The organism is Lysobacter tyrosinilyticus (assembly GCF_054779815.1).
Window position 1 is genome coordinate 113,412 of sequence record NZ_BAAGXN010000001.1, and the last position, 57,671, is coordinate 171,082.

A 57,671-nucleotide genomic window follows, 5' to 3' on the forward strand; every position below is an offset into this window, starting at 1 on the left:
AGGCATGACGCCGTGCGAGGAGACCATCACCGGCAACAACAGACACCATGCCCACACCGCGAAGCCGCTGACGATGCCGGCGATCGCCGCGCGCGGTGGCGTATGCGGGCGCCACACGGCGAAGGCGAGTGCGGGGGCGAGTGTGGCGAGTGCAGAGAAGCTCACCGCGCCGACATCGGCGAGCGCCGCGCTGCCGGCGACGGCGCGACCGTACATCCATGCCAGCAGCATGATCGCGACGATGCCGACGCGGCGCAGCAGGCGCACGGCGCCGCGCAGGTCGCCGCTGTCGTCGCGCACCCACGCGCGGCGCAGCAGTCCGGGCGCGAGCCAGTGGTTGCCGATCATCAGGCTCAGCGTGAGCGTGCTGACCACGACCATGCCGGTGGCCGCGCTCATGCCGCCAAGGAAGGCGAACAGGCCGAGGCCGGCGTGACCCTGCGAGAGCGGCAGGGCGAGCACGTACATGTCGGAGGAGACGTTCGTATTGCCGAGCAGGGCCTGGCCCGCGCGCGCGAGCGGCAGCACTGGCAGCGCGATCAGCACGAGGTAGAGCGGGAACAACCAGCGCGCGGTGCGCACGTCGTATTCGTCGCGGCATTCGACCACGGCGATATGGAACTGGTGCGGCAGGATGAACATCGCGAAGGCGCCGAGCAGCACCAGCGGAATGAAGCCGCCGTCGTTGGTGGTTTGCGGTGGTATCGCGGTTGTCGTTGCGGGTACATCGCCCAGTCCCCACCAGACGAAGGCGCCGAGGGCGAGCATGGCGCCCAGCTTCAGCAGTGATTCGAAGGCCATCGCGAGCACGAGGCCGCGGTTGTGTTCGGCGGCGCTGACGCGGCGGGTACCGAACAGCATCGCGAACAGCGCCATCGCGAGGGCGACGTAGAGGGCGATGTCCTGCCAGGGCGGAACTTCGGCGTTGCCGTGGGTGTTGCCGGTCAGCACCGCGAAACTCATCGCCATCGCCTTCAATTGCAGCGCGATGTACGGCACCAGGCCGAGCACGGCCACTGCGGTCACAGTCGCGGCGAGCCAGGTGTCCTTGCCCAGGCGTGTGGCGATCAGGTCGGCGATGGAGGTGGCGTTGGTTTCGCGCGCGAGCTTGACCAGTCGCACCATCAGCGCGGCGACGAGGGCGTAGAGCAGGATGGCGCCAAGGAAAGTCGGCGGCAGCGGCCAGCCATAGCGCGCGGCCTGGGTCACCGTACCGTAGAAGGTCCACGAGGTGCAGTGGACGGCGAGCGAGAGTGCATAGACGTGTTTCCAGCGCGCGGCGAAGGCCTGCGGGTGGCGTTCGCCGTAGAGGCCGGCCGCGAACAGCAGGCCCAGCCATAGCAGCGCGGCGAAGACGATCAGGCCGGGGTGGAGCATCGCGTGCGTGCGCTCATGGAAGGAGGGGCTGCAGTCACGGGGCGAGGATAGCGTGGACCCTTGGGGTCGGTTTCGCGGCTTGTGCGCCGCCGGTCCTTCGACTTCGGCGCTGCGCGCCTACGCTCAGGATGACCGGTTTCGGTAGTTCACCCCATGGACCACCCCAAACCCCAAACCCCAAAACCCCGTTCGCCCTGAGCGTAGCGCAGCGAAGTCGAAGGGTGCCCGGATACTTTCTCGGACCGCTGTCGGAAAAGATGCGGAACGCGCGCGTGCGCAAGGTAGGAAGAAAAAGAAAAGCGCGGCGTGGATTCGCATCCAGCGCCGCGCAGGCCCACCGCGGAGAGAGCAATCGTCAGAAATCGAACCGCGCCGTCAGCGAATACTGACGCGGCGGCCCATAGAACCCGGTGTACACACCCAACGCCTGATTCAGGTTGTAGCCCGTCGTGCGGTACTCCTCATCGGCGAGGTTGCTGCCGTTGAGTGCGAACGACCAATGGTCGTTCAACCGCCATGTCACGCCCGCGTTGATCAATCCGTAACCATCCTGCGTGATCGGCGGCTTGCCGAACGGCGCGATCGGCGGCGTGACGGTGCGGATGATCTCGGTGGTCGCCGTCACTTCGCTCTGGTAGCTGTAGCCGATGCGCGCAGACAGATCACCGCCGTTGGCCAGGCCGGTGCGCCATTCCAGGTTCAGCGCGCCGGAGAACTCGGGCGCATTGGTGAATTCCTGCTCGTCGGCGATGTCGATCGTGGTCGCGGTCAGCGGATTGAAGAACTTGAACTCGTCGTACTTCGCATCGAGCCAGGCCAGGTTGCCGCTGACGCGCCAGTGTTCGCTGGGCAACCACTGGTATTCGACTTCGACACCGTTGACCGTTCCCTGGCCGGCATTGGTGAAGTCGCCGAAGAACCCGCCGGTCGGCAGCGCGGTGAACACCGACAGCTGGATGTCCTTGTACTTGTTGTGGAACGCGGCGAGGTTGAGGAACAGGGTCGAGTCAAGGAAAGCCATCTTGCTGCCGACTTCGAAGCTGTCGACCCGCTCGTCATCGAACGGCTCGGCCGAACGCGGCACTGTCGTCGCCTGTGCACGGATGTTGTAGCCACCGGACTTGAAGCCACGCGAGGCCAGTCCGTACACCATGATGTCCGGGGTGAGCTGGTAGTCGAGCGAGAGTTTCGGCGACACGTTCTTGAAGTTGATCGACTTATCGAAGTGCGCCGCGGCTGGATCGTCGTTCGGGTTGAGCGGCGTGCAGTCGCGTTGCACGGTGAAGGTCGCATTCGTGTAGCAGCGGTTGAGCACCTGCGCGCGCTTGTCCTCGTCGGTGTAGCGCGTGCCGACGTCGAGCTTGAGCTTCTCGGTCAGGTCGATCGTCCAATCGGCGTAGAAGGCGATGCTTTCGGTGCGAACTATGCCCTGGGTATCGCCGAAGGACAGGTTGAAGAAGTTGTTGAACACCTGGCCACCGGCATCGCCGTTGAACGCATACACGCCCATCACACCGCGCACCCGGCCGCCGGCGTCGAAGTTGGCCTGCAACTCCTGGCTGACCTGCTGGTCGCTGTAGAACGCCTGGACGTCGGCGATCTTGGCCTGGGTGGTGTCGAAATCGATGTTGGTCTCGGTGTCGGACTCGCGCTTGGCCAGCACGTACTTGAACGACCAGTCGTCGCTGGCGCGCCAGTTCGCCGTCATCGAGGCACCCTTCATCGTGGTGTCGTTGACGTTCGGCATGCCGTTGCGCACGTCGTAGCGCGAATCCATCGGCAGCACGCCCGGCACGAAGCGGTTGGGCGCCAGCATCTGCGCGCCGCGCACGCCGGACTGGTCGTCCATCCAGTCGAACGCGAACTGCACGTCGAAGTTGTCGCCGGCATACGCGCCGAGCTGGCCGCGCAGCGCGAGGATTTCCTTGTCGCTGACGTCCTGGTGGGTGACGGTGTTCTCGCCGAAGCCGTCGCGGTTGAGACTGGCCACGGCGAGGCGCCCGCGCAGGCCGCTGTCGGCGCCACCGATCGGGCCGCCCACGGCCGCCTTCACGTCGAGCTGGTTGTAGTCGCCCACAGTGATCGACGCGTTGCCGTCGAACTGCTTGGGCAGGCCGCGCGAGATGTACTTGATCGCGCCGCCGATGGTGTTCTTGCCGTATAGCGTGCCCTGGGGGCCGCGCAGCACTTCGACGCGTTCGACGTCGAACACGTCGAGCAGCGCGCCCTGCGGACGCGCGATGTACACGTCGTCCATGTAGATGCCCACACCCGGATCCACACCCCACAGCGGATCGGACTGGCCGACGCCGCGGATGTACGCGGTCACCGTGCTGCTGGAACCGCGCGCGGCATAGATGGTCAGGTTGGGCACCTGCGCGTCGAGGTCGGAAAGATCCTCGACATTGAGCTTGTCGAGCGCGTCGGCGGTGAAGGCGGTGACCGCGACCGGCACTTCCTGCAGTGTCTCTTCACGCTTGCGTGCGGTGACGGTGACGGCGCCGAGATTGGTCGCCCTGGTTTCCTGCGGTGGTGCCGACGGAGCCGCGTCCTGCGCCCATGCCACCGGCGCGGCCAATGCCGATACCAGCACCGAACCGATCGCCAGACTCAGAACCTTGCGCTTCATCGCGTCCCCTCCTGCGGGTACTGCGTAAGTGATTGCGGTGGGCCCCTTCCCACCGTTTCGGCAAGGCTAGGCCGGAGCAACGGGGCGGCGACATCGTACGTTCGGACAATGGGCCGACGTCGGGCGGGTCGTAAGACTCGCTGCATCGACGCCTGCCATCGAACGCGCGTGGCGGGTGGTAGCGGCGAACGCGGTACCGAACAGTCGTCACCCCGGCGGACGCCGGGGTCCAGCTCTCGTCCGGCAGGCGGGCAAGGCTGGATCCCGGCATTCGCCGGGATGACGAGGAAAGGGAAGCCTTGCCGCTTCCAGAATCGCGCCGGTATCGGCGCCATTGGAGCAATCGATGTCTTTCCTGATCGTCCTGGCCGCACTGTGCTTCCTGATGTTCGTCGCCTACCGCGGCCACAGCGTGATCCTGTTCGCGCCGGTCGCCGCACTGGGCGCGGTGCTGCTGACTGATCCGGCGTTGGTTGCGCCGATGTTCACCGGCCTGTTCATGGAAAAGATGGTCGGCTTCCTCAAGCTGTACTTCCCGGTGTTCGTGCTCGGGGCGTTGTTCGGCAAGCTGATCGAGCTGTCCGGGTTCTCGCGTTCGATCGTCGCCGCGACCATCCGCGTATTCGGCGCCGGTCGCGCGATGCTGTCGATCGTCGCGGTGTGCGCGCTGCTGACCTACGGCGGAGTGTCGCTGTTCGTGGTGGTGTTCGCGGTGTATCCGTTCGCAGCGGAACTGTTCCGCCAGGGCAACATCCCCAAGCGCCTGATCCCCGGCACGATCGCGCTGGGTGCGTTCACCTTCACCATGGATGCGCTACCGGGCACGCCGCAGATTCAGAACATCATTCCGACTTCGTTCTTCGGCACCGATTCGTGGGCGGCGCCGCTGCTGGGCGTCACCGGCTCGGTGTTCATCCTGATCGCCGGCCTCAGCTATCTCGAATGGCGCCGTCGTGTGGCGTTGCAGCGCGGCGAAGGCTACGGCGATGCCGCGACGCTGGTGAACGAACCGGTGGCGTTTACCGGCGCCGCACTCGCGCATCCAGTGGTCGCCATCCTGCCGTTGGTGCTGGTCGGCGTGAGCAACAAGCTGTTCACCGTGCTGATTCCGCGCTTCTACGGCAGCAGCCACGAATTCTTGCCGGCGGCAATCGGCAAAGCCACGCCGGTCGTGCAGGAAGTGTCGAAAGTCGCGGCGGTTTGGGCGGTGGAAGGCGCGTTGCTGGTCGGCATCGCCACGGTGCTCGCGTTCGCGTGGAAGCCGGTGCGCGCGAGCTTCGCCGAGGGCAGCAAGAGCGCGATCGGCGGCGCGTTGCTCGCGTCGATGAATACCGCATCCGAATACGGCTTCGGCGCGGTGATCGCGGCCCTGCCCGGCTTCCTCGTGGTCGCCCACGCCTTGGAGGCGATCCCCAATCCATTGGTGAACGAAGCGGTGACCGTGACCGCGATGGCGGGCATCACCGGCTCGGCGTCCGGCGGCATGAGCATCGCGCTGGCAGCGATGGCCGAAACCTTCATCGCCCATGCGCAGGCGGCCGGCATCCCGATGGAGGTGCTGCACCGCGTGGCCGCGATGGCATCCGGCGGCATGGACACGCTGCCGCACAACGGCGCGGTGATCACCCTGCTGGCCGTGACCGGCCTGAGTCATCGCCAGTCCTACAAGGACATCTTTGCGATCACGATGATCAAGACGCTGGCGGTGTTCGTGGCGATCGCGACGTACTACCTGGTGGCGTAAGCGTTTACTGCCCGTCCCACAGGTCCGGCAACTCGCTGGTGATCCACCAGGTCTTGGCTTCGGCGTCCCAGCGCCAGATTTCGCGATAACGCACGGTGCGCTCCGCCATCGTGTGGCGGTTGATCACGCCGATCTCGATGTCGCGCACCGACTTGCCGGCCTTGATGTCGGTGCTGGTGCCGATGTCGCGATAGAACGAGATCTGCACCTGCTTGTAGCGCTCCAGCTGCAGCGAGGTCATGTCCAGCTTCTCGCGCACCTTGGGGTCGATCAGGTTCATCGCTCCTTCGAAGTCACCCCAGCGGATCGCCCCCGACCACGCGTACTGGGCCTGATCGAGCTTGTTGGACTTGCCGGCGGCGGAAGCGCACGACGTCAGGGCCAGCAGGCACAACAGTGCGATGAACTTGAACAGGCGCATGGGATTCCCCCGGGGCGGTTGCGCGCATCCTAGCCGAAGGTTCGCAGGCGACGACAGCGGCTGCCGTCACGGCGCCGGCTTTCAGTCAGGTTGCTTCAGAATGGCGACATAGCGCGCGGTGAATTCGGTCGCGACCCCGCCTTCGGGCGTGCAGGTGCGCGCGATCAGGCCCATGCGTGCGCGGCCACGCGTGCGCAGGGTGGCGATGAATTCATCGGGATCGGCATCGGGCGCGGGTTCGGCGCTGACGTCGAGATCGGCGAACAACGGCGCGAGGTAACGGATCTGGCTGTCGGCGACGAAGATGTCGGCGCGCAGGCCGGCGCGCTCGACCAGCAGGTTGACCACGCCCCAGGACGCCAGCGTCATCATCGAGGCGAGGCTGCCGCCGAAGGCGCAGCCCTTGTCGTTCACGTGCACCGACAACGGCGCGTGCAGTTTCAGGGTGCGGCCGTCGTAGCCGGCGATGCTCAGTTGCATCAGCGCAACCGGTGGCATGGACTGGTAGTGGACGTTGAGCTGTTCGAGTTCAGCGGTATGGGGCATTGCAGGAACGCTTGAATGGTGCGGATGGCGCCCGTGGGCGAAGCGCGACGACGGGCTTGTGCGAAGCTGTACGCATGTCCCGGCGTCGTGCCCCTTCATGGTATGTGATCTCGCTGCGTCCCCGCGGCGAGCACGACGCCTTGCGCCGCGCCGCGGCGCGATACGGGGCCGGATTGATCGCACTGTCGCCGTGGCGATTGCAGTTGCGCGACGACTCGCGCAGTCGCGCGGATCTGCGCACGGCGCTGGCGGCGCCGCGCGTCGTCTTCACCAGTCCCGCTGCGGTGCGTGCTGCGAGCGCCCTACAGCCGCTCGCGGCAATGCGCGCGCAGCAGTGGTGTGCGGTCGGCGCGGGCACGGCCGCTGCATTGCGCCGAGCGGGCGTCGCCGAGGTCGCCGCACCTGCGCGCATGGACAGCGAGGGCCTGCTCGCACTGCCCGCGTTGCAACAGGTGACCGGCCTCGACATCGGTCTGGTCACCGCGCCCGGTGGCCGCGGCGAAATCACACCGGTACTGCAGGCACGCGGTGCGCGCGTGCTGCGGGCGGATGTGTATGCGCGCGAAGCCGTCGCGCTGACGCCGCGCGCACTGCGGCACCTGGCGGACGTCGATGCGCCGCTCGCGCTCGCCCTGAGCAGCGGCGAAGCCTTGCAGCACGTGCTTGAGGCGCTGCCGGCCGAGCTCGCGGCGAAGCTGCGCCACGCACATGTGGCCGCCGCCAGCGAGCGCCTGCGTTCGCTGGCGCGGGAACACGGCTTCACCGACGTCGACCTCGCCGCCGGCCCGCGACCGGCGCAGCTGCTGGCAGCGCTGGGCCAGCGCCATGCCGTAGCATGAGACCCTGATCACACAACGAGCCGCGCCGTGTCCACTCCCCCCGACGACACTCCCGCTCCGCGCCGCCGCAATGCCGCCCTTTGGCTGGTGCCGCTGCTGCTGGTGATCACCGCCGGCGTGATCGGCGTGCGGCAATGGCGCGCACACGAGCAGGCCGATGCGGACCAGCTCAACCAGCAGGTCGATGCGTTGTCCGAGCGCCTGAATTCGATGCGGACCGAGCAGCGCTCGCACGCCCGTCGTCTGCAGCAGGCCGATTCGCTCAACCGCGTGCTGCGCGATGAACTCGACGGCATCACCCAGCGCGCGGCCCTGCTCGAAAACAGCGTGGAGAAGCTCGCCGATCCCGATCGCCACGGCGCACAGGCGCTGCGTCTGGACGAGACCGAACTACTGCTCACCCTGGGTGGCCAGCGTCTGCAGATCGCCGGCGATCTCGACGGGGCGCGGCGCGCGTATGCGCTGGCCGCCGGCGTGCTCAACGGCATCGACGACCCGGCCTACCTGAGCCTGCGTCAGACCCTGCTGCAGGAACGCACCGCGCTCGAGGCGCGCGGCGCCGATCCGCGGGTCAAGGCGATATCCCAACTCGACGCCTTCGCTCAGACCGTCACTGCACCGGCGACACGCGACGCGATGACCCGCGATCTGCGTGCACCGTGGTGGAAGCGCGCCTTCGGCAACCTGATCCAGGTGCACCCCACCGATCGCGCCGTCGCGGTGCAGGCCGCCGATCGCGCCGCGGCCCTGGCCGGACTGCAACTGGAAATCTCGCTGGCGCGCGCCGCCGCCGAGCGCCGCGACGGCGATGGTTATCGTGAGGCTCTGCGCCGGGCGGATAGCTGGCTGCAACGGCTGGCGCCGGATCCGTCCGCACTCAGCCAGCAGCGCGCGAAATTGCAGGCGCTCGCCGCGTTGCCGCTTTCACTGTCCGTGCCCACCCTCGGCAGCACACTGCAGCAGTTGCGACAGCTGCGCGGGCGTGGCTAATACCTGACGTCCGCTGGACGCATGACTCCGACCAGGAGGTCCACATGAACCTGTTCCGCAATCTGCTGTTCTGGATCGCCCTCGCCCTGCTCGGAGCCCTGGTGGCGCAGGTACTGGTGCAGGATCCGGGCTATGTGCTGGTGCGCTACGGCGGCAATGACTACAGCGCCACGCTGGTCGGTGCCGCGATCGTCGTGTTGCTCGGGCTGTTCGGTCTGTGGTTGGCGTGGAAGGTGTTGAGCCTGCCGTTCGTGGCCTTTCGCCGGCATCGCAAGAAACAGGCGCGGGCCCGCCTCACCGACGGCCTGCTCGCTGCGGAACAAGGCCAGTGGCTGCGTGCGGAGAAGTCGTTGACCCAGGCCGCGCAGCGCGAGGACGTCGCCACTATCGCGCGACTCGCTGCCGCACGCGCCGCGCGCGAACGCGGCGACTTCGTTCTGGCGCGTCAACACGCCGATGCGATCGCGACCACGCAGCCTGCAACGCATGCGATCGCGCTCGCCGAACTCGCTCTGGCGCAAAACCGGCCCGCGGAAGCACTCGTCGCGCTCGATGCCCCGGCCGCGCAACCGCTGCCACCACGCGGCGTACTACAGCGCGCGCAGGCCCTGGCCGCACTCGGGCGCGCCGGAGAGGCCTACGGACTGCTCGGCGCGCTACGCCAACAACAGGCGCTCGGCAGCGAACGCCTGAGCGAACTGGAAGCGCAATGGGCCGAAGCCGGATTGCGCGAAGCCGCCGACGCCAACGTGCTGGCCGATCGTTGGGAAACGCTGCCCAAGCCGCTGAAGAGCGATGCGCGCACCGTCGCCGCCTATGCCGAACGTGCCGCCGGGTTGCGTTGGGACGACGCCGCGGCATCGAGCATCGAATCGGCCCTCGACGCGAAGTGGGACGAGTCGCTCGTCGCGCTGTACGGCCGTCTGCCGGTGCCGCAGGATCGCGCCCGTCTCGACGTCCGTCGCGCGCAAGCCGAACGCTGGCTGCAGGCGCGTCCGATGAGCCCGGCGTTGCTCGTCACACTTGCGCGCATCGCGCTGACGCAGGGCCAGTGGCCGCAAGCGGAAGGCTACCTGCATCGCGCCGTGGCGCAGGGCGCGGGTTCGGAGGCATGGGAAGAGCTCGGCCATGGCTTCGCCGCGATCGGCGATGAAGCCCGTGCGCGCCAGAGCTACGTCAATGCGCTACGCGCCACCCGCGGCGAAACCGTGAGCGAGTTGCCTGGGCGCGACATGCGCCAGAAGATCTTCGACCAGGCCGCAGTCGAGGAACGCGACGAACACGGCGTGCCACGACTGCGGGGGTGAGCAGGCGCGCTAAGACGATGCCCTATCGGCATCGTCTGCGACTGCAAACGCCCGGCCATGGATGGCCGGGCCGGACTATCCGTAGCCCATTAGGTCACGCCAGGGATGGCTGCGACGTACTGCTTTCGGTTGGTTGAATTTACCGCCGCCGCCAGCGCCGCACCGCGATCACCACGACGGTCAGCACCAGCCACAGCGCCCACAATTGCGTAAGCGCGATCGCGGCATCCAGCAACCCGTACCAACCCGTGCTGATCGCATGTCCTAGTCGCGCGAAGAAGCCCGGGCCCTCGCGACGCACGATCTCCTCGACATCCGGTCGTTCGGTGCGGCGCACCTGCGGCGACTGATGCAGCGAGAGGTCGATGGTCGCGAAGGCGACGCGATCCTCGAAGGTCTTCTGGGCAATCAGGGCTTCGTCGCGCTCGCTCTGCGAATCCGTGCGTGCCTGGATGGCGTCGGCCTTGTCGCCGAGCTTGCCGCGCTCCTGCGCGACCTGCCCCAACGCCTGCTGCGCATCCTGGTGACGTGCGTAGGCCAGCTGCTGGCGCAGCAGTTCGAACTGCGCATCGACCGCCGAGAAGTCGCGACTGTTCAGGAATTCGGCCTGGCTGGCCAGCGCGCGCAGGAAGGCTTGCGTGCGGGCGCTCGGCACGCGCACCTGCAGATCGCCATGCATGGTGTACGTGGTCAGTTCGATGAGGTTGCCGGCGCCGCTCGATCGGGTTTCGACATCGTCGATCTCGGTGCGGATGTTATTGCGGACCACGAAGCCGCCATGCTGCGCGGCAAGGTCTTCGATCGCGAGCGCGGCGCGATAGACCCCGCGCACCTGGAAGTCCACGGTGGCCGTGCGGATGAACTTGCGTTCGCCATCGTCCTGCGTGGTCGCGGCCGATTGCAGCTGCGTGGCGACGTCGGGTTCGGCCTTCGCACCGCCCGTGGCGGCGCGACTTCTAAGGGCCTCCGGCGCCGCTGGAGCTGCGGCCGGTGCTGCATCCGCCGCGGTCTGTTCCGACATCGCTTCGACCGGCTCGTTAGAGCGCTTGCTGCAAGCGCCCAACGCCAACACACCGCCACACACCAACAGCCCTGCTGCCAGCCAGGTACGCATTGCCATCCCCTGAGGAAAGTAGGCGGATCGAAGCCGCAACCGCGGCGTCCGCCATCACCGCAAGTCGCGCGACTCTATACGAACGATGATCCGTTTCGGGGTTGGCGTTTGCGTGGAGTGATCAGCGTTCGAGGATCGCCACCACGCCCATGCCGCCGGCGGTGCAGATCGAAATCAGCGCGCGGCCACCGCCGCGTTCCTTCAGCTGTTTGGCGGCGGTGGCGACGATGCGCGCACCGGTGGCCGCGAACGGGTGACCGGCCGCGAGCGAGGAGCCGACCGGATTGATCTTCGCCGGATCGATGCGGCCCAGCGGCGCGTCCAGGCCGAGGCGGTTGCGGCAGTAGTCCTCGCTCTCCCACGCACGCAGCGTGCACAGCACCTGCGCGGCGAAGGCCTCGTGGATTTCGTAGATGTCGAAGTCCTGCAGGGTCAGGCCGTTGCGCTTGAGCATTTCCGGCACCGCGACGGTCGGCGCCATCAGCAGGCCTTCGCCATGCACGAAGTCGACCGCGGCGACGTGCGCATCGCGCAGGTAGCACAGCACTTCATGGTTGTGCTTCGCCGCCCACTCTTCCGAAGCGAGCAGACACGCGGCAGCACCGTCGGTGAGCGGGGTCGAATTGGCGGCGGTAAGCGTGCCGCGGCCAGAGGTCCTGTCGAAGGCCGGCTTCAGCGAAGCCAGCTTTTCCAGCGTCGAATCCGCGCGCAGGATGTTGTCGCGCGAGACGCCGCGGAAGCTCACGACCAGATCGTCGAAGAAGCCGCGCTCGTATGCGGCAGCGAGCTTCTTGTGCGAGGACAACGCCCACTCGTCCTGCGAGTCGCGCGCGATGTTCCATTCCTTGGCCATGTCCTCGCAGTGCTCGCCCATCGACTTGCCGGTGCGCGGCTCGGCGACGCCGGGGAAGTCCGGCTTGAGTTCGCGGAAGGAAAAGCCCTTGAACGCGCGCAGCTTGTCGCCGTTAGTCTTGCCCATCGCGGCGTTGAGCAGGCGGCGGCGGAGCTGCTTGCCGTACACGATCGGCACGTCGGAGGTGGTGTCCGAACCACCGCCGACGCCGACATCGATCTGGCCGGCGGCGATCTTGTTGGCGACGGCCACGATCGTGTCGAGCGAGGTGCCGCAGGCGCGCTGCATGGTGATGCCGGGCGTGAGCGGCGACAGGCCGGAGGACAGCGCGGCTTCGCGGCCGAGGTTCCAGTCGCTGGAGTGCTTGATCACCGCGCCCATCGCCACTTCGCCGAGCTGCTGGCCATGCAGGCCGAACTTCTCGACCAGTGCGCCCAGGGTGCGCACCGACATGCCGAGATTGCCGACGTCCGCGTACGCGGTGTTCTGGCGGCAAAACGGAATACGGACGCCGCCGAGCACGGCGACGGGACGGATGGCTTGCATCGGGACACCTGCGATGTGGGGGACGAGGCCCGGCTTGAATCCGGCCTCGTCGTGAGCGTCGCCGCCCGCCATACTCTTGCGGACGGTGATAATGGTCGCGAGTGTAGCGCCGCCTTCGGGCGCGACCAACTGTACGGACCACGAGACTGCCTCCCCCATGACTGCCGACGCCGCCCACCCCGACGCCCCGCCGCTGCTGCATGTGCTGGGCATGCTGGCGCTGGAACTGCGTGGCGATGCCGCGGTAGCGCGCGCGCAGCTGACCCAGGCCGAGGCGGGTGAACTCGCCGCGCTGATCGCGCACGATCTGGCCGGCTTCGCGCCCGAGGCCGCGCAGTTGCAGCTGGTGACGGTCGGCGCGCATTACGACCCGGTCGAACTGCTGCGCCCGGGCTGGGCCCTGCACCGCGAACTCGACCAGCTCGCCGCCCGCGCGCCGGGCGACGCCAGCGGCCGGGTGCTCGCCTTCGGCGCACACGCGGATCAGCTGCCGGGCGCGCTGGCGCCGTCAGCGGACTACTTCGGCGGACCGCTGCGGCTGGTGCCCTTCGTGCTCGGCGGCGATGCCGCCGTCGTGACCGGCGTGGGCGACCGCTTCGAACGCGAATTGATTGAACGCGGCATGGCCGGTGCAGGCACAGCACTCGCCGCGCAGGAGTCGTTCGGCCTCGAGATCGAACACGCGCGCTACCTCACCGCGCACGATCTGGCCGCGATGACCGCGCTGCAGTACGAACACGCGGGTCTCGCGCCGCTGTGGCCGGTGCTGGAAACCGCATTGCTCGAACCCGACGGCGAAGCCTGGCTCGATGCACCGCCGGAACCGCTGGTGCATTACGCCGATGGCGAAGCGCGCATCGCATTATTCGAACCGCGTGCGTGGAAACAGCGTTATGCGCCCGACGCGGACTGCAGCGATCCCCAGGTACGCGAACGCCTGAGCTTCCTGCACGGCCAATTCGAAGCTCGCCAGCGCCAGATCGCCGCGGTGCTGGGCGCGCATGGGGTGGCGGTGAATTTCGTGCACTGCGCCGAGGGCGACACGCAGCTGTAAGGCGGGTCTTGACCCGCCGCTCTCAGACTTTTCGCGCGCCGACGGCGGGTCAAGACCCGCCCTGCCGAGCTACGTCGTCAAAGACCTCGAAGCATCACGGCGTCAGCTGGATCACCCCACACGCCACGCGCGCACCCGCATTGCCTGCGGGCTGGCTGGTGTAATCGTCCGGCATCGCGTGCACGACGATCGCACGCCCGCCGATATTGGTCGCGCCGCCACCCAGGGTCACGCCGAACGCCTGCACGTCCACGTGCGCCACGCCATTGGCGTCGGCGACGAAGTTATCCATGTCGCCGCCATGGTGCGGGCCGCTGCCGGCGCGGCCGTGCGGCTGCTGCGCGGGATTGAAGTGGCCACCGGCGCTGGTCGCATCGGCCGCGCTGCAGTCGCCCTTCTCGTGGATATGGATCGCGTGCGTGCTGCCACGCGCGAGGCCGCCGATCTCACCCGTGATGCGCACGCCGCCGGCAATCGGCAGCGCGCTGAGCTTGCCGCTGACCAGGCTGCCCGAGGCCGGCGCCAGCGTGATGCTCGCGCCGCGCGCCAGCGGCACCGTGCGGACAGGGGTGGCGGCGCGGGATGGCGTCGCTGCCGACATCGACGAGGTCGCGGGCGCGGTGGTGGTGCACGCCGCCAGCACGAGCGCGATGGCAGGGATGGCGAGGACGAAGGGCGCGATACGCATGCAGGTTCTCCATGAGTGCACGAGGGCCCGAATCTAGCGCAAAGGCGCTTTGCCCCGTGTGTCGATCAATCAACTGCGCTTTCGCCCGGCTCCCAGCTTGCGCGTGAGCGTGTTGCGACCCAGCCCGAGCCGGGCGGCAGCTTCGCTGCGGCGCCCGCCGGTGTGCTCGAGTGCGGCTTCCAGGAGAATCCGGTCGAAGCGTTCGCGTGCCCGGGTGTGGATGTCTTCATGGCCGGCTTCGAGTTGCGCATGCACCCAGTGCGCCAGTGCGACGTCCCAGTCCGCACCCGTGGCAGCGACAGCGGTGCCTGCAGCGCGAGACGGCAATGCCGCTTCGACATCGGCGACGCCGACCAGCTCTCCAGGCGCGAGCGCAGCCAGGCGCCAGCACAGGTTTTCCAGTTCGCGCACGTTGCCGGGCCAGTCGTGCGCGAGCAGGCGTTCCATTGCCGGCTTGCCCAAGCGCTTGGCCGGCATGTCGAAACGGCGCGCGGCCGCGGCAAGGAAGCGCGTGGCCAGTAGCGGTATATCCTCGCGCCGCTCGCGCAGCGGCGGCAGGCGCAGCCGCACCACGTCGAGACGGTGCAGCAGGTCGGCGCGGAAGCGATGCTCGGCGACCAGGCCTTCCAGATCCTGATGCGTGGCCGCGATCACACGCACATCGACGCGAATCAGCTCGCGTCCGCCGACGCGGAAGAATTCGCCTTCGGCCAGCACGCGCAGCAGCCGCGTTTGCAGCGGCAGTGGCATGTCGCCGATCTCGTCGAGGAACAGCGTGCCGCCATTGGCCTGCTCGAACCGGCCGAGATGACGACGCGTGGCGCCGGTAAAGGCGCCGGCTTCATGGCCGAACAGCTCGCTCTCCAGCAATTCCGACGGAATCGCCGCGGTATTGAGCGCAACGAATGGCGCGGAGGCGCGCGGCGATTCGCGATGCAGGGCGCGAGCGACGAGTTCCTTGCCGGTGCCGGTTTCGCCGGTGATCAACACCGATAGCGGCGCCTGGGCGAGACGCCCGATAGCGCGGAACAGCGCGCGCATTGCCGGTGCCATGCCTACTAGGTGCGGGCCGACCAGTTCCGTGTCGGCCTCGGGAGCGGCTTCGACCAGTGCGGGCTCCGATCCCATACCCGCACTTCCGTGTGCAGGCAAAACATCTATACGCGAAGGCAGCGTGCGACCGGCCAACGCGACCGCATCATCGAGATCGAACGGCTTGGACAGGAACTCGTGCGCACCGCCACGGAACGCGCCCGCCGTGCTGGCGACGTCGGTATACGCGCTCATCACGATCACCGGCAGGTCCGGATGCGCGGCCTTGAGTTTCTCCAGCAGCACCAGGCCGTCGTCGCCGGGCATGCGCACGTCGGTGAACAACAGATCCGGCGCCCGGCGCGTGCGCAACGCGGCCAGCGCATCGGCGGCGTTCTCGAAGCCGTCGACTTCGTAGCCCTCGTCGCGCAGTGCGGTGGCAAGTACGAAGCGGACGCTGCGGTCGTCGTCGACGATCCAGATGCGGGCGGAATGGTGATTGGTCGAAGTCATGGCGCTGACGGGAGATTGAAATTACTCGCAGGACGCGAAGCTTTGGCCTTGTAGAGCGGAGCTTGCTCCGCTGCTCTTCGCGATCGCAAAAGCGCGAAGCAGCGGAGCAAGCTCCGCTCTACAAAGCAAGCGCGCTCAAGGCGCATTTGCTTCGTCTCCGATCGGCATCGGCAGCAGCACGGTGAACACGGTGTGGCCCGGGCGCGAGCGATACACCAGCGAACCACGGTGTTCGCGCGCGACCTGTTGCGCGAGCGCGAGACCGAGGCCGGTACCTTCGGCGCGCCCCGAGACCAGTGGCAGGAACAGGCGTTCGGCGAGATCTTCCGGCACGCCGCGGCCGTCGTCGCTGATCTCCAGGCGCAGCGCCAGCGAATGCGGCTCGTCACCGATGCGCGCGCCGTGTTCGGCGCGGGTGCGCAGGGTCACGTTGGCGGCGCCGGCTTCGATCGCGTTGCGCACCAGGTTCCACACCGCCTGAGTGAGCCGGTCGGCATCGCCGGTGAGTTCGGGGAGGCTCGGGTCGTAGTCGCGAACGAGCTTGACCGCCCAACCAGCATCGGCTTCGGCGAGGCGCAGCACGCGTTCGAGCACGGCATGGATGTTGAGCGACTCATGCGGTCGCGCGGGCGTCGGCGACAACAGCCGGTCGAGCAACGAAGCCAGGCGCGCGACTTCGGCCTCGATCAGTGCAACCAGTTCGCGCGAATCGCGATCGTCCTCGCTACTGGTGGCGATGCGGCGCGCCAGCAGCTGCGCGGCGCCCTTCAATCCGGCCAGTGGATTGCGCAGTTCATGCGCCAGGCCCTTGAGCGCGGCGGACAGGGCCGATGGCAACGCCACCGCCGGATCCTCGCCGGGAAATTCCTCGACCGGATGCGCCTCGAACAGCCAACCGGTCTCGGTCCGCGCCAAGGTGACGTCGGCGAAGCGGGGCGTGTCGTGCCCGGGAAACGCCAGCGCCAGCCGGCGCAATCGGGCGAAGTCGCGCGGTGCGTTCGGATCGGCCGAGGCTTCGGACAGCGCCCGGGCCAGGACGTCGCCGTCCACTTCCAGCGCGGCCAATGGCAGACCGGGGAGGCGCCGGCTGCTCACTTCCAGCCAGCGGGCGAGTGCCGGGTTGCCGCCGACCAGTGTGCCCGCGGCGTCGGTCCAGCCGATCGGCGTGGCCAGGCTGGTGCAATCCGGAGGCAGGGTGGGGGCCGTCATTGCACCATCTTAGTGCAGACGTCACGGCGGCACGCCTATTGCGCGGTCGCGGCGGCGGCCACTCGTCGGAACACCCGCCACCAATTAACTCACAGGGTGAAGAAGAACTCCGCCCCCCTGCCGACTTCGGCCTGCACCGACAAACGGCCGCCATGCCGGTGCACGATCCGCTGGACGGTCGCCAGGCCTATGCCGGTTCCGGGAAATTCTTCTTCCGTATGCAGGCGCCGGAACGGGCAGCCGACGGCTACAAGCTGGGTTCGCGCAATCCGGACGACAACGCCATCTGGGGCTCGAATCGCGTCGAAGTGCCGTCCGTCGTGAGCCCGGGCCAGAGCATTACCTTCAAGTTCAAGGTCCGTGCTCCGACCAAGAGTGGTTCCTACAACTTCCAGTGGCGCGTGGTGCAGGAACACATGGCGTGGTTCGGCGCCACCACGGATAACAAGAGCGTGGCCGTGAAGTAGGGTCGCGCCCTCGAGTCATGGAGCGCGCCGGTTGACTACGGCGCGCCCTGCCCCGCGATCGCCAGCAGTTCGACGTCGAACACCAGCGTCGCATTCGGACCGATCGCGCCGGGCACACCGCGTTCGCCATAGGCGAGCGCGGCCGGGATCCAGAGCCGGTACTTGCTGCCCACCGGCATCAGGGTCAGGCCTTCGCGCCAACCCGGCATGAGCTGGGTGAGCGGGAATTCGGCCGCGTGATCGATCGCGTAGGTGTTCTCGAACTCGCGCCCGTCGAGCAATTTGCCGATGTAATTGACGCGTACGGTCGCGTCCGCGGCCGGCTTCGCGCCACTGCCCGTCGTGAGCACCTGGTACTGCAGGCCGCTGGCGGTGGTGTGGATGTCGGGCTGCTTCGCATTGCGCGCGAGGAAGGCCTGGCCTTCGCTCAGGTTCTTCGCCGCCAGAGCCTTTTGCTGGGCTTCGCGCTTCTCGCGCAGGTGGGTGGTGAAGGTCTCGCGCGTGGCCTCGAGCGCGGCCTTGTCGAGCAGCGGCGGCTGACCCGCGAGCGTGTCGCGGATCGCCTGGTCGACGATGGCCAGGTCGATCTCGTCCTTGATCGGTTCGAGATTGCGCGCGACGTCGGTGCCGACCATGTAGCTGATGCGTTGCTGCTCGGTCTCCAGCGCGGTCACGTGCTTCGGTTCGGAAGACTGCGGGGACTGGCAGGCGGCAAGCGCGAGTGACAAGGCGAGGACGAGCGGAACGCGGGACATGGCAACTCCGTTGGCAGATGGCGAAAGGGGCACGTCAGTCCTCGACGGCGAAGGCGACCATCATCCCCATGTCCTCGTGTTCGAGGTTGTGGCAATGGATCATGTAGTGCTGCGTGCCAGTACAGGATTGGCTGAAGTCGAACGCGAGCCGCACGATCTCACCGGGCCACACCACCACGGTGTCGTTGTAGCCCAGATCCTGCGGACCCAGGCCGCCCGGCGCGACCTGGCGGCCACGCACATCGGCCGGACTGATGCTGCGCGAGACCACGCGAAACGGAAAGCCGTGCACGTGCAGCGGGTGCGGCATGCTGGTCATGTTGTTGCGCACTTCCCAGACTTCGCGCGTGCCGCGCTTCACCGCGAAGATCGGCGCATGGCCGTCGCGGTGGAAGTTGTGGTCGTTGATGAACCACATCCCGTCCGCATCCATGCTCAGGCGCAGTGCACGCACCGGCCAGTCCTGGGTGTCGGGCGGTGGCGGCAATGTCGAGAGCGTGTCGGGAATCGCCGCCGGCGTGCGTGGCGCAGGAGTCGATGCGGTTTGTCCGGCACACCCGGCGACGCAGAACTGCATCACCTCCAGCGGCGCGCCCATCGGTGCGGCGCCGGGATGGTCGCCCATCGGGTCGGGCACGAACGCACCGGATTCGTCTTCGTTTTCCATCGCGACGTAGTCGAGGCTGCGCAGGGTGACGCGTTCGCCTGCGGGCAGCTGGCTGAAGTCGACCAGCACGTCGATGCGCTGCGCCGGTGCCAGGAATACGTCTTCGATCGGCCAGGCGCGTGCGAGCAGACCACCGTCGGTACCGATCAGCTGCATCGGCAGGATCTGGTCGTCGTGCATGCAGGCCAGGCGCAGCATGCGCGCGTTGCAGGCATTGGCGATGCGGAAGCGATATAGCGCCGGCGCGACTTCGAGGAAGGGCTCCGGCGTCCAGTTCACCAGCATGCGGTTGCCGATCCAGTCGTCGGCGCCGAGCTTGTAGCCGATGCTGTTGTCGGCGGCGACCTGCTTGTCGGCGAGCAGCAGCGGGAGGTCGCGTTCGCCCCACTTCAATTGCAGGTGTTCGCGTAGGGCGCGCTCCTCGTCGTCTTCCACCAGCAGCAATCCGGCCAGGCCATGCTGCAGTTGCAGGCCGGTGCGGCCGTGCGGATGTGCGTGGTACCAGTACAAACCGGCGCGGTTATCGATGCGGAAGTGGTAGTCACGCCGCGCCCCCGCCGCGACCGGATGCAGGCCGCTGCCATCGTTGGCCTCGTCGACCTGGAGGCCGTGCCAGTGGATGGTGGTGTCTTCGGCAAGTGCGTTGACGAGGGTGACTTCGAGGACGTCGCCGCGCACCGCATGCAGCAGCGGATTGGCCGCACGTTGATTGGCGTGCTCGCCCGCGTAATGCCATACCGGCGTGGTGGGGCCGACGAAAACCGGGAAGTTCGCCACCTGGGCGCGCAGCGTCAACGGTTGCGACGCCGACATTTCAGCAAGCAATCCTTCGGTGCCAGGAATGCGCAACGGTTGCTGGAACGGTGCGGCGGCGTTGGCTGTTGGCGCGGCGACCGTACTTGTCGCGACCTCGCCGTGCACGTGCGACGCATGTCCGCGCCAGCGACGCCACAGCCACGGCGTCGCCACGGCTACGGCCGTCGCGGACAGACCCAGCAGCAGGCGGCGGCGGTTGCGGTCGGTCATCGCGCGGAAGTTGGCGAAGGGAGCGGTAATGTGCGGTGGTGGCGGCGCGCATGCAACGGCCTTGCCACTGCATGCCGAATCGGCGCGTCGGGTTATACCGATCGCGTGTGACGCTTTGTAGAGCGGAGCTTGCTCCGCTGCCCTGTCGCTCTGCTGCTCGGTGCAGGGGCCGCCTGCGAAGAGCAGCGGAGCAAGCTCCGCTCTACAAACGGTGCTGCAAAGCACCAACCGCGGTTCCGGTCACGTTCCTGTAACGGCCCGCTTTGCACCATCCGTGCCCTGCCCCCGGGCCGGGGCAGGTGCGGTTGGTACTTCCTCCCATCTCGAACCCGGGGATTTCCGATGGACATGATGTTCAAGCGTTGGTGCCGTTACGGCACGGCGTTGTTCGCGCTCACGCTGGCAGCTGCACCGACGGTGCAGGCCAAGCAGCGCATCCTGCAGTTGACCGAAGACAGCGCACAGACGCGCACGCTTTCGACGCAAGGTTTGCTTGCCGCCGCCGCCGCGCCCACGCGCGTGTGCGAGCCGAACGCGAAGTGGATCCGCCTCAACTTCGCCGATCTGCAACTGCACAGCTACGACTCGCTGGTGCTGCGCAGCTCCGGCGGTGATAGCTATGTGTTCTCCGGCGAGAAGTGGAACGATCGCCGCTTCTCCGCACGCGCCCTGCGCGGCTCCTGCGTCGACATCCAGCCGTACTTCGGCAGCGCCGACAGCAGCTACAAGGTCGACAGCTACAGCTTCGGCACCCAGGCACTGGCACTGACCTCGGTCGTGGTCGCCGGCGCCGGCGACATCTGCGACAGCAGTGGGACCAAATGCCAGGGAACGTCGGACAAGATCGTCGCGATCAACCCAACGGCGGTGTTCACCGCCGGCGACAATGCCTATGAAAGCGGCACCCTGACCGAATACAACAACAACTACAACCCGACGTGGGGCCGCTTCAAGACGCTGACCAGCCCGGCGCCGGGTAACCACGACTACAACACCACGAATGCCAGTGGTTACTTCGACTACTTCAACGGCGTGGGCAACCAGACCGGCCCGGCCGGCGATCGCAGCAAGGGCTACTACAGCTACGACGTGGGCGACTGGCACCTGATCGCGCTCAACACCATGTCCGGCGGCACCGTCGCCACCACCCAGATCGACTGGCTCAAGGCGGATCTCGCCGCGACCGCCAAGCCGTGCGTGGCCGCGTACTTCCACCATCCGCTGATCAGCGTGGGCAACTACACCGGCTACAGCCAGGTGAAGCCGTTGTACGACGCGCTGTATGCGGCGCATGCCGATCTGGTCCTGGTCGGTCACGACCACAACTACCAACGCTACGCCAAGATGGACGGCAGCAAGGTGGCCAAGAGCGACGGCCTGCGCCAGATCCTGGTCGGCACCGGCGGCCGCGCGTTCTACGGCATCACCGGCAGCAGCGGCCTGCTCGAAGCCAGCAACGCCAACACCCACGGTGTGCTGAAGCTGACCCTGACCGCGACCGGCTACACCGGCGACTTCGTGCCGTCGGACAACAGCTACACCGACACCTTCACCGGCACTTGCAACGCCAAGGGCACGCCGACGAATGTGCCGCCGGTGGCGAACTTCAGCTTCATCACCAGCGGCCTGACCGCGACGTTCACCGACAGCTCGACCGACAGCGACGGCACGATCGCCTCGCGCAGCTGGAACTTCGGTGATGGCGTGACCTCGCCCAGCACCAATCCGTCGCATACGTATGCGGCGGCGGGGACTTACACCGTCACGCTGACCGTCACCGACAACGCCGGCGCGACCAGCACGGTGACCAAGACGGTAAGCGTGAGCGGCACCGGCAATGCGCCGCCGACTGCGAACTTCACGGTGGCCACCAACAAGCTGGTCGCGACCTTCACCGATGCTTCCAGCGACAGCGACGGCACGATCGCTTCGCGCAACTGGAATTTCGGCGACGGCACTTCGTCGGCCGCGGTCAATCCGGTGCATACCTACGCGCGCGCAGCCACTTACACGGTGACATTGACCGTGACCGACAACGGCGGCGCCACGGCAAACACGAGCAAGTCGGTGCAAGTCCGGCGCAAGTAACGCGTCCCCTCGCTGCAATACGAAAAGCCCCGGCGATCGGCCGGGGCTTTTTTATGTTGGCCAATGAGCCTGGATGTCTTGTAGAGCGGCGCTTGCTCCGCTGCTTTGACGGGCTCGTTTGAAGAGCAAGAGCAGCGGAGCAAGCTCCGCTCTACAACGGTCCGTGGGTTTAGTAATACCCCGCCAGGTTGAGGAACCAACCGTGGTGGTCGTAGTCCAGATCGGTGAGGTCGTCGCTGAAGTCGGTGAAGTTGTAGCCGACGCCGACGCGGAAGTTCTCGCCGAGCTGACGATCCAGTCCGATCAATCCGCCCTGGCGCGTGCCGCCGTCGCGCACCTTCAGCCAACGGTACTCAGCCAGGCCTTCCCACTGCGCGATCAGGTGATAGCGCGCCTGCAGCGCGGCGAAGTCGGCGCGGCTGTCCAGCCACTGCCCCGCGCCGCGACCGGTGCGGTAGTCGCCCCAGCGACTCGCGGCCTTGCCGGCGAGTTCCCAGCGCTCGTCGAGCTGGACGATGCCTTCGAACGACAGCACCTGCGAACGCTGGTCGTACGTGTTGCCGCCTTCCTGGCCGAGCGAGGCCACGTCGTACAGGTAGGTGTAGCGACCGAACGCGGCCCAGCGCGTGCTGTCATGCGGACGCCAGGCGAAACCGAAATTGCCTTCAGCCAGCTTCGCGCTCGCCGCCGGATTCAGATCGTCGTCGGTATCGGCGTAGTTGAGCCGCGCGGCCAGACGCCAGTCGTCGTTGACGCGGAAGAACAGGCGATTGGTGGTGACCCATTGCGTGCGCTGTTCGGCGCCGCGATCGCGCCGGTACTCGAGCTTGCTCGCCCATTGCGTGCGCGGATCGGTGCGGCCACCGCTCACGCTGTAGGCGCGTCGGTCGACCTGGCCGCTGCTGCCATCGAGCTCGCCATCCATCACGGTGAACCCCAGGTTCCAGCCCGGCGCCGGATAGAAGTCGAGGCCGAAGGTATGCGCGATGCCGCTGGCATCGGTGCGCGTGTCCTTGAGGAACTGACTCTCGTTGTACAGATTCACCTGGTTGTTGAGCCGCCAGCGCTGGCCCAGCGTCCAGCCGGACTGCAGCGCGCTGTCGAATAGCGGATCGCGTGAGGTGCTGTCGGTGCTGTAGCGATACGCGCCGTACAGCGTGTGATCCGGGCTGAGCCGATATTCGCCGTCGAGCTTGCCGCCATGGCCGCGACTGCCCGAACTCACTTCCGCGCCGACGCTGGAGCGATCGCCGAACAGATACTTGGCGCCCAGCGTCACCAGGTTGTTCTTGTCGTACGCGCCGCCGTCGTCGTCGACGGTGAGCTGACCGGTGCCGTACAGCTCCAGGCTGGAACCGATGCGCTGGCGATAGCTGATCGCCGCGAGCGTGGCATCGATGTCGCCGGACGGATGCTGTTCCTGCACATGCCGCAGCTCCAGGCCGAGGCGACCGGCATCGGTGAGGCGCCAGTCGGCGGTCAGCTGCTGCTGTTCGAGCACGTCGTCGCCGCGTTCGGCGCGGCTGTAACGTCCGTACAGACTGAAGCGGTCGCTGAACCAGCCCAGGAACTCGGCGCCGTATTCCTCGATGCCCAGGCCGTTGTCGAAACGCGACACCGAGTAGCCCGCATCGACATCGCGCCACCATGCGCCCACGCTCCAGTCGCGTTGGGTCCAACCCAGCTCCTTGAAGTTGGCACGCGCCTCCACCGCGCGTGCATCACCGCGCCGCGCCGCGATCAGCGGATTGCGTTGCAGGAAGCTCAGGCCGCCGTTGTCGGAGTAGAAGATCGGCGCGGCGGTGGCTTCGGTGCGGCTCTGTTCGGCCTTGAGATACGTGCCGCGACCGGCCTGCAGCGTGACGTCCAGGCCCTTGAGCGAGTAATCATCGCCGCCGCGGTTCTCGTCGACATAAGTGCCGCCGATGGCGAAGTGATCGCCGAGCCACTGCTTGCCGCGCACACCACGGGTGACGTGATCGGCATCGAAGCCGCTGGGGATGTATTCGTAGTCGACCAGCAGCAGCTGGTCGTAGCCATCGAGCGGCGTGTCGCGGGTGAGCGTGCGCAGGTTCTCGCGGGTCATCTGCGCGAGCGGACGGGTGAGGATGATGCGGCCCTGCAGTTCGTCGATCTCGTAATCGCTGCCGCGCTGCAGGCCCACGCGTGTCTCGGTGCGACCGGTGGTGTGGTCGCGTATTTCCAGCACGACCTGATCCGAACCGGGCAGCACGTCGGTGTGGCGCAGGTAGTACAGGCTGCCGCCGGTGCCGAGGAACTCGGTGTGCCCGGGCGCGGACTGCGCTTCGGAACCGAACACCTTCAGCAACGAACGCGGATCGCCCAAGGCGGTGGTGCCGCGCGAACGCCAGCTCAGCGCGCCGCCGTACAGCGCGCGGTTGTACTGGGCGTACTCGGTGCCATTGATGCCGGTGAGGAAATTGCCCCACAGCGCCTGGCTCTGATCCCAGTCGACGCGCACGTACAACCGGCCCTGCGTGTCGATGTCGCGGGTAGTGGTCGAATCGTCGCCGTACACCGGGTAGTACTGGTCCGGATCGAGGCGACGGAACACATCCTGCGGCGTCGCTTCGAGGAAGCCGTCGAACAGATGCTGCAGCTCGCGATCCTGGGTATCGGCCTGCGCGGTGACCAGGTATTTGCCCATGATCTTGCCCTTCAGATAGAAGCCGAGCCGGCCTTCGCTGAGGAAGCCGTCGTCGTACTGCTCGTCGCCCACCAGCGGTTCGACGTTGCCGCTGGCGCTGTTCTGCGACAGCGTCACGTCGGCCAGTGCGACCAGGAACAGGTAGCGGCCGGTGACATCGACATCGAGTGCCTTCTCGAGCGGCGCGCCCTGCTCCGGCTGCACCTGCACGTTGTAGCGGTGCGCGCCGACCGGCTCGAGGAATTCGGCGGCGAACTTGCGCTCCAGATCGATCGGGAAGCGCTGGCCGTTGATGCTGAGTTGCGCACCGGCCGGAATGTCGCGGCCGTAGATGCGCACGCGCGAGCCACGAATGGCGATGTTCTGCCGCGCCAAACCGTTCTGGCCGTAGATCGCTTGGGTAATCGCGAGCGTCTGCGCGGTGTCGGCGTCCACGCTCTGGCCGAGCGTGCGTTGCGCCTGGTTGCGCAGCACCTGCGCGCCGCGCTCGTAGTCGGCGGGCGTCACCAGCTGGATGCGTTGCGGCGTGGTTTCGTCGAAGCTGCCGTCGCTGGCGTAGGCCCGCGCGACGTACAGCAGCTCGTCGCCGGCCTGCAGGTTGAGACCCGCCGGCAACTGGCCGTCCCATTCGGCGTCGCCGACGTTGGCCACCGGCATCGCGATCGTCGCCAGTGGCGTGACCCGGTCGTGATCGCTGCCGCGATACACGGTCACTTCGAGCTTCGCGAAGAACGCGGCGTAGTTGCTGTAGCCGTGGAAATGCACCGGCTTGAGCACGCGACCGTTCTCGTACGGCGCGGTGCTGCCGGCCTGCACGTTGAGCAGCGGCGGGCCGAGCGTGGGATCTTCGGTCGCCCAGATCAGCCCACCGCCCGGCAGGTCGATGGCGAAGCGGCCGGCGATGCTGGCACGCCCGTCTTCGGCGACTTCGCTGCTGCCGCGGTGGGCTTCGTTGGTAACCACCTGCACCCGACGGTTGCTCTGCAGGGCGGAAGCGCTCGTGCCGGTCTCCGCCGGGCGACTTTCGCCGTAGCTGCGCACGCGGAATACCAGGCCCTGCTCGGTGCGGCAGCCGTCGGCGTCGCACTGGGGCTGCGTCGCGGGCGCTTGCTGGGCCCGCGCCGTGGAGACCGCCAGCGCGATCAGGATGGCGGTGTTGAGAAGTGTGGTCTTGAGATTCATGGCCAGCTCCTCAGCGATTGCTCGCGCCAACAACGGCGCCTGACGCGGTTTCGACGTCGATCCGCAATCGTTGCCGCACCTCGGGTGTGAGGTCGGCTGCGATCGCATCGAAGACGGCACGCGCGCGTCGCATGCCCAGTCGCTGGTTGTAGTCGTCGCTGCCGCGCAGGTCGGCATGCCCCTGGATTTCGAGCAGGCCCTGGCCACGCTTGCTGATCGTGCGGGCGATCTCGCGAATCAGCGCCCGATAGCGCGGCCGGATGCTCGCCTTGTCGGTGTCGAACAGGATGTTGTTCAAACCGATGGCCTGATCGAGGCTGATCAGCGGCTGCAGCGGATCGACCTCGGTCGCGACTTCGATCCGCGTCTGCTCGCTCAGCTTCGTATCCAGCCGTTGCCGCAGTGCATCCTGCACGGCCTGCGCCCGCTGGAACGCCAGCAGTTCGCCGTCCGCGCGCGCAACGATGCTGATGCGGCCGCCTTTGTGCTCGCGCACGGTCGCGGCGATGCGATCGAGCATGTCCGCGGAGATCTCCGGAATCTCCGCGCTGTTGTGCGCGAAGATCACTTCGCCCAGTTCGATGTCGACCTGCCCCTGACCACCACCGATGACGCCCTCGGGCAGCTTCACGCCGAAGTCGAAGCGCACCGGCAGGCCCGGGGTGATGCGGCGCACGCGCGGATTTTCGGTGGTGAAGGTGGTGCCGGCAGGCAGCGTGCTCGGATCGACCTTGAGGATGAACAGGCGACCGCGACTGAAGGCGCCTCCCGGGATGCCCACGAGGTGGTAGCGACCCATCGCATCGGTTTCGACCACCAGGCCTTCGATCGAGGCGATGCGCACGCCCGGGACGCCGCGTTCGCCCAGGTCCTGCACGCCGTTGCCGTTGCGGTCGTCGAACACGCTGCCGACGATCAGGCTGTCTTCGAGCAGCGGATCGCCGACAACTTCGACATCGGCCGTGGCGATGTTGCTGATCGGCTGGCCGGTCAGGTCCTGCACCACGGCGCGGTTGGTGCGGATACCCGGGCCGACACCGGCGCCGACGCGCAGGTAGTAGCTGATCGTGGCGCGACTGCCGGCCGCAATATCCAGACCACCGATGCTGAGCGGACGCGTGCCGACGAGCTGACCGGCATCGTCGCCGTCATCGACCGCGAGCGAACCGTCGACGTAGCTGAAGCCCGCCGGCAGCGTGTCCACCAGCATCGCGTCGATGGCGTCGACCGAGGCGGTGTTCTCGATGGTGAGCGTGTAGCGCACCAGTTCGCCCACCTTCACCCGACGCTGCAGCGCCTGTTTGGTCAGCCGCAGCGCGAGGGCTTCGCCGGTGAGTTCCACCGTGGCGATCGCGGTGTCGCAGTTGGACGGATTGATCGTCTGGCAGATGCGATACGGGACGCGATAGGTGCCGGCCGGGGTACGCGGCGCGACGTCGAGCATGCCGTTGCCGTGGATGGTGAGCGGACCGGTCGGCGTGGACGTGAGCGTCACGTTGCCCATGTTCGCCACGCCACCGTTGAGGGTGTCGTTGCCGAGCACGTTCATCACGCCATTGCCGCCGGTGGCGCCGTCCCAGGTGCCGGCGTCATCGTCGATCGCATCGATCGCGGCCGCGGTGACCGCAACGGTCACCACCGCGGTGTCGCAGTTGCTGGGGTTGAGGCGTTCGCAGATCCGATAGGTCAGCGTGTGCGTGCCGGCCGGCGTGTTGGCGGCGACCGACACTGCGCCGCTGGTGGTGTCGAGTGTGATGCCGGGGTTGGAGGCGCTGACAAAACTCAGCAGCACGTTGCCGGTGGTGGCCGTGGCGCCGCCGAGGGTGTCGTTGGCGAGCACGTTGGCGACCGCCACACCGCCGTTGGAACCGTTGACCGGCGTGCTGCGTGCGTCGTCGTCCACCGCGTCGATCGGCGCGGCCGCAACGGTGATCGTCACGGTGGCGGTGTCGCAGTTGCTCGGATTGACGTTCTCGCAGATCCGGTAGGTGGCGGTGTAGGTGCCGGCCGGCGTATTCGGCGCGACATCGACGCTGCCGTCGGGATTGATCGTGACCGGGGCGACGCTGGTCGGGGTCAGCGTGATCTCGGCCGGATTCACCGCGACGCCGGCGAGCGTGTCGTTGGTGAGCACGTTGACGACTGCGGTGCCGCCGGTGGTGCCACTGATCGGCCCGGCGCTGTCGTCGACCGCGTCGATCACCGGAGCGGTCACGGTCACGGTGACCGTGGCGGTGTCGCAGTTGCCCGGGTTGAGCTGTTCGCAGATCCGGTAAGTCAGCGTGTACGTGCCCGCGGCCGTGCCTGCGGCGACGGTGACCGCGCCAGTGCCGGTATTGAGGCTGACGTTGGGACTGCTGCTCGACTGCTGCGTGAGCGTGATGTTGGCGAGCGTCGCCGCCTGGCTGCCCAGGGTGTCGTTGCCCAGCACGTTGGCGACCGCGGTGCCACCGCGCGAGGTGGTGGTGCCGGCGTCGTCGACCGCATCGATCACCGCCGCAGCAACAGTGACCGTCACGGTGGCGGTGTCGCAGTTGCCCGGATTCGCGATCTCGCAGATCTGGTAGGTCGCGGTGTAGGTGCCGGCCGGCGTGTTCGGCGCGACATCGACCGTGCCGTCGGGATTGATCGTGAGCGGCGCGACATTGGTCGGCGTGAGCGTGATCGCGGCCGGATTCACCGCGACACCGCCGAGCGTGTCGTTGCTCAGCACGTTGACGACCGCGGTGCCGCCGCTGGCACCCGGAATCGGACCGGCGACGTCGTCGTTGGCGACGATCGTGGCCGCGGTGACGGTGACGCTGACGGTCGCGGTATCGCAATTGCCCGGGTTGAGCTGCTCGCAGATCCGGTAGGTCAGGGTGTAGCTGCCCGCGGCCGTACCCGGTGCAACGGTGACCGCACCGGTGGTGGTGTTGAGCACGACGTTGGGGCTGCTGCTGGACTGCTGGGTCAGCGTGACGTTGGCGGTCGAGGCGGCGACGCCGTTGAGGGTGTCGTTGCCCAGCACGTTGGCGACGGCGGTGCCGCCAAGCGACGTGGTCGTACCGGCATCGTCGACCGCATCGATCACCGCCGCGGCGACGGTGATCGTCACGGTGGCGCTGTCGCAGTTGGTCGGATTGGCGATCTCGCAGATCTGATAGGTCGCGGTGTAGGTGCCCGCCGGCGTGTTCGGCGCAACATCGACGCTGCCGTTGGGGTTGATGGTGATCGGGCCCGAATTGCTCGGGGTGAGCGTGACGTCGGCCGGATTCACCGCGGCGCCATTGAGCGTGTCGTTGGTGAGCACGTTGATGACCGCGCTGCCGCCCGTGCTGCCATTGACCGGGCCGGCGTTGTCGTCGATCGCGTCGATGACCGCGGCGGCGACGGTCACCGTCACGGTCGCGGTGTCGCAGTTGGTCGGGTTGAGCTGCTCGCAGATCCGGTAGGTGAGCGTGTAGGTGCCCGCCGCCGTGCCCGCCGCCACCGTCACCGCGCCGGTCGCGGTGTTGAGGCTGACGTTCGCGCTACTGCTGGATTGCTGGGTGAGCGTGACGTTGCCGGTCGTCGCCGCAGCGCCGTTGAGCGTGTCGTTGACCAGCACGTTGGCGACCGCGGTGCCGCCGGTCGACGGCGTCGAACCGCTGTCGTCGACCGCATCGATTGCCGCCGCGGCGACGGTGATCGTCACGGTGGCGCTGTCGCAGTTGCTCGGGTTGGCGTTCTCGCAGATCTGGTACGTGGCGGTGTAGGTGCCAGCCGGCGTATTCGGTGCGACATCGACGGTGCCGTCGAGGTTGATCGTGATCGGGCCCGCGTTGGCCGGGGTCAACGTGACGTCGGCCGGATTCACCGCCACGCCACCGAGCGTGTCGTTGGTGAGCACGTTGATCATCGCGGTGCCGCCGGTGCTGCCGTTGACGGGGCCGGCGTTGTCGTCGTTGGCGACGATCGGAATCGCCGCGACCGTGACGGTCACGGTGGCGATATCGCAGTTGGTCGGATTGAGCGGTTCGCAGATCCGGTAGGTGAGCGTGTAGGTGCCCACCGCGGTGCCCGCGGCGACATTCACCGCACCGGTGGTGGTGTCGAGGCTGACGTTGGGGCTGCTGCTGCTCTGCTGGGTGAGCGTGATGGTGGCGGTGGTCGCCGCTGCGCCGTTGAGCGTGTCGTTCGCCAGGACATTGGCGACGGCGACACCGCCGGCGGTGCTGGTCGCACCGGCATCGTCGACGGCGTCGATGACTGCCGCCGCGACGACGACGGTGACGGTCGCGCTGTCGCAGTTGCCCGGGTTGAGGTTCTCGCAGATCTGATAGGTCGCGGTGTAGGTACCGGCCGGCGTATTCGGCGCGATGTCGACCGTGCCGTCGAGGTTGATCGTGATCGGGCCGGCGTTGGTCGGAGTCAGCGTGACCTCGGCCGGATTCACCGCCGCACCGCCGAGCGTGTCGTTGGTGAGCACGTTGATCACCGCGGTGCCGCCGGTGCTGCCGTTCACCGGACCGGCGTTGTCGTCGTTGGCGACGATGACGCGCGGCGTGACCGGAATCGGCGGCGTGGTGCTGGTGTTGTCGCCCGGATTCGGATCGGTCGTGCCCGCCGGTGGCGTGACCGTCGCGGTGTTCGCGCCGATCGTGCCGCCCAGCGGCGCGGTGCCGGTGACGGTGATGGTGAGCGTATTGCCCGCGCCGACGCCGACATTCGCGCTCAGGCTGATCGCATTGCCGGTACCGCTGGGCGTGCCGCAACTCGACGTGCCACCGGCGACGCAGGTCCAGGCGACATTCGTCAGCGCCGCCGGAACGGTATCGGCGATGGTGGCGCCGATCGCTGTGGACGGACCGCCGTTGCTGACCACGATCTGATACGTGACGGTCGAACCGGCCGGTGCCGGCGACGCGCTGCTCCGCGTCTTCACCACGGCGAGATCGGCGACGAGCGCGACCGGCACCGGCGGTGTGGTGCTGGTGTTGTCGCCCGGATTGGGATCCGTGGTGCCGCCCGGTGGCGTCACCGTCGCGGTGTTCGCGCCGATTGTGCCCGATGCCGGCGCGGTGCCGCTCACGGTGATCGTGACGGTGTTGCCGGCGCCCACACCGATGTCGGCGGTGAGGCTGATGGCGTTGCCGGTGCCGCTCGCGCTGCCGCAGTTCGACGTGCCGGCGGCGACGCAGGTCCAGCTAACGTTGGTGAGTTGGGCAGGAACCGTGTCGGCGATGCTGGCGCCGATCGCAGCGGACGGACCGCTGTTGCTGACCACGATCTGATAGCTGACGGTGGAACCTGCCGGTGCCGGCGACGCGCTGGTCAGCGTCTTCACGATCGACAGATCGGCGACGAGCGCGACCGGCACGGGCGGCGTGGTGCTGGTGTTGTCGCCCGGATCCGGATCGGTGGTGCCACCCGGCGGCGTCACGGTCGCGGTGTTCGCGCCGATCGTGCCCGAAGTCGGCGCGGTACCGCTGACATTGATGGTGACGGTGTTGCCCGCGCCCACGCCGATATCGGCGGTGAGGCTGATGGCGTTGCCGGTGCCGTTCGCGCTGCCGCAGTTCGACGTGCCGGCGGCGATGCAGCTCCAGCTGACGTTGGTGAGTTCGGCCGGAACCGTATCGGCAATCGTCGCGCCGATCGCGTCGGACGGACCGCTGTTGCTGATGACGAGTTGATAGGTGACGGCCGAGCCCGCAGGCGCCGGCGACGCGCTGGTCAGCGTCTTCACCACCGCGAGGTCGGCAACCAGGGCGACCGGTACCGGCGGTGTGGTGCTGGTGTTGTTACCCGGAGCCGGATCGGTGGTGCCGACCGGAGGCGTGACCGTCGCCGTATTCGCGCCGATGGTGCCGGACGCAGGCGCGGTGCCGCTGACATTGATCGTGACCGTATTGCCCACGCCGACAGCGACATTCGCGCTGAGGCTGATGCTGTTGCCCGTGCCGCTGGACGTGCCGCAACTCGACGTGCCCGCGGCCACGCAGGTCCAGCTGACATTGGTGAGCTCTGCCGGAACCGTGTCGGCGATCGCCGCGCCGATCGCATCGGACGGACCGCTGTTGCTGATCACGATCTGATAGCCGACCGTCGAGCCCGCCGGTGCCGGCGAGGCGCTGGTGAGCGTCTTCACTACCGCCAGATCCGCGATCGGCGTCACCGGTATCGGCGGCACGGTGCTGGTGTTGTCGTTCGGATCCGGATCGGTGGTGCCTGGCGGCGGTGTGATCGTCACCGTATTCGCACTGACCGTGCCGGACGCCGGTGCGGTGCCGCTGACCACGATCGTGATCGTGTCGCCGGGCGCGACATCGACCGAAAGATTGATGTCACCGGTGCCGCTCGCACTGGCGCAACTCGAGGCCGGCGAACTGGCTGCACAGGTCCAGCCAACATTGCTTAGTTGCGCTGGCACGGTGTCCAGCACGGTCGCGCCCAGCGCCACCGACGGACCTGCGTTGGTGACTTCGATCTGGTAGCTCACCGCGCCGCCCGCATTCACCGGCGACGCGGTCAGCAGCGTCTTGGTGACCGCGAGCGCGGCGGTCGCGGCGAGCGCATTGCTGTCGGTAGCGGTGTTGTTGGTCGCGTTCGGATCGTCGATGTTCGCAGGCAGCGTGAGCTGCGCGGTGTTCACCAGCGGGTCGGGGTAGGTCTGCGCACTGGCCGCACCGCTCGTCACTGCGAACACCAGCAGCAGCGTCTGCGCCAGTCCGTGCGTTGCATGTACGCAACACCGCTTCCAACGCGAATGGAAGCTGGCCTGTACGCTGCGATGCTTGCTGACGGTTTCCATATTCAGGCCCTGCGAATTCGCGATGGAGAGCGCTGCTGCGTGCGGCGGCGTCAGTACGCCGCCGGGTTGGCGCTGAACGTCACGGGTACGTTGATCGTCGCCTGCCCCCCGGCAGTGAGGTCGACGGTCAGACTGATGCTCTGATCACCTGCGGATCCGCCGCTGGCAGCGCTGCAACTGCCCGCAGTCGCGTTGCAGGTCCAAGGTCCGAACAGCGTCGCGCCATTGGGCAAGGTGTCGCTTACCGTTGCGCCGGTGACCGCATCGGGTCCCGCGTTCGACACAGTGATCACATAGGTCGCGCTTGCGCCCGGCGTGTACGTGGACGAGCCATCGCTCTTGTTGATGCTGAGATCGGCCTGGCGCAGGCGGTTGGTGATGCGACAGGTGATGGTGACCGGCGCTGCACTCAGCGCCGGCGCGGTCACGGCGAACGTGGGTCCGCTGCCGGAGCTGATCGCGTTGTTGTCCTGGTCGGTGCAGGCCCAGGTGATCACGTACGGCGTCAGCGTGGTGGCGGTGCCGGCGGCTTCGGCAAGGTCGTAGCTGCCGCCGGGCGTGGTGATCACGTTGCCGGTGTTGCCGCCGTCACCGACGTTGGTCGCCGATGCGAGCACGGTCGCGCCCTGGCTGATGCTGAGGTTGAACACTCCCGGATTCGATGCCGGCTGCAGGATCTTGGTCAGCGTCAGCACCGCCGCGCACGATTGGCCGATGCCTTCGACGCTGAACACCGCTTCGCCGATGCCGATACCGAGCAGCTCCAGCAGGTTGTCGACCACGCCGCCGAGCAACGCATTGAATGCCGGCTGCAGCACGGTGTTGGCCTGGCTCTGCAGCTGGGTCTCGATCGTGTTGACGATGTTGTTGATGATCGGGACCAGCGCCGGCGGCACCGCGATCGGCACACCCAGCAGCGTCACGGTCGGCGTACCGCTGGTGACCTGCAGATCCAGGTTGTTGAGCAAATCGACGATCAAGGTGCCGGCGCTCACCGTGCCGCTATCCGCGGTGCGCGTCTGCGGCCACGGCGCATTGACGGTGAAGGTTTCCAGCCCGGGTGCGCCGGTGGCCGCCGCACGCACGGTGACGGTCAGCGGCACCTGCGCATGCACGAGACCGACACCGGCGATGCTGGTGTCGAAGCCGAGATTCATCGTGGTCAGCTGCGTCGGCGTCACCACCGCATCGGTGATCACCTGCGAGCGGTTGAAGAACACGGCGTCGGCGATCGTGCCGACGTACAGCCCGACCAGACCCGGTCGCGCTTCGAACGTCACCGCGCTGTTGACCAGATCGATCGCGGTGATCGTGCCTTCCGCCCGCGCGACGTCGGCGTAGACCTGCAGCTTGAGCACGTTCTGGGTCAGCGTGACATTGCTCAGGCCGCCGAGTGCGTTGATCGCACTGATCACCGGCGCCAGCGAAAAGCCGCCCACCAGATCGGTGTTTTCCTTGATGCGGATCGCGGCGCTGTGGAAGGACGTGCCTTCCGGGCCGCAGGTGTAGACCGGCGGCTCGACCACCTGCAGCCACAGCTGCGTGTTGGCCAATCCGCTCAGGCCCAGCGCGGCCGTGTTGACCGTCACCGGCGTCGGCGTGGTCAGGACGTTCCTGAAGTTGTACAGCTGCACCGCGCCGGTGATCAGATCGAGCACGTCGAGATCGACATCCGCGAGCGCGCCTGGCGGCAGCGAGATCTGCAACAGATCGCCGAGCTTGTAGGTGCCGCTCAGACCCGGTGCGCTGAGCGGCAGCAGGTTGAGTGCGTTGGCTGCCGCGGTATTGCCGTCCGCGGCCAGCACCTGCGCCATCGCCAGCTGCAGTTGCGCGAGGGTGATGTTGGCGTTGAGGACCTGGCTTGGATCGCTCAGGCTCAGGTTCGTGCCGAGCTGGGTGATCAGCGCATTGAGGTTGATGTCGGCGCCGGCGAGGCCATTCCAGTCGAGCACGGTCAGGTTGACGGTCGTGCCCGGCAGCAGGGACGAGAACAGCAGGTTGAGCACCGGCCCCTGCGTGCTGTCCACCGACACCAGGCGCGGCCCGGCGGCGATGCACGCGCCTTCGGTACAGCCGTTCTGGGCCTGGACCGGCCCCGCGGCCGCCAGCGCCAGTCCGGCACCGCAGACCACGATCCATGCAGCACGCAGCAGCAGCCGTTGCGCTTGCGCGCAAGCCTGACCAATCTGTCCCATCGCCCTTCCCCCGTGTTCGTACCGCTCAGTGCCGCCGGCACGCTCCTGCGCTTCGTTTCCCCGGCACTCCACAGTCGTCGCCGAAAGGCGATTCCTTCACCCCACGGCGTGCATCACCGCCATTTCCGCAACAGGAGGACACTTGCGTAGCGCACGACCCAATCTCAGTCTGGTGGTCGATGCGCTTCCCTCTGCGGCTTGCGTTTAGCTAAACGGGGGCGTGAAAGGACGGCAATGAGGAAAAGTCCTAGAGGGGGGGTTAGGCTGACTACCCCCATGCAAACACTGGCTCCTAATGCAGCGGGATTGATAGGAGTGTTAGTGATACTTAGCGATGTGAAGACAAAATCGCTTACAGGTAAGTATCGATAACGGAATCTGCAGTTGGGAGGTCAGCGATGCTCTCGATGTCGAGTCGGATCCGGCGGGCGCGTTCCGCCGCCAAGCTGTCGCAGGCGCAGCTGGCGGGCCTGACCGGCGTGAAACGCAGCGCCGTGGCGCAATGGGAACGGACCGAATGCACGACGCCCAGCGTCGATCACCTGGCCCAGATCGCGGTCTCGACCGGGGTCCAGTTCGAATGGCTTGCAACCGGACGCGGGCCGGCATTGCCGAGCGGACAGGAGTTCGAGTTCGCCGCCGAGATCCATGACTTCGCCCAGGACGAAACCGAGAGCCGCATCCTCGGTTACGTGCGGCGGATGTCGCCGCGCAAGCGCGACCTGGCCTGTCTGATCCTGGAAGCACTGACCAGCTAGCGTCGGCGCTACACACGACAACAGCCCGGTGTTCGCCGGGCTGTTGTGTGTTCACCATGCTCAGTGCTCGTACGCGGTTTCGCCGTGCGAGGAGATGTCCAGACCTTCGCGTTCGGCTTCCTCGCTCACACGCAGGCCGACGGTGTACTTCACGATCAGGAACGCGATCAGCGCGACCGTACCCGACAACGCGACCGTCACCAGCACGCCCTGTAGCTGGATCCAGACCTGGCCGAGAATGTCGTAGTCGGGCAACGCGGTCTCGGTGACGTAGTCCCAGATGCCGCTACCGCCCAGGCTGGGCGCGGCGAACACGCCGGTCAGCAATGCACCGAGAATGCCGCCGAGGCCATGCACGCCGAACACATCGAGCGCGTCGTCGGCGCCCAGCAGCCGCTTCAATCCGGTAACGCCCCACAGGCACACCAGCCCCGCGAGCGCACCGATGATCAGCGCGCCGCACAGCCCGACGAAACCGGCCGCCGGCGTGATCGCCACCAGCCCCGCGACCGCACCCGACGCGGCACCTAGCATCGACGGCTTGCCCTTGCCGATCCATTCCGCGGTGGTCCAGCCCAACACCGCCGCCGCCGTCGCGAGGAAAGTGTTGACGAAGGCCTGCGCGGCGACGGCATTGGCTTCCAGCGCAGAGCCCGCGTTGAAGCCGAACCAGCCGAACCACAGGATCGACGCACCGACCATGGTCTGGGTGAGGTTGTGCGGCTTGATCGCCTCGCGGCCGTAACCAATGCGTCTACCGGTGAGATACGCGCCCACCAAGCCGGCGACCGCCGCGTTGATGTGGACCACCGTACCACCGGCGAAGTCGAGCGCGCCCTTGGCGAACAGGAAGCCCGATTGCGCGAGCACGCCCGGCACGACGGCGTTGCTGGTGAACGCATCTGGCCCGGGGAAGAACCACACCATGTGCGCCATCGGCGCGTAGGCGAAGGTGAACCACAGCGCGGTGAACAGCATTACCCCGGCGAACTTCACCCGTTCGGCGAAGGCACCGACGATCAGCGCGCAGGTGATGCAGGCGAACGCGCCCTGGAACACGAAGAACACCAGCTCCGGAATGACCACGCCCTTGGTGAAGGTCGCCGCCATCGCGCTTGCGGTCAGCCCCTTCGCGAATACCCGGTCGAAGTCGCCGATGAAGGCATTGCCCGGCGTGAAGGCGAGCGAGTAGCCGTACAACGTCCACAACACCGCCACCAGCGAGAACACCAGCAGGCATTGCATCAGCACCGATAGCACGTTCTTGCTGCGTACCAGGCCGCCATAAAACAGCGCGAGCCCTGGCAGGGTCATGAAGATGACGAGCGCCGAACACACCAGCAGCCACGCGGTGTCGCCTTTGTTGGCAACGGGAGCGGCGGTTTGCTGTGCAAACGCCGAGCCGGACAACAACAACGCAAGCCACGCGTAGTGCCGGGCCTGTCCGGCACGCTTTTGCCTGGTCGTGTGCGGATGGAACAGCGTGCCAAGCAGGCTCGGCACTACAGGCCCGCGAGTGCGGGCTTCGATCGATTTCGTATTCATGTCGAATCTCGCTTTGCGGGTTAGAGGGCGTCGTCGTCGAGTTCGCCGGTGCGGATGCGCACCGTGCGCTCGAGTGCTTGTACGAAAATCTTGCCGTCGCCGACCTTGCCGGTCCGCGCGGCATTCGCGAGCGCTTCCAGCGCCGCATCGAGCGATGCTTCGGTGACTGCGCACTCCACCTTGAGCTTGGGCAGGAAGTCGACGACGTATTCGGCGCCGCGGTACAGCTCGGTGTGGCCCTTCTGTCGACCGAAGCCTTTGACTTCGGTGACGGTGATGCCCGACACGCCGACTTCGGTGAGCGCTTCACGCACCTCGTCGAGCTTGAACGGGCGAATGATCGCGGTGATCAGTTTCATCGATCGGCTCCCATGGGTTTCCAGTGCACGTGTTTGATCAGAACGCCTTGGTCAGCGTCAGCACGACGCTGTCTTCGGCGAGGAAATGCCCGTAGGCGTTGGTGTAGGTGGCCTCGTCGGCGTCGGTGTCCGCATAGGCGAGCGCAGCCGAGAATCCATTCGCGAACGTCCGGGTGACGCCCAGCTTCCAGTCGGCGTATTCGGCGAAGTCGTTGTGCGCGACCCACTGCTTGCCGCCGTGCGCGTTGAGCGTCCAGCCCGGCACGAATTCCCAATTGGCGTTGAGGTCGAGATAGCCGCTGCCGTCGGAGTCGGCGTAACCGAACAGATCGGTTACGGCGTACGAGTACTTCGCACCGAACGTGGTGTTGGCGTACGGCCCGGCAGTGAGGCCGGCATAGAGTTCGCCGGTGTTGGCGCTGTTGAAGCCGGAAGGAAAATCGCCCGGATACCAGTAGTACAACGCGCCCACGTCGTAGTTGAGCTTGTCGCCCAGCTTGCCGCGGTAGCCACCGTAGGCATCGAGCTCGAGACTGCTCGATACCGGCACGCCGGCCGCGCTGAGATCCGACAACCAGCTGATGTTGCTGCCCCAGCTGCCGACATAAAAGCCGTTGGCGCTGGCGTATTCCAGGCCCGCCTGCACCGCGGGTTCCTGATCGGTCTGCGATACGCCACGGAACAGGTAATCGCTGGTGAGCGACACCGAGCCGATGGTGCCTGCGTGCGCGTCACTCACGATGACGAGCAGCAGGCCAATGGCGATGGATGAAACAACGGCGTTGAAACGATGCGTCATGACTTAAGGCCTCTGATAGTTGGCCCCTCCCCGGTCAGGTGCTTCGTCTTGCGTTGTGGCGTTACTGCTGCGCGGTGTGCGCGTCGCGCGCGTCCTCGCGACCGTTCCTGGGCACGCATGTGCCCGACGCCGTCTGTGCGGCGTTGTTGTCACGGTTGCGATGGAGATTGCGAAGCGACGGGGACCGTGCGTCCCGCGCAGGGCTCGCCGCGACGGGTGATGCGCGCTCGCAGGGTGGGCCGCGAGGCGGAACGATGCGCTCGCTTGATGCGAGGCGAAGCTCGGGCGTGCAGGGAGTGCCGCAGGCCGGAGCGGGCATGCGTTGCGCGGGGAATGGCCGCGCAGCGATGTGAGGCGGAGTGTTGCTTGCGCCTTCTCCCTTCGAATTCGAAGGGAGACAGGCTTTTTGCCCCTCCCCTTTGCGCGCAGCGCAAGGGGGAGGTTGGGAGGGGGTGCTCTTGCTGTTGCTACTGCGGTTGCCTAGCGCAGGAGCAACAGCAAGAGCGGCTCGCGCCTGCGGCGCTTGCACCCCTCCCCAACCCTCCCCTGCGCTACGCGCAAGGGAGGGAGTGCTGCAGCTTCGCCGCGTTCGCAGCGAAGCCCCTACACCTTAGATCGTGTAGTACATCTGGTATTCGAGCGGATGCGTCGCCGCGCGGAACTTGGTGACTTCCTGCATCTTCAGCGCGATGTAGCCGTCGATGAAGTCGTCGGTGAACACGCCACCGGCCTTGAGGAACTCGCGGTCCTTGTCCAGCGCTTCCAGGGCCTGATCCAGCGAGTGGCACACGGTCGGGATGTTCTTCTCTTCTTCCGGCGGCAGGTCGTACAGGTCCTTGTCGCTCGGTGCGCCCGGATCGATCTGGTTCTTGATGCCGTCCAGGCCGGCCATCATCAGCGCGGCGAAGGTCAGGTAGCCGGTGTTCATCGGATCGGGGAAACGGATCTCGATGCGGCGAGCCTTCGGGTTGGCCACGTACGGGATGCGGCACGAAGCCGAGCGGTTCGACGCCGAGTAGGCCAGCATCACCGGCGCTTCATAACCCGGCACCAGACGCTTGTACGAGTTGGTGGTCGAGTTGGTGAACGCGTTGATCGCGCGGGCGTGCTTGAAGATGCCGCCGATGTACCACAGCGCCATCTGCGACAGACCGCCGTAGCCGTCGCCGGAGAACAGGTTCTTGCCGTCCTTCGCGAGCGACTGGTGCACGTGCATGCCGCTGCCGTTGTCGCCGACGATCGGCTTGGGCATGAACGTCGCGGTCTTGCCGTTGCGGTGCGCGACGTTCTTGATGATGTACTTCATCGTCAGCAGCTCGTCGGCCTTCTGCACCAGCGTGTTGAACTTGGTGCCGATTTCGCACTGGCCGGCGTTGGCCACTTCGTGGTGGTGCACTTCGACTTCGATGCCGACCGCTTCCAGCGCCTTGCACATCTCGGCGCGGATGTCGTGCAGCGAGTCCAGCGGAGCGACCGGGAAGTAGCCGCCCTTCACCATCGGACGGTAGCCGGTGTTGCCGCCGTCGTATTCGCGGCCCGAATTCCAATGCGCTTCTTCCGAATCGATGTGGAAGAAGGTGTGGCCCATTTCATTGGCGAAACGGACGCTGTCGAAGATGAAGAATTCCGGTTCCGGACCGAAGAAGGCCTGGTCGGCGATGCCCGACGCCTTGAGGTGGGCCTCGGCGCGCTTGGCGACGCCGCGCGGATCGCGCGAGTAGGCCTGCATGGTGGCCGGGTCGAGGATGTCGCAGGTCAGGACCAGGGTCGGATCGGCAGTGAACGGATCCAGGAAGGCGGTAGCCGGGTCGGGCAGCAGCACCATGTCGGACTGGTGGATGCCCTTCCAGCCGGCGATCGAGGAGCCGTCGAACATCTTGCCGTCTTCGAACAGGCCGGGTTCGACGATCGACTTGGGGAAGGTCACGTGGTGCTGCACGCCGCGCAGGTCGGCGAAGCGCAGGTCGACGAATTCGACCTTGTGATCCTTGATGAGTTTTTCGACGTGTTCGATGGACATGGCGGCTCCGGGGACAGATCTGAGAGGCTGGACTGGAAGGGGGCTGGTGGCCCGTCGGCAACTACTAAAGCAAGCGGCGTGCCAATTCTTCTCGCGCCGCAACTCATTGTTTTTCAAGCAATAGCGAAATCGGCGCCGATCTGATTGCATCAAATTGGGGCGCTCGTCGCGAAACTGCACTTATTTGGTGCGCTGTCGCGTGGGCTATGCTTGCCGCCCTCGCGGCGCAAAGCCTAGTCCTTTCGTCGCGCTTCTTGGTTGCACAACGCGGCCGCCGGTTTCCGACCGGCGCCACCATGTCCGGATTCCGCACTTCCCCATGATCGATCTGCTCCACGCCCTGCTGCTCGGCATCATCGAAGGCATCACCGAGTTCCTGCCGATCTCCAGCACCGGCCATCTGCTGATCGCCGAGCGCTGGCTCGGCCATCGCAGCGACCTGTTCAACGTAGCGATCCAGGCCGGGGCGATCCTCGCCGTGGTGCTGATCTACCGCCAGCGTCTGTGGCAGCTGGCCACGCAGTTCTTCACCGAACACGAGAGCCGCGACTACGCCGCCAAGCTGGCGATGGCCTTCGGCATCACCGCGGTGCTGGGCCTGGCGATGAAGAAGCTCGGCTTCCAGCTGCCCGAGACGGTCACGCCGATCGCCTGGGCGCTGATCATCGGCGCGGCGTGGATGGTCGCCGCCGAATACTTTGCCGGGTTGCGCGCCACCGCCCTGGGCGAACGCACGACGATCACCTGGTCCGTCGCGATCCTGGTCGGCCTGGCGCAGGTGGTCGCGGGTGCGTTCCCGGGCACTTCGCGCTCGGCCGCGACGATCTTCGTCGCCCTGCTTGCCGGCACCACTAGCCGCGCGGCGGCGACCGAATTCGCCTTCCTGGTCGGGATTCCGACCATGTTTGCCGCCACCGGCTATGAGCTGATCGAGATGGTCGGCACCGGCGGAGCCGCTAATGAGGACTGGGCCGCGCTCGGTGTCGCCTTCGCCGCCTCCGCCATCACCGCGTTTGTCGCGGTGAAGTGGCTGCTGCACTACATCCAGCGCCATCGCTTCACCGTGTTCGCGTTGTATCGCCTGGTGCTCGGCATCGCGCTGCTGGCGCTGGTGCCGGCGGGTCAGTAACGACACCCGCCGCGCGTTGGCGGTATCGTCGCCGGCAGTCCACAGGGAGTGACCGGCATGATTGCTACGCGCATTGCCATCGCCGTACTGGTTATCGCGCTGACCGCATGCAGCACGGCGCCCGGTAGCGGCGATGAGGCCAACACGACCACGCCATCCGCCGCGGCGGCGACACCGGCAATTGCACTCGACGCGTATCACTGGGATCTGGCCCGCGCGATCGATCCGCACGGCCAGGCCATCGCCGCGCTGCAGCCTTCCGGCAAGGCCCCATTGCGGCTGGATTTCGTGCAGAACCGCCTCGCCATCAGCGGCGGCTGCAATCGCATCGGCGGCAGTTACTCCCGGGCGAACACCACGCTGCAGGTGGGCCCATTGATGCAGACCGAGATGGCCTGCGTGGACCGTTCACTGATGGAGCTCGATGCGGCTATCGCCGCGCGCCTGCAAGGCAGTCTGCAGACGCAACTGCATGCCGGCGACCCGCCGCAGCTGCAACTGGTCGCCGCCAATGGCGACACCCTGATGTTTACCGGCATGCCCACACCGCAAACGCGCTACGGCAGCGCGGGCACCACGGTGTTCTTCGAAGTCGCGCCGCAGCGCGTGCCCTGCTCGCATCCACTGATTCCCAACATGCAGTGCCTGCAGGTACGCGAACGCAGTTATGCCGCCAACGGCACACTTGCCTCGCAAGGCGAGTGGCAACCGCTGTACCAGGAGATCGAGGGCTACACGCACGCGCCGGGCACCCGCAACGTGCTACGGGTGAAGAGGTTCAACGTGAAGAATCCGCCTGCAGACGCCTCATCGGTGGCGTATGTGCTGGATCTGGTCGTGGAGTCGGAACTGGTCCGCCCGTAAGGCGGTCATGCGCTTTGTAGAGCCGAGCTTGCTCGGCTGCCTTTTGTTCGCGGTCAAACCGAAGAGCAGCGGAGCAAGCTCCGCTCTACAAAGACGCGGTCAGTCTTTGACGGACGGGTTGAGCGAATAGGTGCCGTAGATGGAGGCTTCGCCGAGCACATGGCCGTGCATCGCCTGCAGCACATCGCCGGCGGTGAAGCGCTCGGGCAGGTCTAGCCTGGCCACATCCAGCGCAAACACGCGGAAGAAATAGCGATGCAGGCGCAGGTCGTGCGGCGGTGGGAACGGGCCGTCGTAGCCGCGCCAGTCGCCACGCATGTCGGCGTCATTGGCGAACCAGCCGGTGTAATCGTTGAGGCCCTGGCGACTGCCGCCGGGTCCATTCGGCGCAGCCTTGCCATGCGGCACGACGCCGTCGCTGCAACTGGCAGCGGCGAGTTCGCGCACGTCGGCGGGAATGTCGACTATCAGCCAATGGGTGAAGTCAGTGCGTGGCTGCTCCACCGGGATCTGCGCGGGGCTGATGTCGGTGGGCGCATCCGGATCGATGCACAGCAGCGCGAACGACTGCGTGCCCGCCGGCGCTTCGCTCCAGGCCAGGTGCGGATTGCGATTGGGTGCAAAACCGCAACCGTCCACCGTCGGTTGGCCCGCGGCGAATTCGGCGGGGATGCGCTGGCGGTGCTGGAAGCTGTCGCTGTGGATCTTCATGGTCGGCTCCATTCCTTGTGGTCCTTGAAGACGACGGCGATCCACCTCGCGGGGATCGCCGCTATCGATGCGCGGTGTCGCGATCAGGTCTCGGAATAGCCTAGCCGCACCGCGACCGGCGTCAGCACGGCGAAGGCGGCTGCCAACGGTTCGGCGTAGGCGCGCCAGTGGCCCGGAGCGAACTGCCAGCGGCCCAGCGTCGGCAACGCCGGCAGCTGGACGTTCAACGCCTGGCTGAGGGTCGCGGCGAGGGCGGCCGGGTCGTAGGCCAGTTCATCGAGCTTGAGCAGCTGGGCCGGGAACAGGTTGCCTTCGACGAGATCTGCGATCTGGGTCAGCACGGCCGCCAGCCACTGCGCGGCGATCTCGGGCGACTCGATCGCGAAGCGATGCGGCGAATCATGCGCAAGCCAGTCCAGCAGCATGTCGCGCGGATCGCGCAACGCGAACATCAGCATCGCTTCAGGCAGGTGCGGGCGCAGCGCATGCAGCAGTGCGTTGTCCCACCACAGCAGCCAGTCGAAGACCGGGCCCTGGGTGGCACCTCGGCTGGGCAGCGTGGCGCGCCACTGGTTGACCAGGAAACCGCCATCGAGGCTGCCGTCGAGCAATTCCTGCGCGGTGCCGTAACGCTGCAGTGCGTCGTGCGGCGGCCGGATGCTGTAGCGGTCGGTGCACACCGGGGCACCGGCATATTCGAAGTTCGAAACGATGCGGTCGACCAGCGATCCGGGCGGGCCCCACAGCCACAGCACACCCGGCGTAGCTTCCGGCAGCGGCGCCATCGGCGGCAGTTCGCCCAGCGACTCGGTCAGCGGCGGCAGCGGCAGATGCTCGCTGGCGACTTCGGCATGCAGGCTCGTCCAGGCGGCAGCGGCGCCGGTGATGTCACCGGCCGCGTCTAAGCAGCGACCCAGCAGCTGGGTCAGGACCTGGCGCGAATCATCGGCTCCGGCGCGCTCCAGCAGATCGCGCACGCGCGCCACGGCCGCGGTCGGTTCGGTACGCAGCAGGCGATCGATGATGCGCAGCTCGGCTTCTGCATGGCCCGGCTCAATCGCCACGATCTGGTAAGCGATGGCATCGGCGTCTTCGGTTTCGCCGGCCTGGTCGTGGATGACCGCGCGCGCCTGCAGCGCAGGAATATGGTCGGGGCGGGCTTCCATCCAGCGCTCCACGATGCCGAGTGCCGACGGACCGGCGAATGGTTCGAACACCAGGCGCGCGCGCCACAGGTTGTCTTCATCCGCGTTCGACGCCAGCGCCGCATCCAGCGCCGCTCGGGCCTCATCAGCGGCATTGAGGCGGCGCCAGGCTTCCACCACCGCGCGCAGCGTGCGCAGGTCGCGCGGCATCGCAGCGAAGGCGGCCTTGAGCGGCTCCAGCGCGCGTTCGTTGCGACCGGCTTCGAGTTCGAGTTCGCCGATCACGCGCTGCAGCCCCGGAGTGACGCGATGGCTTTGCAGCAGCGGCGCGGCTTCGTCGGCGGCTTCGGCCGCGCGACCCTGGCGGCGCACGACGTCCGCGATCAGCGCGCGCAGCGGCACCGAGTCGGGTTGCGTTTCCAGCTGCTTGCGGAAGCATTGTTCGGCAAACGCGAAGTGGCCCTTGGCGATGTAGGCGAAGCCGAGTGCGTTGTGCAGCGAGGCATCTTCGGGGGCCTGCTGCGCGGCGCGCGACAGCACGGCTAGCGCGTGATCCGCATCGCCGCGGCGCAGCGCGACCATGCCCTGGATGCAGGCGACCTGCGGATGCGACGGCGCGATGCGCGCGGCGAGGCGTCCGACGCGGTCGGCCTCATCGATGTCGCCGCGACTGAGCGCGAGCTGGCCCTGGATGACGTAGGCCGCGAACTGGTTGGGGTCCAGGCCCACGGCCGTGGCCAGTGCCGCCTGGGCCTCGTCCAGTTCATGCCGGCCGACCAGCAGCGCGGCGCGCTCCACGTGCAGGCCGGAGTCGTCGGGCGCCAGTTCCAGCGCGGCCTCGACCGCCTGCAGCGCCGCAGCGCGATCACCACTCATTTGCAGGGCCGCGCCGAGCAGGCGGTGGGCCGTCGCATCGTTCGGATTGGCGGTTACCGCTTCGCGGGCGGCGGACAGCGCTTCGGCGGCGGCGCCGCGGCGCAGCGCGTCGATCAGGGTCTCGTACATGGGCTGACTACGGAAATTGCAGGAAGTCGGCGATTGTATGCCGCGCCGGCCCCCTGCGCCGCCGCTCCCGGGCGGCGCGCTCAGGCTGCTTCGGACTGGGCCGCCAAGGCTGCCGTGGTCGCGGCCAGCCGCTGCGCCACCCAGCGTTCGGCGAAGCCGTCCAGGCGCGCGTTTTCCAGGAAGCCGCAGTGCCCGCCCCAGGGCGCGATTTCCAGGCGCGCGCTAGACGGGAGCTGCAGCTGGTTGAACCCCTCCAGCGGGATCACCGGGTCATCCGCGGCCATCAGGATGCTGACCGGAACCTGCAGCCCGGCGAGGCGGTTGCCGGCGATCGAGTAGCCGTCGAAATAGCGGTCCAGCGTGCCGAAGTCGGTATGCCGCTCGACCATCCACTGGGTCAGCGGACGCATGCGCAGTCCGAGCACTTGGTTGTCGAAGGCATGCACGTGCGGGAACAGTTCGCGCTTGCGCGCCAGCGAGGCCCGCCACTTGCGCTCGAAATACCACAGGTAGGCCGGCAGGCCTTGCTCCATCGACTCCATGGTCCGGGCCGGATCCAGCACCGGACACACCGCGGCCACGTGCGCGATGTCCAGGCCCGCGTCCGGTGCGCGCAGCGCCAGGCGCAGGGCGAAGTTGCCGCCGAGCGAATAGCCGGCGACCACCAGGGGTCGCTGCGGAAAGCGCCAGGCCACGTCGCGCGCCGCATGCACCACTTCGTCGATGCGGTTGGAGTGGAACAGGCCTTCGTTGAGGTGGTGGGTGTTGCCGTGGTCGCGGAAATTCAGCCGGAACACCTCGAAGCCGCAGCCCAGCAGCTGCGCCGCGGTCAGGCGCATGTAGCTGGAATCGGCGCTGCCTTCCCAGCCGTGCAGCAACAGCGCCAGCCCGCGCGAGCGCATGCCGGGCACCGCGCTGTGCAGGCCCTGCAGGCGCACGCCGTCGCCGCCGTCGATCAGGTGTTCGGTGGTGACCGCATTACAGGCCTGCAGCAGGCGCTCGCCACGGCGCCGTCGCAACGTGCTGCTGCCGAAGAACGACTGGATATGCGCGTTGCGCAGCCAGCGCGGCGGTTGGTAGTCGGCGGCGGTCAGCATCGGGTCGGTCGACATAACGGCAGTCAGCATCGTAGCCCCCTGTCGGCGAGACGCGATCGCCGCACCGGATCACGTGGCCGACGCATCGGCGCCGGCTTATCTGGGTAAACGCATTCGGCGTGGCGGTACGACCTCAACCGGCCATCGCCGCGATGATCCGGCTGCGTGCCAGCTCGGCGATGCGACGCCGGCCTTCCGCGTCGCCCGGGGCGATCGGCTCGAGGAAATGCACTTCGGCCATGCGCGCGGGTTCGCCGAGCAGGCGCACGAAGTTGGCGAAAAAGCTCTCGCGCGGCTGGAACGCGACGATGTGCTGCGCGCTGCCACCCTCGCCGTAGCGCAGCGCCACCGGCTGCACCGGCACCCCGGCCTCAACCGCGGCCAGGAAGATGCGCGCGTGGAACGGGCCGATCTCGCGGCCGCCGCGGGTGCCGCCTTCGGGAAACACACCGACGCTGCGGCCGTCGCGCAGGCGCGAGAGCATCTCGTGCAGTACGCCCCCCAACGATTCGGTGCTGCCGCGTGCGTGGAAGATGGTTTCACCGCGCTGCGCCAACCAGCCCACCACCGGCCAGCTCTGGATCTCGCGCTTGGCGACGAAGCCCATCATGCGCTGGCTGTGCAGCGTCTCGATGTCGATCCAGCTGACGTGGTTGGCGACGAACATCGCCGCACCCGGCAGCGGCGTGCCGACGCGGCGCAGGCGGAAGCCGAACACCCGCATCAGTCCGGCCGACCAGGCGCGGATCACGCGGTGTTCCAGCGATTCACCGCCCCAGCGCAGGCGCGCGGTGAGCGGCGTGGTCAGCAGCATCGCCAACGGCAGATCGATCAGCACGTGCCAGGCCAGCAGCGGCAGGCGGTACAGATAACGACAGGTGCGCGCCAGGCGCGCCGAGGACGCGTCGGCGCCGAGTGTGGAGGACGGCGCGGTCATGAAGGAACGATACAGATTGGCGCGGCAATACGGGAGTCAATGTTGGCGTGTTCAGCCATTTGGACTGGTCATGGGCGCAAAAACGCGATTGCGCCGCCCATGATTCTTCACGGTCGTGCGCACGACGCGAGCCGCGCTGCGGCTTCCAGTCAGCCGCGGGCGACCACTGCCAACGTCAACCGCGAGATGCATACCAGGCGTCCGGCTTGATCCTCGATGCGTATTTCCCACACCTGCGTACTCGCACCGACATGCAGCGGCCTTGCCGTGCCGGTGACGATGCCATCGCGCGCACCGCGCAGGTGGTTGGCGTTGATTTCGATCCCGACCACGCCCTTCCCCTCCGGCGCGCACAGTCCACCGGCGGTGCTGCCCAAGGTCTCGGCGAGCAGGACCGAGGCGCCGCCGTGAAGCAGGCCGTAGGGCTGCTTGGTGTTGGCGTTGACCGGCATGGTGCCGCGCAGGTAATCGGGGCCGAGTTCGGTGAACTCGATGCCCAGCGGGATCATCGCCGTGTCCTTGGACAGGGCATTCAGATCGGCCAGGGAGACATCGCGGCGGAACAGCGCGCGGACAGGAGGCGGGGCGGATTCATTCATCGCGCGGACGATACACGCGTCGACAACATCCCCGAACCGGTGCACGACTGAATGCGTTACCGGCCGGCACGCGGCGAGAGAAGTCGCCTGCGCACCGGCCGGGCGCACCCACGGGGAACTGGATTTCCTTGAGGAGCTGCCGCGCTTGGGGGTTACGCGGCAGCGCAAAGACTCAGGCGCAACGGAACAGCGGGGCGAAGCCGTTGCTGGTGTAGCGGCGGTCGCGGCCATAGCCGCTGCTGTTGCCATAGCCGACACCGAAATCGCGGTCGCGGTGCACATGGCGGATGGGAGCGGCCTGCGCGGCGCCTGCGGCGGCCACGGCGACGGCGGCCGGGAAATTGTTGCGGAGGGAAGCGGGGGCTTCGACAAAACGGGTGTTCATGACGATCTCCTCGGGGCGGCAGGGGTGGCACGCCACCGGAGTGGGGTGCGTGTTACGCGCAGCGGAACAGGGGCTCAAACCCGCTGTTGGAATAGCGGCGGTTGCTGTTGTAACCGCTGCTGTTGCCATAGCCGACGCCGAAGTCGCGTTCGCGATGCAGGTGACGGACCTGGGCAGAGTCGGTGGACTGGGTAGCCGGGGCGGACTTCTGGTTGTTGTCCTGGCGGCGGGGTTCGAAGGTGCGGACGTTCATGGTGGTTTCCTCGTGGCGGGTGGGTGTGCCTTGGTGTGTTGGTAAAGTACAACACCGCATCTACCAATCACCTGTGCCGGAAGTCACCCCACCGACGACCTACTCCGGGCGGTGGGACCGACTCAAGCGGAACTCCCTGATTCAGATGCTTTTTTGCGCTGGACCGTTGCCGTGACTGATGGCCTAGGCCCGGTCGTCTCCCCCAACCGGGGGAGCTCTCAGGCCGGTTCGGCGGCCGGTGTGGGCGTGCCGAGCTCCCGGCTGGAGTACGGATCGATCGAATACGGGTGCATTTCGGCCAGGAATCCCGGCTGGGCCTGCACCCGCGCGATCCAGGCGCGCAGGTTGGGATAGGCCTGCAGGTCGAAGCCGGCCTCGTCGGCCCGGCTGGCGTAGGCGAACAAGGCGATGTCAGCGATGCCATAGGCCCCGGCAATGAAGTCGCGGGTACCCAGCTCGCGCTCGAGGATCTCCAGCGCTGTGCGCCCGGCGCCGCGCTTGAGTTCGACCAGGGCCGCGGGCCGGCGCGGCAGCTTGCCGGTCAACGCCCAGTGGCGCAGCGCGCCGATCTGGCTTTCCACGCGCTCCTGCTCGAAGGACAGCCACTGCCAGACCTTGGCGCGTGCGAACGGATCGTCCGGCAGGTACGGCGTGCCTTGCGCGAGGTACATCAGGATCGCGTTGGATTCGGCGAGGACGCGGCCGTCCTCGAATTCGAGCGCGGGCACGGTGCCGGTCGGGCTGATCGTGCGATAGGCGTCGCTCCGGCCCTCCCCCTCGAAGATGCTGACCAAGCGGGTGCGGTATGGCCGCTGCAGATGCGCAAGCAGTTGGCGCACCTTCCAGGCGTTTTGCGAAGGCAGGTAGTCGTAGAGGGTGAACATGGGCGGTCCGGTGTCGGCTGTGGTGGTGGAACCCAGTGTCGGCAGGCGCGGCGCGGGGCGATATCCGATTCCTGCGCTACGGGCGAAGCGAGGAACCGCCTTTCCGCGCCTGCTATGGAAGGCACCGCTATTCGCCACGGTCGGCCGCTGGCGCGGCATTGGGTCTGTCGCTTCTATGACTCACTCGCGGGCCGGTAAAATCGCGGAATGACTTCGCAAGACTTGCCGCTCGGTCGCCACGTCGACTACCCGCGCGAATACGACGCCGCCCTGCTGTTCCCGATTCCGCGTGCGCTGGGGCGCGGCCATATCGGCATCGACGAGACCGCCCTGCCCTTCATCGGGTTGGATCGCTGGCATGCGTACGAGTTGAGCTGGCTCGATGCGCTCGGCAAGCCGCGCGCGGCGACGGCGACGTTCGAAGTGCCGGCCGATTCCCCGCATTTGATCGAATCCAAATCGCTCAAGCTCTATCTGAACTCCTTCAACGCAACCCGCTTCGATAGCGACGCTGCGGTGCGCGAGCGCATCGCCGTCGATCTGTCGCTCGCGGCGGGCGCAACGGTGTCGGTGGTGTTCGGCCTGCCGCCAATCGACGACAGCAATGCCGGCGAATCGATCGACGAGGAGAACGTGGCGATCGATCGCTACGGTCCACCCGACGCCGACCTGCTCGCCGTGGATGTCACACGCGTGCTCGAAGAAACCCTGAGCAGCGCGTTGCTCAAGTCCAATTGCCCGGTCACCGGCCAGCCCGACTGGGCACGCGTGACGATCCGGTATCGCGGCCCGCGCTTGGATCGCGCCGCGCTGCTCCGCTATCTGGTCTCGTTCCGCGACCACGCCGAATTCCACGAGCAGTGCGTGGAACGCATCTTCGGCGACCTGCTCGCACGCGCGACGCCGCAGGCGTTGTCGGTGGAGGCGCGCTACACCCGGCGCGGCGGCCTCGATATCAATCCCTGGCGTGCCACCGCGGGCATGGCGCGGCCGAGCGCAGGTCGAGACGAGCGGCAATAGCAGCGGCACAGCCGCCATATTTCCTTAACAACTGGCATGCCAACGTTGCGCGGTCGACACGACCCTGGGGAGGAGACCCCGCAATGAGCAACGAGAAGAAACCCGACTTTTCGGACGTCAAGAGCGGCTCCAGCAGCACCGAGCAAAGCCGCCCCGACTTCTCCGACGTGCGCTCCGGCGCGTCATCGACCGAGCAGATCACCGGCGGTAGCGGTGGCACCGGCGGCGCTGGCGAAACCAGCTACACGGTGGCAAAGGGCGACACGCTGTCGCACATCGCGCAGCGGCACTACGGCAAGGCCAGCAAGTGGCACGCGATCTTCGAAGCCAATCGCGACCAGATCGACGATCCCGACAAGATTTTTCCCGGCCAGGTACTCAAGCTCCCGGCGCTCGACGACTGAGCATCGCCGCTGCGCTCAAGACCTCTCCGCATACGACACCGCACAAGGAACGCACGCATGAATCGCACTCGCCTCTCCGCCGTCCTGCTGGTCGCCGCGCTCGGCGCCGTCGCCCTGGCTGGCTGCAAGAAGAAGGAAGAAACCGCTCCGGTCGCGGCCACGCCGCCGCCGGCGGCCACTATGCCGGCTCCGGCTCCGGCCCCCGCACCGATGCCGGCCACCGCTTCGGTCACCAGCGTCGATCTCGGTAATGCGGTCGGCGCCGACATGAAGATCGCCACGCCGATGACCACCTTCGGGCCGAAGGACACGATCTATGTCGCGATCGGCACCAACACCAGCGATCCGGCCGCGAGCGTGCCGGGCAAGCTGGGCGTGAAGTGGACCCACGTCGACAGCAACCAGACCGTCAACGAAGAAAGCCGCGACGCCACCCTGACCGGCGCCGGCAGCACCGAATTCCACATCGCCAAGCCGTCGGGCTGGCCAACCGGCAAGTACAAGGTCGAAGTCTCGCTCGACGGCAACGTCGTGCAGTCGCGCGACTTCGAGGTCAAATAGACCGAATCGCCTCTCTCCACCCCGGTATCGGGGCTGGGCAAGCCGGGCGCGACTTCATCGTCGCGCCCTTTTTTTATCCGTGCTTTTGGCGCGCATCACTGTCACTGCAGCGGGAATTCGCCGTCGAGGTAGTACCAGCGGCCGTCCTCGCGCACGAAGCGACTGATTTCATGCAGTCGCACCGCCGGTGCACCGCCGATGCGGTAACGGGCGACGAATTCGACGATGGCGTGATCGGGATCGGCGGTACCGTAGCGGCGCACTTCCAGTCCCAACCAGCGCGTGGCCATCGCGTCACTGAAGTCGAGGGCATCCGGACGCGTGCTCGCGTGCCAGGTTTCCAGCAGATAGTTCGCATCGCCCTGCACATAAGCGCTGTAGCGCGAACGCATCAACGCCTCCGCATTCGTCGCCGTCTCGCCGCAATGCAGCGGCGCGCAGCACTGCGCGTAGGCACGGCCGGACTGGCAGGGGCAGGCGGGTTCCATCGCCGCATTATCGGCGAGCCGCGATGGAGTGTTAGGGCCGCGCGTCGCCTCGTCGACGGTAGACACCATGGAAGCTGGTCTGCCAAGTCGCGCCGCGATCGTCGGACGTGTCCCATTGCTGGTGCACGCTCCCGTCGGACTGCGGAGTCCATGCGATGCGCTGGTGCTGGGTCCCACGCTTTCCATCCGGCAGTTCGCCGCGCATCACCATCGCGTCGCCGTCACGCCCGCCTTCCAGGCGCAGCACCACGCCGTCGCCACCGACCCAGAACTGTCGCCAAACCCGGTGCTGAGCATCCCAGGCATTGGTGCTGATGCCGTGATTGCCGCTCACGCCGCTCCAGTGCTCGACCAGCCAACAGCCGTTATCGCTGCGCTCGATGCGATTGGTACCCAGCAGCTGTCCGTCCTCGCCGAAGACGTTCCATTCGCCCAGCCAGAAATCGAACTGGCGGTATTCGGCAGCTTCGCAACGCAGTGGCGTGGGAACGGGCGCGGCTTGCGTGCTCATGCAGAAGACTCCCAGAAGGACGGCGGATAGAAACATGCTGCGGTGTCCTCGCATCGGCGTCTCCATACGTTCGAGGCTAAGTGCCCACGGTAGTACCTCCAACAGCCAACAGTGCGCCCGCCGGCCATCGAGCCAACCAATGCCACGTTGCGCGCGAACGTCTAACCTGTGCACCCCTCATCCCGTCCCCGCCGCCATGAAAGCCCCTAATTACCTCGATGACGCGCAGATCGAGCGCCTCTCCGACCTGCTCGACCAGCGCGCGGTGCCGTTCAAGGGTTTCAACCTCGAGGCGCTCGACGGCTACCTGTCCGCCCTGGCGGTGTCGCCGCAGGAAGTGCCGGCCAGCGAATGGCAGCCCCCCGTATGGGGCAAGCCGCCACGTTGGGCCGATGACGCCGAACTGGCCGAAGTCGAAGCCCTGCTGCAGGGGCACTGCAACATGGCCAACCAGCGCGTGCGCCATGGCGACGACGACTTGCCCGAACACCTGGCGCCGCTGCTGTGGCTGCCGGAGGAAGCCGAGGCCGAGCATCCGGACGAACTCGATGTCGGCCGCGACTGGGCGTTCGGCTTCTTCCGCGGCGTCGAACTGCGCGAAACGGCGTGGGAACAGTGGCTGGACGAGGAAGACTGGATCGACGAGATCTTCGCGCGCCTGGACCAGCTCGCCAGCGGCGAAGTGCTGGGGGAGGACCCCGAAGCCCCCGGCACACCGGTGAGCTATCGCGAGCGCCTGGAAATCATCGCCACCCTGCCGGGCATGCTCGCCGACCTGCACCACCACCGGATCGAAGCGCTCACCCCGCGCGAGCCGATCCGCAAGGAAGCCACGCCGGACCGCAACGCGCTGTGCCCGTGCGGCAGCGGCAAGAAGTACAAGAAGTGTCACGGGGCCTGAGGGCGCCGCGTCAACGAGCCGAATTCTTAGCCTTCTCCCCGCTTGCGGGAAGAAGGTCGAAGCGGGCGATAGCCCGCTGAGGGAAGGGCGGATGAGGGGCGCTCTTCGTAACGCCGCCACGTCCCCTCACCCTGCGTTGCTAGCGCAACGCTGTCCCTCTCCCCGCAAGCGGGGCGAGGGGGTCAGAAATTGTTCCGCAGACCTACTTCCTCTTCGCGCTCGTCGCTGCCGACGCCGTCCGCGTCGCATCCAGCTTCAGCGGCGGCGCGATTGCCTTCGCCGTGGTGCCCCCCGGCAGGCCGCGCCGATCCGCGGTCGGGCTGTCGGTCGGGCACCTGGCGTCGGGGAAGCCGAAGCGTGGTTCCAGCGTGCGCCCGCACTGATCAAGCGTTTCGAAGGCCTTGCCCGGCTCCAGGCATTCGTTTTCGAACGCACGCAGCCAAGCATCGCGGCGGCGGGCGAAGTCCTCGCCGCAACGGCGGGTGAGGCGAATCCGATCGAGGTCGTCCTGCACCGCATTGCTGCCGGATAGACCGTACTCGCGGAGTTCGTCTTCACTGAGCAGGCGCAGGCGGCGGTTGGCCACGGTCATCATCAGGTCGGCGATGCGCGCATCCGCGCCATTGCGCACCAGGTAATCGCGGACCTGGCCGCTGACGTCCTTTAACTCGGCGCTCAGCTCGGCGCGCGAGGTCGCCGTGGACTGGTCGCGGAATAGCCGATGCACGCCGACGTCGCCGGCGATGGAACGGGTATCGCCACCGGCCAGGATCAGCACGCACGAGCTGTGGCAGTACGAGCCTTCACGCACCCAGATCGCCCAGCGCGATTCGGCCATGCTGTCGCCGGCGCGGATCGCCTCTTCGACGTGGCCGCCGGAGGAACTGATGTCGAGAATGCGCACCGGGATTTCCAGGCGGTCGGCGACCGCCGCCACGCGCTGCACCAGCGCGGTGAAGCCGGCGCCGATCTTGCCCTCGTAACGCAACCGCACCACGCCCTTGGGCTGGCATTGGGTTAGCGCGTCAACCACGGCGAAGAAGGTCAGCGCCTCCAGCTTCTCGCCATCGCCCAGCGCGACGTAGTCGTAGTCGCAGCTGATCCGCGCGGTGCCGGTATCGAGCGGCGCGGCGGGCCAGTAAGTGGTCTTCAGGTAATCGTCCGGGGCGACTTCCGGCAGCGGCTGGCTCACGACCGGCGCAGAAGGGCCGTGGCTGATGTCTTCGGCCAGCGTGACCGGCGCCTGCGCGGGCGCCTTGGGCTGACACGCGGCACCCAGCAGCAACAACGACAGCAATAGAGCTTGTTTCAACATGACCTAACCACCCAAAACGCGCGGTACCCACCCTGCACCTGCGGGGTCAGTACAGCGCGGTTGCGATGTCGCGACAAGCATGAGTCGCGCATTTTGTGAAGCCCGTTTTTTGTGAACGCGGAACGAGTTTCGCGACCCACGCATGAATGCGCTTTGACCTTGGCGGGGGTCCCCTTGTTCAAGCAAACGGCAGCGCGTCATGGGTGCGGACGCCATGCCTGCAACGTACCCGCCCGTCCGGTCATCGCCGCTTTGCCCCCGCCTGCCTGAACCGCGACAATGGCGGGTCTGTCTGCCCGCCGGGTCTGAGCGTCTCCGACCAGCCTGCGCGGGCCGCGGCCTTCATGCCGCCCCCTCCTTTCGAACGACCGAGCCAGCGAGCCCCCTCATGTCCAATGCCCCGAAGATCCTCTACACCCTGACCGACGAAGCGCCGTTCCTGGCCACCGCGTCGCTGTTGCCGATCATCGAGGCCTACACCGGTACCGCCGGGATCGCGGTGGAAACCCGCGACATCTCGCTGTCGGGCCGCATCCTGTCGCACTTCCCCGAATTCCTGCGCGACGACCAGAAGATCGCCGACGACCTGGCCGAACTGGGCCAGCTCGCCACCACGCCCGACGCCAACATTATCAAGCTGCCCAACATCAGCGCCTCGGTCCCGCAGCTGCTGGCCGCGATCAAGGAGCTGCAGGCCCAGGGTTACGCGCTGCCGGACTACCCGGAAGAGCCGCGCGGCGAGCGCGACAACGAGATCAAGGCGCGCTACGACCGCACCAAGGGCAGCGCGGTGAACCCGGTGCTGCGTGAAGGCAATTCCGATCGCCGCGCACCGGCCTCGGTGAAGGCGTATGCACGCAAGCACCCGCACAAGATGGGTGCCTGGAGCACGGATTCGAAGTCGCACGTCGCGCACATGGACAGCGGCGACTTCTACGGCAGCGAACAGTCGGCCGTGATCGCGCAGCCGACCACGCTGAAGATCGAGTTCACCGGCGCCGACGGCCGCAGCCACATGCTCAAGACCGGCCTGAAGGTGAAGGCCGGTGAAGTGGTCGACGCGTCGGTGATGAACACGCAGGCGCTGGGCGACTTCATCGAAACGCAGATCGCCGATGCCAAGGCGCAGGGCGTGCTGTTCTCGCTGCACCTGAAGGCGACGATGATGAAGGTCTCCGACCCGATCATGTTCGGCGTCGTGGTCAAGCGCTTCTACGGCGAGGTGCTGGCGAAGCACGCCACCGCGCTCGAACAGGTCGGCTTCGACGCCAATAACGGCATCGGCGACCTCTACACCCGCCTGCCCGCGCTGCCGGAAGCCGAGCGCCGCGCGATCGAAGCCGACATCGCCGCGCTGTACGCGCAGCGTCCGGGCGTGGCGATGGTCAACTCCGACAAGGGCATCACCAACCTGCACGTGCCGAGCGACGTGATCGTCGACGCCTCGATGCCGGCGATGCTGCGCGACTCGGGCCGGATGTGGAATGCCGAAGGCAAGCTGCAGGACACCAAGGCGGTGATCCCGGATCGCTGCTACGCCGGCATCTACCAGGCGGTGATCGAAGACTGCAAGGCGCACGGTGCGTTCGATCCGGCGACGATGGGTTCGGTCCCGAACGTCGGCCTGATGGCGCAGAAGGCCGAGGAATACGGCTCGCACGACAAGACTTTCCAGATGGCCGCCGATGGCGTGGTGCGCGTGAGCGACGACGCCGGTCAGGTGCTGATGGAGCACAAGGTCGGCGCCGGCGACATCTGGCGCATGTGCCAGACCAAGGACGCGCCGATCCAGGACTGGGTCAAGCTCGCGGTGAATCGTGCGCGCCTGTCGCACACGCCGGCGGTGTTCTGGCTCGATGGCGCGCGCGCCCACGACCGCAACCTGGTCGCCAAGGTCCAGCGCTACCTCAAGGACCACGACACCAGCGGACTCGAGATCCACATCATGTCGCCGGTGGACGCGATGAAGTTGTCGCTGCAGCGCACCCGCGCCGGCCAGGACACGATCTCGTGCACCGGCAACGTGCTGCGCGACTACCTCACCGACCTGTTCCCGATCATGGAACTCGGCACCAGCGCGAAGATGCTGTCCATCGTGCCGCTGATGGCCGGCGGCGGCCTGTTCGAAACCGGCGCCGGCGGTTCGGCGCCCAAGCACGTGCAGCAGTTCGTCGAAGAGAACTACCTGCGTTGGGATTCGCTGGGCGAATTCCTGGCCCTGGCCGCGTCGCTCGAACACCTGGCCAACCACACCGGCAACGCGCGCGCGAAGGTGCTGGCCGACACGCTGGACGCCGCCAACGCGAAGTTCCTCGACACCGACAAGTCGCCTTCGCGCAAGGTCGGCGGCATCGACAACCGTGGCAGCCACTTCTATCTCGGCCTGTACTGGGCACAGGCGCTGGCCGAACAGAACGTCGATGCCGAGCTGAAGGCGAAGTTCGCGCCGCTGGCGAAGGCATTGACCGAGAACGAAGCGAAGATCGTCGAAGAACTGATCGCCGTGCAGGGGGCGAAGGTCGACATCGGCGGCTACTACAAGCCGGATATGGCGAAGCTGTCGGCGGCGATGCGTCCGAGCGCCACGCTCAATGCGGCGCTGAAGGCGTTGTAAGCCAGATCGCTTGCGTGCAGGAACGAAAGAGCCCGGCCGATGCCGGGCTTTTTTCTTGCGCTCCGTACACCCCTCACCCTGCTTCGCTGCGCGAAGCGGTCCCTCTCCCCGTTTCACGGGGCGAGGGGCGAGGTGAGTGCGAATTTGACTCGAGGCGCCAGCTAGTCCCCTTGCCCTTCTCCCCGCCTGCGGGGAGAAGGTGGCGCGAAGCGCCGGATGAGGGGTCGCCGGCAAAGCCGGCGCAGGTCCCACGGCCGCCTCACCGGCAGAAGCGCTTCTCGTAATCCAGCGCGTACTGCAGCTCGCGCGAATCGCCCGCCTGCGCCAACTCGTTGATGCTGTCGCGCGCACTGCGGCACGGATCGTCCGTGCCGCCGAACAGCTTGCCGACCAGCGCGACGCGCTCTGCGAGCGACGGCGGTGGGCGCATGCGAAATGTGTTGGCAACGTGCCCGGGCAAGCGGGCGGCGCGATGGGCGAACGGATCGGTCTGGAGCGAGCCGGGTGCCTGCCGCGCCGCGGTTTCGATCGCCTGCTGGACGGAGTCTGCGGATAACGGCCGCGTAGTGGTGGCTTCCGGCGCGCCGCCCAGCGCTGATGTCGCGGATGCACTCTGCAATGACGTCGAGCGTGAGGCCACGCGCGAACGCCTGGGAGCGATGGAAGGCGCATTTGCTTGCTC

Annotated in this window: 45 protein-coding genes (2 of these 45 cut by a window edge); 14 read left to right on the forward strand and 31 right to left on the reverse strand. The window is 67.1% G+C overall.

What is annotated here, in order from left to right:
* A protein-coding gene (locus tag ACYVGK_RS00510) for a hybrid sensor histidine kinase/response regulator (RefSeq protein ID WP_460731268.1) crosses the window boundary here: on the reverse strand, positions 1-1,377 show its beginning. It extends 2,001 nt beyond the left edge of the window; 1,377 of the gene's 3,378 nt are visible here — the first part of the coding sequence; its start codon is at positions 1,375-1,377; its stop codon lies beyond the left edge, outside the window.
* 355 nt (positions 1,378-1,732) lie between these two features.
* Entirely contained in the window at positions 1,733-4,006 is a 2,274-nt protein-coding gene (locus ACYVGK_RS00515) for a TonB-dependent receptor (protein ID WP_460731269.1), read from the reverse strand.
* Between the two features lie 346 nt (positions 4,007-4,352).
* Here ACYVGK_RS00515 and ACYVGK_RS00520 point away from each other — a divergent pair, with 346 nt between their 5' ends.
* On the forward strand, positions 4,353-5,750 hold the full coding sequence (locus ACYVGK_RS00520; RefSeq protein WP_460731270.1) for a GntP family permease: 1,398 nt from the start codon (positions 4,353-4,355) through the stop codon (positions 5,748-5,750).
* A gap of 4 nt (positions 5,751-5,754) precedes the next feature.
* Here the strand turns inward: ACYVGK_RS00520 and ACYVGK_RS00525 are convergent, their stop codons facing one another.
* Entirely contained in the window at positions 5,755-6,171 is a 417-nt protein-coding gene (locus ACYVGK_RS00525) for a hypothetical protein (RefSeq protein WP_460731271.1), read from the reverse strand.
* A gap of 81 nt (positions 6,172-6,252) precedes the next feature.
* Positions 6,253-6,717 carry a YiiD C-terminal domain-containing protein gene (locus ACYVGK_RS00530; protein ID WP_460731272.1) on the reverse strand — a complete coding sequence of 155 codons (465 nt, stop codon included), beginning with the start codon at positions 6,715-6,717 and terminating at the stop codon, positions 6,253-6,255.
* 74 nt (positions 6,718-6,791) lie between these two features.
* Here ACYVGK_RS00530 and ACYVGK_RS00535 point away from each other — a divergent pair, with 74 nt between their 5' ends.
* From ACYVGK_RS00535 to ACYVGK_RS00545, 3 genes are read left to right on the forward strand one after another with little or no spacing between them, the layout of a single operon-like run.
* Positions 6,792-7,556, forward strand: a complete 765-nt coding sequence (locus ACYVGK_RS00535; protein ID WP_460731273.1) for a uroporphyrinogen-III synthase — start codon at positions 6,792-6,794, stop codon at positions 7,554-7,556.
* A gap of 27 nt (positions 7,557-7,583) precedes the next feature.
* Positions 7,584-8,546, forward strand: coding sequence for a uroporphyrinogen-III C-methyltransferase (locus tag ACYVGK_RS00540; protein WP_460731274.1), 963 nt, complete (start codon positions 7,584-7,586; stop codon positions 8,544-8,546).
* A gap of 44 nt (positions 8,547-8,590) precedes the next feature.
* Positions 8,591-9,853: a heme biosynthesis HemY N-terminal domain-containing protein gene (locus ACYVGK_RS00545; protein WP_460731275.1), complete on the forward strand. Its 1,263-nt coding sequence runs from the start codon at positions 8,591-8,593 to the stop codon at positions 9,851-9,853.
* Between the two features lie 139 nt (positions 9,854-9,992).
* Here ACYVGK_RS00545 and ACYVGK_RS00550 read toward each other — a convergent pair whose 3' ends face one another.
* Positions 9,993-10,967: a DUF4349 domain-containing protein gene (locus ACYVGK_RS00550; RefSeq protein WP_460731276.1), complete on the reverse strand. Its 975-nt coding sequence runs from the start codon at positions 10,965-10,967 to the stop codon at positions 9,993-9,995.
* 121 nt (positions 10,968-11,088) lie between these two features.
* On the reverse strand, positions 11,089-12,381 hold the full coding sequence (locus ACYVGK_RS00555) for an acetyl-CoA C-acetyltransferase (protein WP_460732409.1): 1,293 nt from the start codon (positions 12,379-12,381) through the stop codon (positions 11,089-11,091).
* Positions 12,382-12,523: 142 nt separating this feature from the next.
* On the opposite strand from ACYVGK_RS00555, the gene ACYVGK_RS00560 reads away from it, so the two are divergent.
* A complete protein-coding gene (locus ACYVGK_RS00560) occupies positions 12,524-13,420 on the forward strand; it encodes a hypothetical protein (RefSeq protein ID WP_460731277.1) in 897 nt (298 codons plus the stop codon).
* A 94-nt stretch (positions 13,421-13,514) separates the two neighbouring features.
* Here ACYVGK_RS00560 and ACYVGK_RS00565 read toward each other — a convergent pair whose 3' ends face one another.
* From ACYVGK_RS00565 to ACYVGK_RS00590, 6 genes are all read right to left on the reverse strand, one after another.
* Positions 13,515-14,108, reverse strand: coding sequence for a superoxide dismutase family protein (locus tag ACYVGK_RS00565; RefSeq protein ID WP_460731278.1), 594 nt, complete (start codon positions 14,106-14,108; stop codon positions 13,515-13,517).
* A gap of 69 nt (positions 14,109-14,177) precedes the next feature.
* Positions 14,178-15,653 (reverse strand): nitrogen regulation protein NR(I), encoded by a 1,476-nt coding sequence (gene ntrC, locus ACYVGK_RS00570; protein ID WP_460731279.1) that lies wholly within the window; start codon positions 15,651-15,653, stop codon positions 14,178-14,180.
* A gap of 135 nt (positions 15,654-15,788) precedes the next feature.
* The gene (locus ACYVGK_RS00575; RefSeq protein ID WP_460731280.1) at positions 15,789-16,862 is read right to left on the reverse strand and encodes a two-component system sensor histidine kinase NtrB; all 1,074 of its coding nucleotides are present in this window, start codon (positions 16,860-16,862) and stop codon (positions 15,789-15,791) included.
* An 89-nt stretch (positions 16,863-16,951) separates the two neighbouring features.
* Positions 16,952-17,278 carry an ATP-binding protein gene (locus ACYVGK_RS00580; protein ID WP_460731281.1) on the reverse strand — a complete coding sequence of 109 codons (327 nt, stop codon included), beginning with the start codon at positions 17,276-17,278 and terminating at the stop codon, positions 16,952-16,954.
* A gap of 86 nt (positions 17,279-17,364) precedes the next feature.
* Positions 17,365-18,084 carry an FKBP-type peptidyl-prolyl cis-trans isomerase gene (locus ACYVGK_RS00585; RefSeq protein ID WP_460731282.1) on the reverse strand — a complete coding sequence of 240 codons (720 nt, stop codon included), beginning with the start codon at positions 18,082-18,084 and terminating at the stop codon, positions 17,365-17,367.
* A gap of 34 nt (positions 18,085-18,118) precedes the next feature.
* Positions 18,119-19,777, reverse strand: a complete 1,659-nt coding sequence (locus ACYVGK_RS00590) for a multicopper oxidase family protein (RefSeq protein WP_460731283.1) — start codon at positions 19,775-19,777, stop codon at positions 18,119-18,121.
* A 351-nt stretch (positions 19,778-20,128) separates the two neighbouring features.
* Here ACYVGK_RS00590 and ACYVGK_RS00595 point away from each other — a divergent pair, with 351 nt between their 5' ends.
* The gene (locus tag ACYVGK_RS00595; protein ID WP_460731284.1) at positions 20,129-21,865 is read left to right on the forward strand and encodes a PKD domain-containing protein; all 1,737 of its coding nucleotides are present in this window, start codon (positions 20,129-20,131) and stop codon (positions 21,863-21,865) included.
* 169 nt (positions 21,866-22,034) lie between these two features.
* On the opposite strand, the gene ACYVGK_RS00600 is transcribed toward ACYVGK_RS00595, so the two are convergent.
* From ACYVGK_RS00600 to ACYVGK_RS00610, 3 genes are read right to left on the reverse strand one after another with little or no spacing between them, the layout of a single operon-like run.
* Entirely contained in the window at positions 22,035-25,715 is a 3,681-nt protein-coding gene (locus tag ACYVGK_RS00600) for a hypothetical protein (RefSeq protein ID WP_460731285.1), read from the reverse strand.
* Between the two features lie 10 nt (positions 25,716-25,725).
* Positions 25,726-32,490 carry an OmpA family protein gene (locus tag ACYVGK_RS00605; protein ID WP_460731286.1) on the reverse strand — a complete coding sequence of 2,255 codons (6,765 nt, stop codon included), beginning with the start codon at positions 32,488-32,490 and terminating at the stop codon, positions 25,726-25,728.
* A gap of 50 nt (positions 32,491-32,540) precedes the next feature.
* The gene (locus tag ACYVGK_RS00610; protein ID WP_460731287.1) at positions 32,541-34,685 is read right to left on the reverse strand and encodes a hypothetical protein; all 2,145 of its coding nucleotides are present in this window, start codon (positions 34,683-34,685) and stop codon (positions 32,541-32,543) included.
* A gap of 398 nt (positions 34,686-35,083) precedes the next feature.
* Between ACYVGK_RS00610 and ACYVGK_RS00615 the strand changes: the two genes are divergently transcribed.
* The gene (locus tag ACYVGK_RS00615; protein WP_460731288.1) at positions 35,084-35,443 is read left to right on the forward strand and encodes a helix-turn-helix domain-containing protein; all 360 of its coding nucleotides are present in this window, start codon (positions 35,084-35,086) and stop codon (positions 35,441-35,443) included.
* A 60-nt stretch (positions 35,444-35,503) separates the two neighbouring features.
* Here the strand turns inward: ACYVGK_RS00615 and ACYVGK_RS00620 are convergent, their stop codons facing one another.
* From ACYVGK_RS00620 to glnA, 4 genes are all read right to left on the reverse strand, one after another.
* A complete protein-coding gene (locus ACYVGK_RS00620; protein WP_460731289.1) occupies positions 35,504-36,988 on the reverse strand; it encodes an ammonium transporter in 1,485 nt (494 codons plus the stop codon).
* A gap of 20 nt (positions 36,989-37,008) precedes the next feature.
* Positions 37,009-37,347, reverse strand: a complete 339-nt coding sequence (locus tag ACYVGK_RS00625; RefSeq protein ID WP_460731290.1) for a P-II family nitrogen regulator — start codon at positions 37,345-37,347, stop codon at positions 37,009-37,011.
* A 37-nt stretch (positions 37,348-37,384) separates the two neighbouring features.
* Positions 37,385-38,146: a TorF family putative porin gene (locus tag ACYVGK_RS00630; protein WP_460731291.1), complete on the reverse strand. Its 762-nt coding sequence runs from the start codon at positions 38,144-38,146 to the stop codon at positions 37,385-37,387.
* A 610-nt stretch (positions 38,147-38,756) separates the two neighbouring features.
* Positions 38,757-40,166, reverse strand: coding sequence for a type I glutamate--ammonia ligase (glnA, locus tag ACYVGK_RS00635; protein ID WP_460731292.1), 1,410 nt, complete (start codon positions 40,164-40,166; stop codon positions 38,757-38,759).
* A gap of 319 nt (positions 40,167-40,485) precedes the next feature.
* Between glnA and ACYVGK_RS00640 the strand changes: the two genes are divergently transcribed.
* Positions 40,486-41,295, forward strand: a complete 810-nt coding sequence (locus ACYVGK_RS00640) for an undecaprenyl-diphosphate phosphatase (RefSeq protein ID WP_460731293.1) — start codon at positions 40,486-40,488, stop codon at positions 41,293-41,295.
* A gap of 57 nt (positions 41,296-41,352) precedes the next feature.
* The gene (locus ACYVGK_RS00645; RefSeq protein ID WP_460731294.1) at positions 41,353-42,159 is read left to right on the forward strand and encodes a DUF4377 domain-containing protein; all 807 of its coding nucleotides are present in this window, start codon (positions 41,353-41,355) and stop codon (positions 42,157-42,159) included.
* A gap of 99 nt (positions 42,160-42,258) precedes the next feature.
* Here ACYVGK_RS00645 and ACYVGK_RS00650 read toward each other — a convergent pair whose 3' ends face one another.
* The 8 genes from ACYVGK_RS00650 to ACYVGK_RS00685 form a co-directional block, all read right to left on the reverse strand.
* Positions 42,259-42,870, reverse strand: a complete 612-nt coding sequence (locus ACYVGK_RS00650; protein ID WP_460731295.1) for a YbhB/YbcL family Raf kinase inhibitor-like protein — start codon at positions 42,868-42,870, stop codon at positions 42,259-42,261.
* Positions 42,871-42,953: 83 nt separating this feature from the next.
* A complete protein-coding gene (locus ACYVGK_RS00655) occupies positions 42,954-45,020 on the reverse strand; it encodes a tetratricopeptide repeat protein (protein WP_460731296.1) in 2,067 nt (688 codons plus the stop codon).
* 80 nt (positions 45,021-45,100) lie between these two features.
* A complete protein-coding gene (locus ACYVGK_RS00660) occupies positions 45,101-46,117 on the reverse strand; it encodes a YheT family hydrolase (protein ID WP_460732410.1) in 1,017 nt (338 codons plus the stop codon).
* Positions 46,118-46,250: 133 nt separating this feature from the next.
* Complete coding sequence (locus ACYVGK_RS00665; protein WP_460731297.1) at positions 46,251-47,054, reverse strand: lysophospholipid acyltransferase family protein; 804 nt, start codon at positions 47,052-47,054, stop codon at positions 46,251-46,253.
* 149 nt (positions 47,055-47,203) lie between these two features.
* Complete coding sequence (locus ACYVGK_RS00670; RefSeq protein ID WP_460731298.1) at positions 47,204-47,653, reverse strand: hotdog fold thioesterase; 450 nt, start codon at positions 47,651-47,653, stop codon at positions 47,204-47,206.
* Positions 47,654-47,825: 172 nt separating this feature from the next.
* Entirely contained in the window at positions 47,826-48,038 is a 213-nt protein-coding gene (locus tag ACYVGK_RS00675) for a hypothetical protein (protein WP_460731299.1), read from the reverse strand.
* A 52-nt stretch (positions 48,039-48,090) separates the two neighbouring features.
* On the reverse strand, positions 48,091-48,291 hold the full coding sequence (locus tag ACYVGK_RS00680; protein ID WP_460731300.1) for a hypothetical protein: 201 nt from the start codon (positions 48,289-48,291) through the stop codon (positions 48,091-48,093).
* A 218-nt stretch (positions 48,292-48,509) separates the two neighbouring features.
* Positions 48,510-49,175: a glutathione S-transferase family protein gene (locus ACYVGK_RS00685; RefSeq protein WP_460731301.1), complete on the reverse strand. Its 666-nt coding sequence runs from the start codon at positions 49,173-49,175 to the stop codon at positions 48,510-48,512.
* Positions 49,176-49,382: 207 nt separating this feature from the next.
* On the opposite strand from ACYVGK_RS00685, the gene queF reads away from it, so the two are divergent.
* The 3 genes from queF to ACYVGK_RS00700 all read left to right on the forward strand — a co-directional run bounded on the left by queF (position 49,383) and on the right by ACYVGK_RS00700 (position 51,160).
* A complete protein-coding gene (gene queF, locus ACYVGK_RS00690) occupies positions 49,383-50,195 on the forward strand; it encodes an NADPH-dependent 7-cyano-7-deazaguanine reductase QueF (protein WP_460731302.1) in 813 nt (270 codons plus the stop codon).
* Positions 50,196-50,278: 83 nt separating this feature from the next.
* Positions 50,279-50,599: a LysM peptidoglycan-binding domain-containing protein gene (locus ACYVGK_RS00695; protein WP_460731303.1), complete on the forward strand. Its 321-nt coding sequence runs from the start codon at positions 50,279-50,281 to the stop codon at positions 50,597-50,599.
* 57 nt (positions 50,600-50,656) lie between these two features.
* Positions 50,657-51,160: a hypothetical protein gene (locus ACYVGK_RS00700; protein WP_460731304.1), complete on the forward strand. Its 504-nt coding sequence runs from the start codon at positions 50,657-50,659 to the stop codon at positions 51,158-51,160.
* 101 nt (positions 51,161-51,261) lie between these two features.
* On the opposite strand, the gene ACYVGK_RS00705 is transcribed toward ACYVGK_RS00700, so the two are convergent.
* Both ACYVGK_RS00705 and ACYVGK_RS00710 read right to left on the reverse strand, forming a co-directional pair.
* Complete coding sequence (locus ACYVGK_RS00705; RefSeq protein WP_460731305.1) at positions 51,262-51,648, reverse strand: YchJ family protein; 387 nt, start codon at positions 51,646-51,648, stop codon at positions 51,262-51,264.
* Between the two features lie 31 nt (positions 51,649-51,679).
* Complete coding sequence (locus ACYVGK_RS00710; protein ID WP_460731306.1) at positions 51,680-52,159, reverse strand: hypothetical protein; 480 nt, start codon at positions 52,157-52,159, stop codon at positions 51,680-51,682.
* 196 nt (positions 52,160-52,355) lie between these two features.
* Between ACYVGK_RS00710 and ACYVGK_RS00715 the strand changes: the two genes are divergently transcribed.
* Positions 52,356-53,060 carry a UPF0149 family protein gene (locus ACYVGK_RS00715; protein WP_460731307.1) on the forward strand — a complete coding sequence of 235 codons (705 nt, stop codon included), beginning with the start codon at positions 52,356-52,358 and terminating at the stop codon, positions 53,058-53,060.
* 202 nt (positions 53,061-53,262) lie between these two features.
* Here the strand turns inward: ACYVGK_RS00715 and ACYVGK_RS00720 are convergent, their stop codons facing one another.
* On the reverse strand, positions 53,263-54,375 hold the full coding sequence (locus ACYVGK_RS00720) for a COG3904 family protein (RefSeq protein ID WP_460731308.1): 1,113 nt from the start codon (positions 54,373-54,375) through the stop codon (positions 53,263-53,265).
* A 388-nt stretch (positions 54,376-54,763) separates the two neighbouring features.
* On the opposite strand from ACYVGK_RS00720, the gene ACYVGK_RS00725 reads away from it, so the two are divergent.
* Positions 54,764-56,989, forward strand: coding sequence for an NADP-dependent isocitrate dehydrogenase (locus tag ACYVGK_RS00725; protein WP_460731309.1), 2,226 nt, complete (start codon positions 54,764-54,766; stop codon positions 56,987-56,989).
* Between the two features lie 259 nt (positions 56,990-57,248).
* Here ACYVGK_RS00725 and ACYVGK_RS00730 read toward each other — a convergent pair whose 3' ends face one another.
* Positions 57,249-57,671, reverse strand: partial view of a hypothetical protein gene (locus tag ACYVGK_RS00730; RefSeq protein ID WP_460731310.1) — the 3' portion only. 186 nt of this gene lie beyond the right edge of the window; 423 of the gene's 609 nt are visible here — the last part of the coding sequence; its start codon lies off the right edge, out of view; the stop codon is at positions 57,249-57,251.

What these genes read in the sequence shown, in the direction of transcription:
- ACYVGK_RS00640 (WP_460731293.1), top strand. Translation starts at nt 40,486, where the DNA reads ATGATCGATCTGCTCCACGCCCTGCTGCTCGGCATCATCGAAGGCATC.
- ACYVGK_RS00515 (WP_460731269.1), bottom strand. Translation starts at nt 4,006, where the DNA reads ATGAAGCGCAAGGTTCTGAGTCTGGCGATCGGTTCGGTGCTGGTATCG.
- ACYVGK_RS00725 (WP_460731309.1), top strand. Translation starts at nt 54,764, where the DNA reads ATGTCCAATGCCCCGAAGATCCTCTACACCCTGACCGACGAAGCGCCG.
- ACYVGK_RS00625 (WP_460731290.1), bottom strand. Translation starts at nt 37,347, where the DNA reads ATGAAACTGATCACCGCGATCATTCGCCCGTTCAAGCTCGACGAGGTG.
- glnA (WP_460731292.1), bottom strand. Translation starts at nt 40,166, where the DNA reads ATGTCCATCGAACACGTCGAAAAACTCATCAAGGATCACAAGGTCGAA.
- ACYVGK_RS00660 (WP_460732410.1), bottom strand. Translation starts at nt 46,117, where the DNA reads ATGCTGACCGCCGCCGACTACCAACCGCCGCGCTGGCTGCGCAACGCG.
- ACYVGK_RS00595 (WP_460731284.1), top strand. Translation starts at nt 20,129, where the DNA reads ATGTTCAAGCGTTGGTGCCGTTACGGCACGGCGTTGTTCGCGCTCACG.
- ACYVGK_RS00700 (WP_460731304.1), top strand. Translation starts at nt 50,657, where the DNA reads ATGAATCGCACTCGCCTCTCCGCCGTCCTGCTGGTCGCCGCGCTCGGC.
- ntrC (WP_460731279.1), bottom strand. Translation starts at nt 15,653, where the DNA reads ATGACTTCGACCAATCACCATTCCGCCCGCATCTGGATCGTCGACGAC.
- ACYVGK_RS00550 (WP_460731276.1), bottom strand. Translation starts at nt 10,967, where the DNA reads ATGCGTACCTGGCTGGCAGCAGGGCTGTTGGTGTGTGGCGGTGTGTTG.
- ACYVGK_RS00705 (WP_460731305.1), bottom strand. Translation starts at nt 51,648, where the DNA reads ATGGAACCCGCCTGCCCCTGCCAGTCCGGCCGTGCCTACGCGCAGTGC.
- ACYVGK_RS00520 (WP_460731270.1), top strand. Translation starts at nt 4,353, where the DNA reads ATGTCTTTCCTGATCGTCCTGGCCGCACTGTGCTTCCTGATGTTCGTC.
- ACYVGK_RS00565 (WP_460731278.1), bottom strand. Translation starts at nt 14,108, where the DNA reads ATGCGTATCGCGCCCTTCGTCCTCGCCATCCCTGCCATCGCGCTCGTG.
- ACYVGK_RS00610 (WP_460731287.1), bottom strand. Translation starts at nt 34,685, where the DNA reads ATGGGACAGATTGGTCAGGCTTGCGCGCAAGCGCAACGGCTGCTGCTG.
- ACYVGK_RS00710 (WP_460731306.1), bottom strand. Translation starts at nt 52,159, where the DNA reads ATGAGCACGCAAGCCGCGCCCGTTCCCACGCCACTGCGTTGCGAAGCT.
- ACYVGK_RS00575 (WP_460731280.1), bottom strand. Translation starts at nt 16,862, where the DNA reads ATGACGGCCCCCACCCTGCCTCCGGATTGCACCAGCCTGGCCACGCCG.
- ACYVGK_RS00620 (WP_460731289.1), bottom strand. Translation starts at nt 36,988, where the DNA reads ATGAATACGAAATCGATCGAAGCCCGCACTCGCGGGCCTGTAGTGCCG.
- ACYVGK_RS00670 (WP_460731298.1), bottom strand. Translation starts at nt 47,653, where the DNA reads ATGAATGAATCCGCCCCGCCTCCTGTCCGCGCGCTGTTCCGCCGCGAT.
- ACYVGK_RS00605 (WP_460731286.1), bottom strand. Translation starts at nt 32,490, where the DNA reads ATGGAAACCGTCAGCAAGCATCGCAGCGTACAGGCCAGCTTCCATTCG.
- ACYVGK_RS00680 (WP_460731300.1), bottom strand. Translation starts at nt 48,291, where the DNA reads ATGAACGTCCGCACCTTCGAACCCCGCCGCCAGGACAACAACCAGAAG.
- ACYVGK_RS00535 (WP_460731273.1), top strand. Translation starts at nt 6,792, where the DNA reads ATGTCCCGGCGTCGTGCCCCTTCATGGTATGTGATCTCGCTGCGTCCC.
- ACYVGK_RS00715 (WP_460731307.1), top strand. Translation starts at nt 52,356, where the DNA reads ATGAAAGCCCCTAATTACCTCGATGACGCGCAGATCGAGCGCCTCTCC.
- ACYVGK_RS00650 (WP_460731295.1), bottom strand. Translation starts at nt 42,870, where the DNA reads ATGAAGATCCACAGCGACAGCTTCCAGCACCGCCAGCGCATCCCCGCC.
- ACYVGK_RS00655 (WP_460731296.1), bottom strand. Translation starts at nt 45,020, where the DNA reads ATGTACGAGACCCTGATCGACGCGCTGCGCCGCGGCGCCGCCGCCGAA.
- ACYVGK_RS00525 (WP_460731271.1), bottom strand. Translation starts at nt 6,171, where the DNA reads ATGCGCCTGTTCAAGTTCATCGCACTGTTGTGCCTGCTGGCCCTGACG.
- ACYVGK_RS00720 (WP_460731308.1), bottom strand. Translation starts at nt 54,375, where the DNA reads ATGTTGAAACAAGCTCTATTGCTGTCGTTGTTGCTGCTGGGTGCCGCG.
- ACYVGK_RS00645 (WP_460731294.1), top strand. Translation starts at nt 41,353, where the DNA reads ATGATTGCTACGCGCATTGCCATCGCCGTACTGGTTATCGCGCTGACC.
- ACYVGK_RS00675 (WP_460731299.1), bottom strand. Translation starts at nt 48,038, where the DNA reads ATGAACACCCGTTTTGTCGAAGCCCCCGCTTCCCTCCGCAACAATTTC.
- ACYVGK_RS00545 (WP_460731275.1), top strand. Translation starts at nt 8,591, where the DNA reads ATGAACCTGTTCCGCAATCTGCTGTTCTGGATCGCCCTCGCCCTGCTC.
- ACYVGK_RS00600 (WP_460731285.1), bottom strand. Translation starts at nt 25,715, where the DNA reads ATGAATCTCAAGACCACACTTCTCAACACCGCCATCCTGATCGCGCTG.
- ACYVGK_RS00695 (WP_460731303.1), top strand. Translation starts at nt 50,279, where the DNA reads ATGAGCAACGAGAAGAAACCCGACTTTTCGGACGTCAAGAGCGGCTCC.
- ACYVGK_RS00630 (WP_460731291.1), bottom strand. Translation starts at nt 38,146, where the DNA reads ATGACGCATCGTTTCAACGCCGTTGTTTCATCCATCGCCATTGGCCTG.
- ACYVGK_RS00590 (WP_460731283.1), bottom strand. Translation starts at nt 19,777, where the DNA reads ATGACCGACCGCAACCGCCGCCGCCTGCTGCTGGGTCTGTCCGCGACG.
- ACYVGK_RS00530 (WP_460731272.1), bottom strand. Translation starts at nt 6,717, where the DNA reads ATGCCCCATACCGCTGAACTCGAACAGCTCAACGTCCACTACCAGTCC.
- ACYVGK_RS00665 (WP_460731297.1), bottom strand. Translation starts at nt 47,054, where the DNA reads ATGACCGCGCCGTCCTCCACACTCGGCGCCGACGCGTCCTCGGCGCGC.
- ACYVGK_RS00615 (WP_460731288.1), top strand. Translation starts at nt 35,084, where the DNA reads ATGCTCTCGATGTCGAGTCGGATCCGGCGGGCGCGTTCCGCCGCCAAG.
- ACYVGK_RS00685 (WP_460731301.1), bottom strand. Translation starts at nt 49,175, where the DNA reads ATGTTCACCCTCTACGACTACCTGCCTTCGCAAAACGCCTGGAAGGTG.
- ACYVGK_RS00560 (WP_460731277.1), top strand. Translation starts at nt 12,524, where the DNA reads ATGACTGCCGACGCCGCCCACCCCGACGCCCCGCCGCTGCTGCATGTG.
- ACYVGK_RS00585 (WP_460731282.1), bottom strand. Translation starts at nt 18,084, where the DNA reads ATGTCCCGCGTTCCGCTCGTCCTCGCCTTGTCACTCGCGCTTGCCGCC.
- queF (WP_460731302.1), top strand. Translation starts at nt 49,383, where the DNA reads ATGACTTCGCAAGACTTGCCGCTCGGTCGCCACGTCGACTACCCGCGC.